The following is a 57,481-nucleotide window of genomic DNA, read 5'->3' as shown; positions in this document are numbered from 1 at the left end:
AGGGTCTCCTTGATGGAGCGCGCCGAGGTCCAGCGCATCAGGTTCGACGCCGCGCCCGCCTTGTCGTTCGTACCCGAGGCGCGGCCACCGCCGAAGGGCTGCTGGCCGACGACGGCACCGGTCGACTTGTCGTTGATGTAGAAGTTGCCCGCCGCGAAGCGGAGCTTCTCCATCGCGTCGGCCGCCGCGTAGCGGTCCTGGGCGATGACGGCGCCGGTCAGCGCGTACGCCGACACCGACTCCATCTGCGCGAGCATCTCGTCGAACTGGTCGTCCTCGTAGACGTGGACGGCCAGGATCGGGCCGAAGTACTCGGTCGTGAAGACCTCGTTCTCCGGGTCCGTGCACGCGATGACGGTCGGGCGGACGAAGTAGCCCTCCGAGTCGTCGTACGTGCCGCCCGCGATGATCGTGCAGGTCGGGTCGGCCTTGGCGCGGTCGATGGCGGCCTTGTTCTTCGCGAAGGCGCGCTCGTCGATGACCGCGCCGATGAAGTTCGACAGGTCGCGGACGTCACCCATGGTGATGCCGTCGACCTCGGCCGCGAAGGCCTCCTTGAAGCCGTCGTTCCAGATCGAGGCCGGGACGTAGGCGCGCGAGGACGCCGAGCACTTCTGGCCCTGGAACTCGAAGGAGCCGCGGGTCAGCGCGGTCTTCAGGATCGCGCGGTCCGCGGACGGGTGCGCGACGACGAAGTCCTTGCCGCCGGTCTCGCCGACCAGGCGCGGGTAGGACTTGTACTTCTCGATGTTGTTGCCGACCGTCTTCCACAGGTACTGGAACGTCTTGGTCGAGCCGGTGAAGTGGATGCCGGCCAGCTCGGGGTGGTTCAGGGCCACCTCCGAGACGGCGATGCCGTCGCCGGTCACCAGGTTGATGACGCCCTTGGGCAGACCGGCGGCCTCCAGGAGCTCCATCAGCAGGACCGCGGAGTGGGTCTGCGTCGGGGACGGCTTCCACACGACCACGTTGCCCATCAGGGCCGGGGCGGTCGGCAGGTTGCCGGCGATGGCCGTGAAGTTGAACGGCGTGATCGCGTAGACGAAGCCCTCCAGCGGGCGGTGGTCGCTGCGGTTCCACACGCCGGCGCTGTTCGCGCCCGGCTGCTCGGCCAGGATCTGGCGGGCGAAGTGGACGTTGAAGCGCCAGAAGTCGACGAGCTCGCACGGGCAGTCGATCTCGGCCTGCTGCACGGTCTTGGACTGGCCCAGCATGGTGGAGGCGGCCAGCTTCTCGCGCCACGGGCCGGCCAGCAGCTCGGCGGCGCGCAGGATGATCGCGGCGCGGTCGTCGAAGGACATCGCGCGCCAGGCCGGGGCGGCGGCCAGGGCGGCGTCCACGGCCTCCTGCGCGTCGGCCTGGGTGGGGTTGGCGTAGGTGCCGATGACCGACTTGTGGTCGTGCGGCTGGACCACGTCGAAGCGCTCGCCGCCGCCCATCCGCTTGACGCCGTTGATCGTCATGGGAAGTTCGATCGGGTTCTCGGAAAGCTGCTTGAGCTGCTCTTCGAGGCGTACGCGCTCCGCGCTGCCGGGGGCGTACGAGTGGACCGGCTCGTTGACCGGCGCGGGGACCTGGGTCACAGCATCCATGGGTCTGGTACTCCTTGACCTTGTTCTTGGACCTAGTTCTTGGTGATCATCGAGCGGACGAAGAAGAGCAGGTTGGCCGGCTTCTCCGCGAGGCGGCGCATGAAGTAGCCGTACCAGTCGGTCCCGTACGCGGTGTACACGCGCATCCGGTGGCCCTCGGCGGCGAGCCGCAGGTGCTCCTCACTGCGGATCCCGTAGAGCATCTGGAACTCGTACTCGTCCAGTTTGCGCCCGGCCTTGCGCGCGAGCTCCTGGGTGATGGCGATGAGCCGCGGGTCGTGGGACCCGATCATCGGGTAGCCCTCGCCCTCCATCAGGATCTTCAGGATGCGGACGTACGCCTTGTCGATCTCGGCCTTGTCCTGGTACGCGACCTCGGCGGGCTCCTTGTAGGCGCCCTTCACGATCCGGACGCGGCTGCCGGCGGCGGCCAGGCGGTGGGCGTCGGCCTCGGTGCGGAAGAGGTACGCCTGGATCACGCAGCCGGTCTGCGGGAAGTCCCGGCGCAGCTCCTCGTGGATGGCGAACATCGAGTCGAGGGTGGTGTGGTCCTCGGCGTCCAGGGTGACGGTGGTGCCGATGGCGGCGGCGGCCTCGACGACCGGGCGGACGTTGGCGAGCGCCAGCTCGTGGCCGCCTTCCAGCGCCTGGCCGAACATCGACAGCTTGACCGACATCTCGGCCTTCTCGCCGAGGCCGAGGTCGGCCAGGCGGGCGATGAGCTCCAGGTAGGCGTCCCGCGCGGCGTAGGACTGCTCCACGGTCGTGATGTCCTCACCCACGACGTCGAGGGTGACCTCAAGGCCCTTCCGGGTGAGGTCCTCGACGATCGGGATGACCTGGTCGACCGTCTCACCGGGGATGAACCGGTTCACCACGGGCTTGGTCACCGGGGCGGCAGAGACGATTCGGCGCATCTTGTCGCTGCGCGAGGCGGCGAGGATCGCGGGACCCAGCACGGGCACCTCCAACGGGTGGCAGAAGCAGTCATACGGTCCGCCGCGGGGGTGGGCTGCGGCCGTAAGGAAAACGCAAGTAAAACCACCGTGAAACCTAAGGATCGCGTCGATCCTCTGCCATCGACAGCTGTCACGCATCCGTGGCCGCGATCTCATACATCTGTCTGAAGACCCGCTCGCGGGGTGGGAGAATGTGCGGGTGAAGGGCGATTACCAGGACCTGGTGGACGAGATTTCGGCGCTGCTCGGGGCCCCCGCGACGCTGGAGAACCGGGACTTCCGCCTCATCGCCTTCGGCGCGCACGACAGCGACGACGACCTCGCGATGGATCCCGTGCGCACCCGCTCGATCCTGACCCGCCAGTCGACGGCGGCCGTCCGGTCCTGGTTCGAGGGCTTCGGCATCGCCCGCGCCACCGGTCCCGTGCGGATTCCGGCGGCGCCGGAGGCGGGGGTCTTCCGGGGGCGGATCTGCCTGCCGGTGCGGTACCGGGGCATCGTGCAGGGCTACGTGTGGCTCCTCGATCGGGATCCGGGCCCCGGGCCGGCGGTCCTGGAGGCGGCCATGGAGGTGGCCGAGCGGATCGGGGTCCTGCTCGCCGCGGAGGCGAAGGCGGGGGCGGACCTGTCGCGGGAGTTCCTGGCGGTGCTCACGGCCGGGCGGGGCGGGCAGCGGGACATGGCGGTGGCCGCGCTCCGGGTGGCCCTGGGCGCGGGGGCCGACGGGCTGCACGCGGTGGTGTGCGTGGCCCCGTGGGCCGGCGAGGCCCCGGCGTCGGTTCCGGGCGCCGCGGCCATGTGCGTGGCCCCGTGGCCCTGGCCGGGCCGCGAAACCGACGCCCCCGAGCCGGGATCCGCGTCGGGCCAGGCGCCCGGGACGAAGGCCGCATCTGGGGCAGCGTCCGCGGACGGGCAGGCTCTCGGTGTGCTGGTCAGGCTGCGCTCGGCGGACGTCCTGACCCCGGCGGTGGCCCTGGCGACCCGGCTGCTCCAGCCGGGCGGGCAGCACCCGGGCCGCCCGACCGCCGGGATCGGGGAGCCCCGCCGGGGGCTGACCACCCTCGCCGACGCCTGGGCGGAGGCCTCGGCGGGCGCCCGGTCGGCGGCGGCCCAGCCCCGGCTCGGGCCGGTCGCGCAGTGGTCGGACATCGGCCCGTACCGGATGCTGGCCGCGCTGTCGGCGGACCCGGCGGACGACCCCGCGACCCGGGCCCTGCTGAGCCCCGCCCACCGGGAACTCGCCCGCACCGCCGAGGTGTTCCTCGACTCCGCCGGCCAGGCCGGCCGGGCGGCGGCGGCCCTGGGTATCCACCGCCAGACCCTGTACTACCGGCTGGCCCGCGTCGAGCAACTGACCGGCCTCGACCTGGACGAGGGCGAGGACCGCCTGCTGCTCCACATGGCCCTCAAGGCGGCCCGCCTCTACGGCTGATCCACGCGGGCACCGAGGGCGGGCCGCCCACCGCCGAGCCGGGCCACCCGCCGACGCACTCCCTCAGGAGGACTCGGCACCGCCCGCGCCGCCCCGGGTCAGTGCCTCCGCCGCCTGCCGCATGCCGTCCGTGAACTCCTCGGCGGTGGCGGCCGATTCGGGGTCGAACATCCACTGGATCATCAGCCCGTTCAGCAGCGCCTGGTAGAACGCCCCGAGCGTGCGCACCTCCCGCTCGGTGATCTCCTCCTCGGGCCGCCCGGTGAACATGGCGATCAGGCCCCGGCGCCCCTCCCCCTGCGAGGCGGCGAGCATCGCGCGCAGGTCCGGCAGCCGGTCCCCGCTCAGCGCCACCTCCAGGCTCGCCGCCCAGATCGGCCGTCCACCCTCGGACTGGGACAGCACCCCGTCCCAGACTCCGCGGAACCGCTCCAGCGAGCCGCCCTCACCGGGCACGTCACCTTGGAAGACCTCTCCCCATTCCTGCATGAGCTCGATGAAGGCCTGCGTCAGCAGAGCGTCCTTCGAGCCGTAGTGATAGCCGATCGACGCCAGGTTGGCGCCGGACGCCTTGACGATGTCGCGCGCGGTCGTGCGCACGAACCCCTTGTCGACCAGGCACTTCTTGGCGCCTTCGAGCAGATCTTCACGGTGTCCCATGCCCGCAGCGTAGCAAGACAAGCGTCATATACGAACGTTCCATACGCTCGTACTAGACAGACATTTATGACGCTTGTACATTGCCGCTCATGACGAATCCCGCGAACTCTGCGAACTCTGCGAACTCCGCGAACCCCGCGCCGCCCGCCGCACGGCGCCCCGCCGGCCGCCGGGAGTGGACCGCCTTCACCGTCCTCCTGCTTCCCCTGCTCCTGGTCTCCATGGACGTCTCCGTCCTCTACTTCGCCATCCCCGCCATCACCAGCGAGCTCGACCCGAGCGCCACCCAGCAGCTCTGGATCTTCGACAGCTACGCCTTCGCCCTCTCCGGACTGCTGATCACGATGGGCTCGCTCGGCGACCGGATCGGCCGCCGCAAGCTGCTGCTGATCGGCGCGACCGCCTTCGGCCTCGCCTCGATCGGCGCCGGCTACGCCACCAGCGCCGAGATGCTGATCGCGGCCCGCGTCCTGCTCGGCATCGGCGGCGCGACCCTGATGCCCTCCACGCTGGCCCTCATCCGGAACCTCTTCCAGGACGCCAAGCAGCGCGGACAGGCCATCGCCATCTGGTCCGGTGCCATGACCGGCGGAATCGCCCTCGGCTCGGTGCTGAGCGGTGTGATGCTGAACCACTTCTGGTGGGGCTCGGTCTTCCTCGTCAACGTGCCCGCGATGCTGCTCCTGCTCGCCCTGGTCCCCGTGCTGGTCCCGGAGTTCAAGGACCCGGCCCCCGGCCGCTTCGACCTGCTGAGCGTCCCGCTGTCCATGGCCGCCGTGCTGCCGGTCGTCTACGCGCTCAAGGAGATCGCCGCCGAGGGCTTCGAGCCGCTGTACGTGGGCTGCCTCGCCGTGGGCCTGGCCTTCGGGTACGTCTTCCTCCGCCGTCAGCGCACCCGTGAGGACGCCATGGTCAGCCGGGCCCTCTTCCAGGGCCGGGGCTTCGGGGCGGGCATCGCGCTCAACACGGTCGCCGCCTTCGCCATGATGGGCTCGGCTTACTTCACCACCCAGTACCTGCAGTCGGTGCTCGGCATGGGCACCCTGGAGGCCGCCCTGTGGAGCCTGGCCCCCTCGGTCGTCATCGGCGCGGCGGCGCCGCTCTCCGCCGCCCTGGCCCAGAAGGTGGACCGGGCCTACGTCATCGCCGGCGGCTTCGTCCTGGCCGCCGCCGGGTTCGCCCTGGTCGCCCTGGTGGACACCGACTCCCTGTGGCTGCTGCTGACCGGCGCCGGCGTGCTCGCCTCCGGCATCGTCACCGTGATGTCCCTGGTCGGTGACATGGCCCTGAGCTCGGCCCCCGCCGAGAAGGCCGGTTCGGCGGCCTCCCTGCTGGAGACGGGGCAGGAGTTCGGCGGAGCGCTCGGCATGGCGCTCCTGGGCAGCCTCGGCACCGCCGTCTACCGCGGCGACCTGGAGGGCCAGGATCCGGCCGTGCGGGAGACCCTGGGCGGGGCGGTGGCCGCGGCCCGGGGGCTCGGCGGGGAAGCGGGCGAGCGGGTACTGACCCTGGCCCGCGAGGCCTTCGTCCACGGAATGCAGTACGCGGCCTGGGGCGGAACGGTCCTGCTGCTCGGGGCGGCGCTGCTCGCCGCGGCTCTGCTGCGGGGCATCGGAAGCCCGGCTCCGCTCGCGCAGGAACCGGCCGAGGCCCCTTCGACCCTGGTGAGCTGATCGACGTACATCACAAAGAGTGAAGGACTGAGCGGGTGAACAGGAAAGGGCCCGGGGTCTCCCCCGGGCCCTTCGCCGTGCCGGGAGACCCGGCGCCGGATGTCGCTCAGGTCAGGCTGACCGTGCGCGCCGAGACGGCGCCGATCTCCGAGGCGATGTCCGCGAGGACGTTCGCCGGGACCTCGGCGTCGACCGTCAGGACGGCGAGTGCCTCTCCGTGCTCCTCCGCGCGGGCCACCTGCATGCCCGCGATGTTCAGGCCGCCCTCGCCGAGAACGCGGCCGACGGTGCCGACGACGCCGGGGCGGTCGGTGTAGCGGAGCACGACCATGTGGTCGGCGAGCGCCAGGTCCACGTCGTACTCGCCGACGCCGACGATCTTCTGAAGGTGCTTCGGGCCCGCGAGCGTGCCGGAGACCGAGACTTCCTGACCGTCCGACAGAGTGCCGCGCACGGTCACCACGTTGCGGTGGTCCGGGGACTCCGAGCTGGTGGTCAGGCGTACCTCGACACCGCGCTCCTGCGCGAACAGCGGGGCGTTGACGTAGGAGACCGTCTCGTCGACGACGTCCTCGAAGACGCCCTTGAGCGCGGAGAGTTCGAGCACCTTGACGTCGTGCTGGGTGATCTCGCCGTAGACCTCGACGTCGAGGCGGACCGCGACCTCGCCCGCGAGGGCGGTGAAGATGCGGCCGAGCTTCTCGGCGAGCGGCAGGCCCGGACGGACGTCCTCGGCGATGACGCCGCCCTGGACGTTGACCGCGTCCGGCACGAGCTCACCGGCGAGCGCGAGGCGCACCGAGTTGGCGACGGAGATGCCTGCCTTCTCCTGGGCCTCGTCCGTGGACGCGCCGAGGTGCGGGGTGCAGACGACCTGGTCGAGCTCGAAGAGCGGGGAGTCCGTGCAGGGCTCCTTCGCGTACACGTCGAGGCCGGCGCCGGCGACGCGGCCCTCCTTGATGGCCGAGTACAGCGCGGCCTCGTCCACGATCCCGCCGCGGGCGGCGTTGACGATGCGGACCGACGGCTTCACCTTGTGCAGGGCCTCGTCCCCGATGAGACCGAGGGTCTCGGGGGTCTTGGGCAGGTGCACGGTGATGAAGTCGGCGACCTCCAGCAGCTCGTCCAGCGTCAGCATCTTGACGCCCATCTGGGCGGCGCGCGCGGGCTGTACGTAGGGGTCGTACGCGACGACCTTCATGCCGAAGGCCGACATGCGCTGGGCGACCAGGACACCGATGCGGCCGAGGCCGACGACACCGAGGGTCTTCTCGCTGAGCTCGACACCCGTGTACTTGTTCCGCTTCCACTCACCGTTCTTCAGGGCGGTGTTGGCCTGCGGGATGTTGCGGGCCGTGGCGACGAGCAGGCCGCAGGCGAGCTCGGCGGCGGTGACGATGTTGGAGGTCGGGGCGTTCACGACCATCACGCCGGCCTTGGTGGCGGACGAGACGTCGACGTTGTCGAGGCCGACACCGGCGCGGGCGACGACCTTCAGCTTCTTGGCGGCGGCGATGGCCTCCGCGTCGACCTTGGTCGCGGAGCGGACCAGGATCGCGTCGACGCCCTCGATCGCGGGGAGCAGCTCGGCGCGGTCGGCGCCGTTGCAGTGCCGGATCTCGAAGTCCGGGCCGAGCGCCTCGACGGTGGCGGGCGACAGCTCTTCGGCGATGAGTACGACAGGTTTCGAGCTCACGTGGGTCCTCACAAGTCCAGTGCGGACGGCCGTCCCGATGGCCGCAGGCGGTGGAGGGGGTAGCCGCGTGGAAGACGCACGACACTGTGGGCCTGACGCGTTGTGTTGAGCAGTGTAGTAGCGGATCCCGGACGGAATTCCGCCTGTCCGGAAGGATCACCCGTCCGGGGTTGGCCGGGTTGGACAAGCCGTGTGATCACAGCTGTCCAATCCGGCCGGCAGATGCGCGGCGGGGCCGGGACGCACCGCCCCGGCCCCGCCGCGTACGCGATCAGCTCTCGTCGTTGTCGACCCAGCTCATCAGCTTGCGCAGCTTCTTGCCGGTGGTCTCCAGCAGGTGCTCCTCGTCGGCCTTCTTGTACTCGTTGTACTTCGGCAGACCGGCCTTGTACTCGGCCATCCAGGTGTTGGCGAACTCGCCGCTCTGGATCTCCGCGAGGACCTTCTTCATCTCGGCCTTGGTGGCGTCGGTGATGATGCGGGGGCCGGTGATGTAGTCGCCCCACTCGGCGGTCTCGGAGACCGACCAGCGCATCTTCTCCAGGCCGCCCTCGTACATGAGGTCCACGATGAGCTTCAGCTCGTGCAGGCACTCGAAGTACGCGATCTCCGGCTGGTAGCCGGCCTCGGTCAGGGTCTCGAAACCGGCCTTGACCAGGGCGGAGGCGCCACCGCAGAGGACGGCCTGCTCACCGAACAGGTCGGTCTCGGTCTCCTCGGTGAAGGTGGTCTTGATGACGCCGGCGCGCGTGCCGCCGATGCCGGCCGCGTACGAGAGCGCGAGCGCGAAGGCGTTGCCCGAGTGGTCCTGCTCGACGGCGGCGATGCAGGGCACGCCGCGGCCTTCCTCGTACTGGCGGCGGACCAGGTGGCCCGGGCCCTTCGGGGCGACGAGGGCGACGTCCACGTTGGCCGGGGGCTTGATGAAGCCGTAGCGGACGTTGAAGCCGTGGCCGAAGAAGAGCGCGTCGCCGTCCTTGAGGTGGTCCTTGATGGACTCCTCGTAGATCTCGGCCTGGAGCGGGTCCGGGGTCAGGATCATGATGACGTCGGCCCACTCGGCGGCCTCGGCCACGGGGACGACCGTCAGACCCTGCTCCTCGGCCTTGGCCTTGGACTTCGAGCCCTCCTTCAGGCCGACCTTGACTGCGACGCCGGAGTCACGGAGCGACAGCGCGTGGGCGTGGCCCTGGCTGCCGTAGCCGATGACCGCGACCTTGCGGCCCTGGATGATGGACAGGTCGGCGTCGTTCTCGTAGAACAGCTCGGCCACTGGGATATCTCCTTGGTGCGCTGGTGTTGCTCCCACCGTACGGCGGGGAACGGAATCGAAGTTTCCTGGTCTCGCTATGCGAGAGGTAAAGACGGGTCAGACGGCCGACCGTGGGCGGGCGGACGCGTCAGGCGCTGCGGTCGAGCGCGCGCAGGCTGCGGTCCGTGATGGACCGGCCGCCACGCCCTATGGCGATCGTGCCGGACTGCACGAGTTCCTTGATGCCGAACGGCTCCAGCATCTTCAGCATCGCGCCGAGCTTGTCGGTGCCGCCGGTGGCCTCGATGGTGACGGCCTCCGGGGAGACGTCGACCGTCTTGGCGCGGAACAGCTGGACGATCTCGATGATCTGCGAGCGGGTCTCGTTGTCGGCGCGGACCTTCACCAGAACGAGTTCGCGCTCGATGGCGTTCTGCGGCTCTAGCTCGACGATCTTGAGCACGTTGACCAGCTTGTTGAGCTGCTTGGTCACCTGCTCCAGCGGAAGGTCCTCGACGTTGACGACGATGGTGATGCGGGAGATGTCGGGGTGCTCGGTGACGCCGACCGCGAGGGAGTCGATGTTGAACCCGCGGCGGGAGAACAGCGCGGCGATCCGGGCGAGGATGCCGGGCGTGTTCTCGACCAGGACGGAGAGCGTGTGCTTGGACATGTGGGACGTTCTCTCTCTCGGGCTCTCTCGGCTCAGTCGTCTTCGTTGTCGCCGAAGTCGGGACGGACGCCCCGGGCTGCCATGACCTCGTCGTTGGAGGTGCCGGCGGCGACCATCGGCCACACCATGGCGTCCTCGTGGACGATGAAGTCGACGACCACCGTGCGGTCGTTGATCGCGTTGGCCTCGGCGATGACCTTGTCCAGGTCGGCCGGGTCCTCGCAGCGCAGCGCCACACAGCCCATGGCCTCGGACAGCTTGACGAAGTCCGGGACGCGGGTGCCCTTGCGGGGTGCGGTGGACTCGCCGAGCTGGGAGCCGACCGCGTCGTGGCCGGTCTCGTCCGCGTGCAGCACGGTGCTGGAGTAGCGCTGGTTGTAGAACAGGGTCTGCCACTGGCGGACCATGCCCAGCGCGCCGTTGTTGATGATCGCGACCTTGATCGGGATGTTGTTCAGCGCGCAGGTGACCAGTTCCTGGTTGGTCATCTGGAAGCAGCCGTCACCGTCGATCGCCCAGACGGTGCGGTCCGGCATGCCGACCTTGGCGCCCATCGCGGCGGGCACCGCGTAGCCCATGGTTCCGGCGCCGCCGGAGTTCAGCCAGGTGCGGGGCTCCTCGTAGTTGACGAAGTGCGAGGCCCACATCTGGTGCTGGCCGACGCCGGCCGCGTAGATGGTGTGCTCCGGCGCGAGCTCGCCGATGCGCTGGATGACCTGCTGCGGCGACAGCATGCCGTCCGCCGGGGTCTCGTAGCCCAGCGGGTACGTGTCGCGCCAGCGGCTGAGGTCCTTCCACCAGGCGGAGTAGTCGCCGGCGTGGCCCTCGGTGTGCTCGGCCTGGACGGCCTGGATCAGGTCGGCGATGACCTCGCGGGCGTCGCCGACGATCGGGACGTCGACCGCGCGGTTCTTGCCGATCTCGGCGGGGTCGATGTCCGCGTGGATGATCTTGGCGAAGGGGGCGAAGCTGTCCAGTTTGCCGGTGACGCGGTCGTCGAAGCGGGTGCCCAGCGCGATCAGCAGATCCGCCTTCTGCAGGGCGGTGACAGCCGTGACCGCACCGTGCATGCCCGGCATGCCCACGTGCAGCGGGTGGCTGTCGGGGAAGGAGCCGAGCGCCATCAGGGTGGTGGTGACGGGGACGCCGGTCAGCTCGGCGAGGACCTTCAGCTCGGCGGTCGCGCCGGACTTCATGACACCGCCGCCGACGTACAGGACCGGGCGCTTGGCCTGGCAGATGAGCTTGGCGGCCTCGCGGATCTGCTTGGCGTGCGGCTTGGTGACCGGCCGGTAGCCCGGAAGGTCCTGGGTGGGCGGCCACGAGAAGGTGGTCTTCGCCTGGAGGGCGTCCTTGGCGATGTCGACCAGGACCGGGCCGGGGCGGCCGGTCGAGGCGATGTGGAACGCCTCGGCGATCGTCCGCGGGATGTCCTCGGCCTTGGTGACCAGGAAGTTGTGCTTGGTGATCGGCATCGTGATGCCGACGATGTCCGCCTCCTGGAAGGCGTCGGTGCCGATCGCCTTGGAGGAGACCTGGCCGGTGATCGCGACGAGCGGGACGGAGTCCATGTGCGCGTCGGCGATCGGGGTGACCAGGTTGGTGGCGCCCGGGCCGGAGGTGGCCATACAGACGCCGACCTTCCCGGTGGCCTGCGCGTAGCCGGTGGCGGCGTGGCCGGCCCCCTGCTCGTGGCGGACCAGGATGTGACGGACCTTCTTGCTGTCCATCATCGGGTCGTACGCGGGGAGGATGGCGCCGCCCGGAATCCCGAAGACGGTGTCGCACCCCACCTCTTCGAGAGAGCGGATGAGGGACTGCGCACCCGTGACGTGCTCAACTGCGGCGGGCTGGTGTCCGCCGGAACGGGGCCGCGGCTGCGGATGGTGGGCCCCGGTGGCCTGCTCGGTCATCGGCATTCTCTTCTCGAAGCTGAGGGTTTTACGAGGATTCGACGGTGTGCCAGTGCAACAAAAAACCCCTCGTGCCAGGAGGCAAGCGAGGGGAGCGCGTCGGCGGTGTGGAGCGGGGACATCGTGGTCCCAGCTTCAGCCGACGCGCTTTCCAAGTACGAGAATTCGGGTGCGCATGGCACTGACCCTCCCTCCGGCGGGAGGTGGATGTCAAGTGGGTGGGACGGGCGTCTCATTATGTGAGCCTCTATGGATGGCCATCGATCCCCCGGGAGAACCACCGGCCAAGGCGGGTTGGGCCGCTCCGCCCGGTACTGGGAACGTACCTCTCACGAGCGCGCGGCGCAGCCTGTACTCGTCGAGAGGTCCGGAGAAGGCCATGCCCTGTCCGCGCGTGCACCCCATCGCCCGCAGGGCCATGACCTGCTCGGGGAGATCCACTCCGTCGGCGACCGACTGCATGCCCAGGTCGTTTGCGATCCGCAACAATCCGGCGGTGATCTTGTGGAGGCGGGCGGACTCGACCACGCCTTCGACCAGGCCCCGGTCCAGCTTCAGGATGTCCACCGGGAGCCGGCGCAGGGCGCTGATGGCCGCGTAGCCGCTGCCGAAGCCGTCCAGGGCGATCAGGACGCCGAGCCTCCGCAAGGCCGCCAGGCGGCGCTCCAGCTCGTCGAAGGGCACTCTGGGGTCGCTGTCCGCCAGCTCGATCACCAAGGCCCCGGCCGGCAGCCCGTGCCGGTTCAGCAGGGCTTCCACGGAGGCCGTCGGCACGGCGCGGTCCAGCAGCCGCTGGGCGGTCATCCGGACGGCCACCGGGACGTCGTGCCCGGCGCGGTGCCGCTCGGCGGCCTGCCCCATGGCCTCCTCCAGCATCCAGCGCCCCAGCTCGGCGGCTCGCGAGGGGGTCCCCCCGGCGAATTCGGGCGGACCGTCCGGAGCTGCCGCGGGCCTGCCCGCGGAGCCTGCCGCGCCCGCCGTGCCCGCCGTGCCCTCGGCGTATTCGGCCACGCGGAGGAATTCCGCCGGCGTGAACAGGATTCCCTGGGCCGAGCGCCACCGGGTCTGCGCGGCCACGGCCGTGACCTCACCGGTGGCCAGACAGACCACGGGCTGGTGCAGCAGGGCGAATTCACCCTCATGGAGCGCGGTGCGCAGCCGCCCCGCCAGCTCGGCCTTTCGGACGACCTCGGCCTGCATCTGCGGCGCGTACAGCTCGACGCGGTCCTTGCCGCCCGCCTTGGCCCGGTACATCGCGAGATCCGCGTTGCGCATCAGGTCCGACGGGGTGATGCCGGGGTCGGCGAAGGCCACCCCGATGCTCGCGGCGACCCGGACCTCACTGCCCGCGATCCGGTACGGCTGGGACAGGGTGGTGCGCAGCCGGTCGGCGATCTCGTGGACCTGGTACTCCCTGGCGCCGCGGTCCCGGCTGCCGTCGCCGAGGATCAGTGCGGCGAACTCGTCCCCACCGAGCCGGGCCGCGGTGTCCCCGGCCCGGACCGAGTCCTGGAGCCGGCGCGCGGCCTCGACGAGCAGCTCGTCGCCCGCCTGGTGGCCGATGGTGTCGTTGACCGCCTTGAACCCGTCGAGGTCGATGAAGAGGACGGCGGTGCTGTGGTCGCCGGCCCGGCGGCCGGTCAGGGCCTGGCGGACGCGTCGGGTGAACAGCGCCCGGTTGGGCAGGTCGGTCAGCGGATCGTGCTCGGCGCTGTGCTGGAGCTGAGCCTGGAGCCGGACGCGCTCGGTGACGTCTCGGCTGTTGAGGATGAGGCCGCCCTGGTGGCGGTTGACCGTTGACTCCACGTTCAGCCACTCGCCGCCGCCGGACTTGAACCGGCATTCGATGCGGGTGGTGGGCTCCTCGGTGGGCGGCGCCGCGAGGAACCGGCGGACCTCGTGGACCACGCGGCCGAGGTCGTCCGGGTGGATCAGCGTGGCCAGCTCGGTGCCGACCAGCTCCTCCGCCTCGCGGCCGTAGACCCCGGCGGCGGCGGGGCTGACGTAGCGCAGGGTGCCGGTGGGCGCGGCGATCATGATGACGTCGCTGGAGCCCTGGACCAGGGAGCGGAAGTGGTTCTCCTTCTGGGCCAGTTCCTGGGTCAGCGCGATGTTGTCGAGCAGCATGATGCCCTGCCGGATGACGAGGGCGAGCACGACCGTGCACCCGGTGAAGACGACCATCCGGTCGACCTTCCGGCCGTCCACGACGTTGTAGAGGATCCCGAGGGTGCAGACGGCGGCCGCGAGGTACGGGGTGAGTGCGGGCAGCGAGCCGGTGATGGGACGGCTGTGCGCCCGCTCCACCCGCGGGTGCGCGGGGACGGGCGGCGGCGGGTGCATGCGCCGGGCGCCCCAGGGCGCGTACGCGAGCAGCAGCGAGCCGGCGAACCAGCCCGCGTCGAGCAGCTGGCCGGACTGGTAGCCGTCGCTCAGCAGCGGTGAGGTGAACAGGGCGTCGCTGAGGACGGTCAGGGCCAGGGCCGCGATGGCCGTGTTGACGGCGGAGCGGTTGGTCTCGGAGCGCCGGAAGTGCAGGACGAGGACCATCGAGACGAGCGCGATGTCCAGGAGCGGGTAGGCCAGGGACAGCGCGGCGCTGGGGACGCTGCCCGCGGCGCCGGACTGGGCCGTGCGCGCCGCGTGTGCGAGGGCCAGGCTCCAGGAGAGGGTGAGCAGCGAGCCGCCGATGAGCCAGGAGTCGAGCCCGAGGCACACCCACCCGGCGCGCGTGACCGGGCGCTTGGCGAGGACGAGCAGGCCCACGATGGCGGGCGGCGCGAAGCAGAGGAAGGCGAAGTCCGCGGGCGAGGGTTTCGGCACCGGTTCGCCGAGGACCACCTCGTACCAGCCCCAGATCGCGTTGCCGCCGGCTCCCATGAGGGAGGAGAACGCGAAGAGCAGCCAGGCGGGGCGCTCGCGCCGGTCGATGGACCGGGCGTAGGAGTAGCAGGAGACGGCGGCGAGTATCCCGGCCGCGCTGAGTCCGAAGTCGCCCATGATCTCGGCGATTTCCTGCGAACCCCAGCCGAGGGCGGCGCCGACGGCGTACCCGCCGCTGATGAGTGCGAGGAGCAGTTGCGCTCCCGGACCACGGCCGCCGTTCTCGGCGGGCTGCCGGGTCAGGAGCACCGCCCCCGGGGCGCTCACCGGCCCCCCTCGCTGGCTTGTTTCGGCGCACTCCATCGTCGCCTCCGGCGGCTCTGCCGCGTCGGATCCTTCGCCCATTGGCCGTGCATCGCCCGTCGCCCCCCAAAGTGTCCGATCACTCCCCAGCGCCAGACGTTCGTGGCGCAGCCCCTTGTTCCGGACGATACACCACTTTCGTCACTCAGGGACATAGTTTCTCTACGCTCCGTTACCACCAAGGGAGTTGTGGACACGAAGCGCACTTGAACAGACGCGGAGCGTGCGCATCCTCCGTCACTCCGTGATCAATACCGTGTTCTCCACGGGCTCTCCTGCGGCGAAACGGGTGAGCTGGCGGGCGATCAGTCGCTTGGCCCGCGGCTCGAACGCGGTGCTGCTGCCGCCCACATGAGGCGTGATCAGGACATTCGGAGCATGCCAGAGCGGATGGCCGGCGGGCAGCGGTTCCGGGTCGGTGACGTCCAGAGCCGCGCGCAGCCGGCCGGACTCCAGCTCCGCCAGCAGCGCCGCGGTGTCGACGACGGGGCCGCGCGCCACGTTCACCAAGAGGGCGCCGTTCTTCATCCGGCTGAGGAAATCGGCGCCCGCCAGACCCCGGGTGGCCTCGGTCAGCGGCGTGGAGAGGATCACCACATCGGCGTCCGGGAGCAGCCGCGGCAGGTCGGCCAGGGCGTGCACCGGCCCGCGTTCCCCGGTCCGCGCCGACCGGGCGACGCGGGTGATCGGCCCGCACTCGAAGGGCAGCAGCCGGTCCTCGACGGCCGCGCCGACCGCTCCGTAGCCGACGATCAGGACGGACTTGTCGGCGAGGGCGTCGTAGAAGCCGCCGCGCCACTCCTCGCGGTCCTGGCCGCGGACCATGCCCGGGATGCCGCGCAGCGAGGCGAGGACCAGGGTGAGGGCGAGTTCTGCGGTGCTCGCGTCGTGGACGCCGCGCGCGTTGCACAGCCGTACCCCGGGAGGCAGGTCGCCGAGACCGCCCATGACGTCGTCGACGCCGGCGGTCAGGGTCTGGACGACCCGCAGGCCGGGCATCGCCGCCAGCGGGCGCAGGGTCACCTTGGGGGACTTCATGTACGGGGCGACATAGAAGACGCAGGGCCCCGGGTCCGCCGGGAACTCTTCCTCACCGTCCCACTGGCGGTACCGGAAGGTGTCGGGGAGGCCGTCGATCTCTTCGGCGGGGAAGGGGAGCCAGACGTCCCCGGTCGTTGCGCTCATGTCCCGGAGGCTATGCGAAGGGATGTGGATCAAGCCGTTAGTTTGTTCGCCGGACCGTGTTCGCGGGGGCCGGGAGGGGGGACGCACGGGTGGAGCGCAGGTCGATCGGGTCGGGGCCGCTGAGGGTGGGTGCCATCGGGCTCGGCTGCATGCCGATGAGCTGGGCGTACGCGCCCTCTCGGCGGCGGGGCGAGGAGTCTGTACGCACGGTGCACACGGCGCTGGACCTGGGGGCGAACCTGCTGGACACCGCCGACATGTACGGGCCGTTCACCAATGAGCTGGTGGTGGGGCGGGTGCTGCGGGAGCGGCGGGCCGATGCCTTCGTGTCGGCCAAGGTGGGGCTGCGGGCCGGGGAACAGCACGTGGTGGCCGACGGGCGGCCGGGCTATGTGCGGCGGGCCTGCGACGCCTCGCTGCGGCGGCTGCGCACGGATGTCATAGACCTGTACCAGCTGCACCGGGTGGATCCCGAGGTTCCGGTGGAGGAGACCTGGGGTGCCATGGCGGAGCTGGTGAGCGCGGGGAAGGTCCGGGCGCTCGGGTACTGCGCGCTCGGGGCGGGGGCCGGGCCGGGGGCGGGGCGGCGCGGGGACCGGGCGTACGGGACGACCTTGCGGCACCTGGAGCGGGTGCAGCAGGTGTTCCCGGTGAGCGCGGTGCAGGCGGAGCTGTCGGTGTGGTCGCCGGAGGCGGCGTGGCAGCTGTTGCCGTGGTGTGCGGCGAGGGGAGTGGGGATGCTGGCGGCGATGCCGCTGGGGAGCGGGTTCCTGACCGGGACGCTCACGCCCGGGGAGGGCTTCGAGTCGCAGGACGTGCGGGCCCGGCATCCGCGGTTCACGGCGTACGCGATGGCGGCGAACCAGCAGTTGGTGGCGGGGCTGCGGCGGGTGGCGCGGCGGCACGGCGAGGTCGGCGGGGTACCGGTGACGGCGGCGCAGGTGGCGCTGGCGTGGGTGCTGGCGCAGGGGCCGCACGTGGTGCCGGTGCCGGGGGCCGGCCGGGCGCACTGGGCGGCGGAGAACGCGCGGGCGGCGGAGGTCCGGCTCACGGCGGGGGACCTGGCCGAGATAGCGGCCCTGCCGGCGGCGGTGGGAGCCTGGGACTGAGCCGGGCCGGGCGCCGGGGCCGGGGTGGGGCGCCGGGGCCGGGGCTGTCGCGGGGCCGGGGCCGGGCGGCGAGGCCGGGACTGGGCCCACAACCACTCGATCGGGTGTACGAGTGGCGGAACTTCGAGAGCTGCCGGAGCTGTTGAGATGGATGAAGGGCAGGATCGGGGGACCGGAGGGGAGCAGGACGATGCGATACGGACGGATGCACGGGCGGGACGGCCAGGTCGGGCCGGACGGGCCGTACGGACAGGTCGGGCCGAACGGACAGGTCGGGCCGAACGGCCGGACCGGCCGGGCGCGCGGGCCGGAGCGGTACGAGGGGCAGGGCGCGCGGGGTCGGAGCGCGCTGGCCGCGGCCGCACTGGCCGGGTGCGGCGTCCTGCTGGCGGCGGGATGCTCCCCGGCGGGCGGCGGCGAGGGGGCGCGGGCGGGCAGCTCGCCACCTCGGACGGCACCGTCGGCGAGATCGTCCGGGTCGCCGGCGCCCTCGGGTGCGTCGGCCGCGCCCGCGAAGGGGTCGGTGACGGTGGCCGGCGAGGTCGCCAAGGGCCTGGAGTCCCCGTGGGGCGTGGCCCCGCTGCCCGACGGGGACCTGCTGGTCGCCTCGCGGGACAAGGGCACGATCAGCAGGATCCGGGTCTCCACCGGCGAGGTGACACCGATCGGCAAGGTGCCCGGGGTGGCGCCCGGTGGCGAGGGCGGCCTGCTGGGTCTCGCCCTGTCCCCCGGGTTCGCGTCGGACCGGATGGTATACGCGTACTTCACGACGGAGTCCGACAATCGCATCGCCCGGATGCGCTATGACGAGCAGCGGGATCCCGGCCAGCAACTGGGCGCGCCCGACACAGTGTTCCGGGGCATTCCCAAGGGGCTCATCCACAATGGCGGCCGGATCGCGTTCGGCCCGGACAAGATGCTCTACGCGGGGACGGGCGAGACCGGTGACACCGGGCTGGCGCAGGACATGAAGTCGCTGGGCGGCAAGATCCTGCGGATGACCCCGGACGGGGATCCGGTGCACGGCAACCCGGAGCCGGATTCGGTCGTCTACTCGTACGGGCACCGCAATGTGCAGGGGCTCGCCTGGGACAAGGACAAGCGGCTGTGGGCGGCCGAATTCGGGCAGAAGGCCTGGGACGAGCTCAATCTGATCGAGCCCGGCGGCAATTACGGCTGGCCGGAGGCGGAGGGGAAGGCCGGCAGACCGGGGCTGCGGGATCCTGTCGCCGTGTGGAAGACCGATGAGGCCTCGCCGAGCGGGATCGCCTGGGCGCAGGGGTCGGTGTGGATGGCCGCGCTGAAGGGCGAGCGGCTGTGGCGGATCCCGCTGGCCGGGGCGGTCCCGGTGGCGGAGCCGGAGGCTTTCCTTGAAGGGAAGTACGGCCGGCTGCGGACGGTGGTGGCGCTCGGCGGGGACAGACTGCTGCTGGTCACGAGCGAGACGGATGGGCGCGGGTCGCCGGAATCGGGCGACGACAGGATCCTGACACTGACGGTGCGGTAACCGTTAGGGCCCCGGCAGGGGACGGAAGGCACGGTGGCGCGGTGTTCAACATGATCGAGGAGTTGTTCAGTCCCGGGCGCAAACACACGGACGAGGAGAAGAAGCGGCTGGAGCTGTCCCGGATCGATGTGAATGACGGCGACCCGGGACGGGGTCCGATAGACCTGGACTCCGGCAAGGTGCTCATACGCGTGGACAAGCGGCCGCCGGCGTAGCCGCTTGTCCGGGCACAGTGGCGCCGGAGCTACCGGGGGGCGGGTACGAACGGCCGCAGCCGGTGGGCGAGGGCGGCCGCCTCGCCCCGGCCGGCCACACCCAGCTTGGCCAGGATGTTCGAGACGTGGACACTTGCCGTCTTCGGGGAGATGAACAGTTCCTCGGCGATCTGGCGGTTGCTGTTGCCGGCCGCGACCAGGCGCAGTACCTCCCGCTCGCGGCTGGTGAGGCCCAGGGCCTCGAACGGGTCGGCGTCCGGTGCGGGCGCGGCCTGGGGCCGGAGGGGGCTGAGCGGGATCCGGGCGCGCTGGGAGAGCAGGGCCAGGTCCTCGCGCAGCCTGCGGGCGCCGAGCTGGTCGGCGGTGGTGTAGGCCTCGCGGAGCAGGTCGGCGGCGTCCTCCCGGTCGCAGCCGGCGGTCAGCAGGGCCTCCGCGAGCCGGTGGCGGGCCCGGGCCGTCAGGTACGGGCGCTCCAGCGGGCGGACGGCCTCCACGACGGCGGTCCAGTCGGCGACGGTGTCCAGGTCCTCGGCCCGGCGGAGCTCGGCGCGCACGAACTCGGCGTGGGCGGTCCACACGGGTACCGGGGTGGCCAGGCCTCGGGCGGCGGTGCGCAGCTGGGCCAGGGCGTCGGCGCGGCCGGAGTCGGCGACCGGCAGGCCCCGGGCGTCTGCTTCGGCGGAGGCGGCCGCGAGCAGCAGGGGCCACCCGTAGCGGTGGTTGCCGAGGGGGAAGCCGTAGGCGACGGCTGCGGCCATCTCGGCCCGGACGTCGGCGATCCGGCCCTCCCCCGCGGCGACGCCGACCGCCAGGCGGAACAGCGGTATGCGGTGCTGGGGCTGGGCGTCGTGATCGCCGAAGTGGGCGTGGGCGGCGGCGAGCTGGGTGGCCGCCTCGGCGAGTTCGCCGCGGGCCAGGGCCAGATGGGAGAGCCGGGCCGCGGCGGAGCCGCGCGGGGTTGCGCTCTGGCCGACCCGCAGGGTCCGGCGGGCCGCCTGGGCCGCGTCGTCCCAGCGGCCGAGGCTGTACAGGCTCTCGGCCATGTTCCCGCACAGCCAGGCTTCGGAGTCCAGCAGCCGTGACTTGGCGACGAGTTCGGTTCCCTGTTCGGCCAGTTCCACGGCTTCCCGGGACCGGCCCATGCTTTCCAACTGAGAGGAGAGGTTGATATGCGCACGCGCCGCCGCCATGGCGAACCCGAGTTCGGTGGCCCGTTTCCTGACCGCGTGCATCTCGGCGAGGCCGCCCTCGGTGTCGCCGGAGTCGGTGAGCAGGGTGCCGAGGGTGATCCGGGCGTTGAGTTCGGTCTCCTCGGCGCCGACCATGCGCGCGTACTCGACGGCGCGCTCGGCGGCGGCGAGGTTGCCTGGGCCGGGATTGTGGAGCATGCCCCAGCCGGCGGCCCGGACGAGGACGTCGGCGTGCACCTGCGACGGGGGCAGCCCCTGGACGAGGTCCTGGGCCTTGGCCAGTTCCTCCCAGCCGTCGCCTCGGGCGAGGCTGGCGACCAGGCGGGAGCGTTCGGTCCAGAACCAGGCCGAGCGCAGCGGGTCGTCCTCGTCCTCCAGCATCCGCAGCGCGGTCTTGGTCATCTTCAGGGCCCGTTCCCGCTCCCCGCCGAACCGGGCGGCGACGGTGGCCTCGGCGAGCATGTCGAGCCGCTTGAGCGGAGTGGTGGCGGGATCGCAGCCGCAGGGCGGGTACACCTCGGTGTAGTCCGCCGGGCGCAGCCGCGCGCGGACGTCCTCCGGGGTGCTCTCCCACAGGTCCAACGCCCGTTCCAGGAGCCTCAGCTGCTCGGAGTAGGCGTGGCGGCGGCGGGCGGCGACCGAGGCGGCGAGTACCGCGGGCAGCGCTTTGGCGGGGTCGTTGGCGTAATACCAGTAACTGGCCATCCGGATGACGCGCTCCTCGGCGCGGACCAACGAGTCGTCGGCCTCCATGGCCTCGGCGTAGCGGCGGTTGACGCGGGCGCGCTCGCCGGGCAGCAGGTCGTCGCTGACGGCCTCGCGGACGAGGGAGTGGCGGAAGCGGTATCCGTCGCCTTCGGCGGTGGCGAGGAGGATGTTGGCGCCGACGGCCGCCCGCAGGGCCTCGATCAGTTCGTCCTCGGTGAGTCCGGCGACGGCGCGCAGCAGCGGGTACTCGACGGTGGAGCCGCCCTCGGCGACGATCCGCACCACGCGCTGGGCGGCGTCCGGGAGGACCTCGACGCGGACGAGCAGCAGATCGCGCAGGGATTCCGTGAGCCCGGTGCGGCAGCCGCTCTCTCGGGAGGCGACGAGTTCCTCGACGAAGAAGGCGTTGCCGTCGGAGCGGTCGAAGACGGAGTCCACGAAGGCCTCGTCGGGCTGCGAGGCGAGGATGCCGGCGAGCTGGCGGCGGACCTCGGCCCGGTTGAAGCGGGGCAGTTCGATCCGGTGGACGGTGCGGAGCCGGTCCAGTTCGGCGAGGAGCGGGCGCAGCGGGTGGCGGCGGTGGACGTCGTCCGCGCGGTAGGTCGCGACGACGACGAGCCGGCCGCTGCCGAGGGTGCGGAAGAGGTAGGCGAGCAAGTGCCGGGTGGAGGTGTCCGCCCAGTGCAGGTCTTCCAGGACGAGCACGAGGGTGCGGTCGGCGGCGAGCCGCTCCAGCATCCGGGCCGTCAGTTCGAAGAGGCGGGCGGTGCTCTCCTCGTCGTGCGGGCCCCGGGGGGTCTCGCCGAGTTCCGGGAGGATCCGGGCGAGTTCGTCCTCCTGGCCCGCGGCTGCGGCGGCCAGCTCGTCGGGGAGTTGGCGGCGCAGGTTGCGCAGGGCAGTGGAAAATGGGGCGAAGGGAAGGCCCTCCGCCCCGATCTCCACACAGCCTCCGACCGCGACGATCGCGCCGCGGCGGCCGGCCTCGCAGAGGAACTCCTCGGTGAGGCGGGTCTTGCCGACCCCGGCCTCTCCCCCGATGAGCATCGCCTGCGGTTCTTGGCCGGCGGCGCGGGTCAGGGCGTCGGTGAGTACGGCCAGTTCGTCGGCGCGGCCGACGAACACCGGGCTGACAGATCTGGTCTCCACGCCGCCGAGCATCGCACAGGCTTCCGGCCCGGTGTCACTCGTTATCGGTGCGCTTCTCATCACGTGCCGGTTCACGCGGGTCGCGTCGCGGGTTACGCGACGCGGGCGAAGCGGCTGCGGGCCTCTCTCACCGGCCCTTCGGGTTCCTTGCCGCGCGAGGAGGCGCGGTGCGCCTTCCGGGCCTCCGCGGCCCTGCGGAACTCGTTCGCCTCGCGGATGAGGTCGGCGTGCCGGGCGTGGGCCATCTCGTATTCGAACATCTCGTTCTCCCTGGGGCGTTTCTCGGGCACCTCGTTCGGTGTGATCCAAGAATCGCTTCCCAGGGGGTGCCGCCACATCGGGCGCATGCCGCATCCGGGCGGGCGAGGGGGCCTTAGTCCGGGGGCCTAGGCCCCTGAGGCGGGCTAAGGCGGTGCCTAGGCGGGACCGGATGCGGCCCGGGGCGGCTTAGCCGGCGGCCTTCGGGAGGGGGAGCAGGAGGTCGAAGTACATGAGGCCGGACAGCAGGATGCCGAGGGAGCCGAGGGCGACGGCGGCCCAGGCGACGGAGCGGATCCAGGTCGGCAGGACGCGGCCGGGGGCGCCGAAGGCGGGGCGGGCCAGGACGAAGACGGCGAGGAGGAGGGCGAGGGTGGAGACGACACCGTTGACGAGGGCGGTCAGGTGCCAGGCGTCGCCGTACAGGGCGGCGATCTTCTCTTCGGTGCTGGTGGCGTTGACCGATTCGATCTGGCCTATGAGGGTCTGGCGCTCGGCGATGACGCGGGAGACCCAGGTTCCGCTGAGGGCGACGAGGCCGAGGCCGGCGGCGACGACGGCGGAGGCGGCGGCCCCGACACCGCCGACCCGCTCCTCCGGCTCGTCGAGCAGATCGAGGTCGTCCAGCTCGTCGAGGTCGTCCGCCTCGGCGTCGACGCGGGCGGCGGCATCGACATCGGCGGTGCTCACGTCGGCCTCGGCCTTCGTCGTGTCGGCCTTGTCCGCCTGTGCGGGGGTCTGGGGCTCGGCGGGGTCCGCCTCGGGAGCGAGCGGGGCGGAGGTCTTCGTGGTGTCCATGCGGGGCACCGTAGGCCTCGTTTCTGAGAGGTGCCTGAGAGCCCGCCTCGGCCGCCGCACCCCGGCGGGCGCCCCTCCCGCCGCAGGTCCGGGCCCATGGCCGCGGCGGGACGGGCTGGGGCAGGGGCCAAGCGGTCCGCGAGACCGCTCAGGAGGGACCGGCCGGCGGCCACTCGTCGGCGAGGACCGCCCAGATCTCGGTATCACGGCGGATGCCGCGGTGGACGTAGCTCTGGCGCAGGACGCCCTCGCGGGTCATCCCGAGGCGTTCGGCGACCGCGAGGCTCTTCTTGTTGGCGGAGGAGGCGTGCCATTCCACCCGGTGCATGCCGCGTTCCCGGAACGCCCAGTCGATCAGGACCCGGCAGGCCTGGGTGACGAGGCCCCGGCCGGCGGCGGCGGGCTCCAGCCAGCAGCCGGCCTCGCAGGTGCCGGCGGCGGCGTCGAAGGTCCGGAAGAGGACCCCGCCGACGAGGGTGCCGCCGACCCGTATGCCGTAGAGGCGCCCGGTGTCGGTGGCCGCCTTCTGCGCGTAGGAGGCGATGAAGGTGCGCGCCGAGTCGAGGTCGGCCACGACGTCGGCGAGGAGGATGTGCTCACCGATGTGCTCCCGGCCGCGGTCCATGTGCGCCAGGAACTCCTCGGCGTGCCGGACTTCCATCGGGAACAGCCGGGCGTCGTCGGCGAGGTCGATCGAGAACATGCGGTCCTTTCTCTGGGTCTTCCGCGGCGGGTCGCCGCGTCACCGGGATGTTGTCGCGGGTTCGGCGTCGTCCTCGCTCATGGCGGGGTCCGCGCCGGTCCGCTGTGCCGGGAGTGCCGCATGGGTGCGGCGCTCCGGGGGTTCGATGCTGATCCGGGGCAGTCGGCGGTCCAGCCAGGCCGGCAGCCACCAGTTGGCCCCGCCGAGCATGTGCATGAGGGCCGGGACGAGGAGGGTGCGCAGCACGAAGGCGTCGAGCGCCACGGCCGCCGCGAGCGCGATGCCGAACATCGCGATGAGCCGGTCGCCGCTGAGGACGAACGCCAGGAAGACGGAGATCATGATGACCGCCGCCGAGTTGATCACCCGGCTGGTCTCGGCGAGGCCGACGCGGACGGCCCGCTGGTTGTCGCCGGTCTCCAGCCACTCCTCGTACATCCGGCTGACCAGGAACACCTGGTAGTCCATGGACAGCCCGAAGAGGACGGACACCATGATCACGGGGAGGAACGGTTCGATCGGGCCCGCGCTCCCCAGGCCCATCGGCTCGCTGCCCCAGCCCCACTGGAAGATCGCGACGACGACGCCGAAGGAGGAGGCGACGGCAGCGACGTTCATGGCCGCCGCCTTGACGGGGATGCCTATGGACCGGAAGGCGAGCAGCAGGAGCAGGCAGCCGAGGCCGATGACGACCCCGACGAAGAGCGGCAGCTTGCCGATGATGACCTCGGCGAAGTCGTCGTAGCCGGCGGTCACACCGCCGACGTGGATGTCCATGGAGCCGCGGTGGTCGGAGCCCGGGATGACCTCCTGGCGGAGCGTGTCGACGAGGTCGCTCGTGGCCCGGGACTGCGGGGCGGAGTCCGGTACGACGGTGACGACGGCGGTGTCGCCGCTCCGGTTGAGGACGGCCGGACCGGCGGAGGCGACGCCGTCCGCCGTCCGGAGATCTTCGGCCAGCCGGGTCACCGCGACCCGGTCCCCGGCTCCGTCGAGTCGGGCGACGACGGTGAGCGGGCCGTTCATCCCGGGGCCGAAGCTCTCGCCGAGCAGCTCGTAGGCCTTGCGGGTGGTGGAGCCGGCCGGGTTGTTGCCCTGGTCGGAGGTGCCGAGGTGCAGGGAGAGCGTGGGCAGCGCCAGCACGAGCATGACCGCGGTGGCGACGACGCCGAGCAGCTTGGGGTGCCGTTCCACGAAGGCGGACCACCGGGCGGCGAAGCCGGTGGGCGGCTCGGGCCGCGGGCCCTCGGCGGCGAGCTTGCGGCGCTCGCGGCGCGAGAGGGCGCGCGTGCCGATGTACGAGAGGAGGGCGGGGAGCAGGGTCACCGAGGCGGCCACGGTGAGGACCACGGTGAGGGAGGCCGCGAGCGCGACGCCGTTGAGGAAGTTCAGCCGGAGCACGAGCATCCCGAGCAGCGCGATGCAGACGGTGGCTCCGGCGAAGACGACGGCCCGCCCGGTGGTGGCGACTGCGTTCTCGGCGGCCTCGGCGACGGGCAGGCCTCGCTTGAGGCCCTTGCGGTGCCGGGTGACGATGAACAGCGCGTAGTCGATGCCGACTCCGAGGCCGACGAGGGTGCCGAGCATCGGGGCGAAGTCGGCGACGGGCATGGCGTGCCCGAGGAGGGTGATGCCGAAATAGCCGGTGCCGACACTGACCAGGGCGGTCGCGATGGGCAGCAGGCTCGCGGCGAGCGAGCCGAAGGCGAGGAAGAGGACGAGGGCGGCGACGGCGACGCCGATGACCTCGGCGAGGTGCGCGGTGGGGGCCTCGGTGAGGCCGATGGCGTGGCCGCCGAGCTCGACCTGGAGGCCGTCCCGCTCGGTGTGGTCGTTCTTCGCGGTGTCGACGACCGCCTGGGCCTGGGCCTTGGGGACGGAGTCGGCCTGCTCGTCGAAGGTCACGACGGCGTAGGCGGTACGGCCGTCGGGGCTGATCTGCGCGGCGCTCTCGGGGCCGGGCCCGTACGGCCCGGCGACCGATCCGACGCCGGGGAGCTCGGCGACGGCGTCGAGGGCCTGGGCCATGCGCTGCTGGATGTCCGGGGTGCGGGCCGTCTGATGCTCCGGGGCCCGCCACACGATGGTGTCGGTGTCGCCGCCCTGGCCGTGGAAGCCCTCGCGGAGGAGGGCGCCCGCCTTGCTGGACTCGGTCCCGGGGACCTCGTAGTCGTTGGAGAACGCCGGTCCGGCGAGGCCCGCGGCGGCGGCGGTCCCGCCGAACGTGAGGAGCCAGAGCAGTACGGCCACGAGACGGTGCCGGACGCACCACCGTGCGATTGCTGCCAACGGACGTGCTCCCTGGTGGTTCGGATCTTTACCGGGAGACGCCCGACGCAAAGAACGCTGGAACTCTCGCGAAACCTGGTGATCGCGAATCTAGATGATCTACCGCCGAACCGCAGACGATCAGCTGATCGCCTGCTGGTCTGCACCTCGATTTTCGGTCCACGATCGCAGCGATTCGTGATCGTTGACCCGTTTCGTGTGCATCGTCACAGGGGTGCGGCGGAACTCGGGACCTCGGCCCCTCACCCAGGTCGCTTCGGCTAGGTCGCTTCGGCGCGGTAGCCCGGGATGGAGGGCCAGCGGACGGTGAGGACCACCGCGTCCTCCTCGGCGTACCAGGAGTGGTCGACCCCGCGACCCCAGAGCACGTAGTCCCCCTGTTCGGCGAGCACCACGGTCCGGCCGGGGAACTCCAGCCGGAAGCGCCCGCTGATCAGCACCTGGAGCGCGGTGCGCTCCTCCCCGGTCACCCACCGGGTCCGCTCCTCCCCCTTGGGGTGGACCCCCCACTTGATCTCCACGTCCTCGCTGTGGCGGGGATCGGCGGGGTCCTTGAAGTGGCCGAGGAGCCAGCCGCGGTCGGCGGCGGCATCGGGGGTGGCTTTGCCTGTGTAGATGAGGGCTTCGTCGTTCACGGGCTGAGGCTAATGCAGTTGTGGAAGCGGCCCGGAGGCTGGTGAGCTGGGGCGATGACGATGGAACCCGATGAACTGATGAAGGTGCGGGCCCGGTACGACGCGGAGATGCGCCGCGACGCGCAGCCCGACGCGGCCGAGGCCCGGGTGGAGCGGTCGGGGGCGGTGGTACGCCAGACCACACCCGGGCGGGGCTGGCACGGCGTGCTCTGGTCGGACCTCGACGAGGTGACGGCGGACGCGGAGATCGCGGCGCAGGTGGCGTTCTTCACGGATCGGGGAGCCGGCGACTTCGAGTGGAAGCTGTACGGCCACGACCGCCCGGCGGATCTCGGGGAGCGGCTGCGCGCCGCCGGGTTCGCGCCCGAACCGGCCGAGACCCTGATGGTGGCGCGGACGGCCGACCTCGCGGAACTCCCGATGGAGCCGCCGGAGGGGATCACCCTGCGGGTGGTCACGGACGAGGCCGGGGTGGATCTGATGATGGAGGTCCACGCCCGGGCCTTCGGTACCGAGCGCCCGCGCATCCGGCACCAGATACTGACCCTGCTGAGGGACGAGCCGGAGACCCTCGCGGCCGTGGTGGCGATGGCCGGCGACACCCCGGTGAGCGCGGCCCGGATGGAGATGCGGCCGGGGACCTCCTTCGCGGGCCTGTGGGGCGGCGGCACGGATCCGCGGTGGCGCGGGCGGGGCGTCTACCGGCTGCTGGTGGCCCATCGCGCCCGCATCGCCGCCTCGCTCGGCATCCCCTATCTCCAGGTCGACGCCTCGGACGACAGCCGGCCGATCCTGGAGCGGCTGGGCTTCGGCGTCCTGGGCGTGACGGTGCCGTACGTGTACACCCCCGCCGGCTACACCCCCGCCAACTGCACCCCGGCCGGCGCGTAAGGCGGCACGGCCGGGGTCAGGCTCCGACGACGCCGTCGATCGCCTCGCGCAGGAAGTCGGCGTGCCCGTTGTGCCGGGCGTACTCGTGGATCATGTGCAGCATCACCACGCGGAGCGAGACGTCCGCCTCCCACCTCCGCGCGTACGCCGTCACGTCCAGGGAGTGCGCCGCGGCCTCGACGCTCCGGGAGTGCTCGACCTCCGCCTCCCACGCGGCGAACGCCTCCGCCCGTGTGGCCCCGGAGGCGTCGTACGCGGCCTGGAAGTCGCCCTTGTCCGACCACAGGTGCGGTACATCGTGCGCCCCGCCCATGGTCCGGCGGAACCAGTGCCGCTCCACTTCGGCCATGTGCCGCACCAGGCCGAGCAGGGAGAGGGTGGACGGCGCGGAGGCCTGGCGGCGGAGGTCCTCGTCGCCGAGTCCCTCGCACTTCATGGCGAGCGTGGAGCGGTGGAAGTCGAGGTACGCGCGCAGGGTCTCGCGTTCGTCCCCGGTCAGCGGAGGTCCGGTGCGTTCCATGCGCACGATCTTGCCGGTTGGCCCGTGCCGGCGAAACCGGTTTTGCCTCAGGCGCCGTTATAGTTAGGCCAGCCTAACCTAAGATGCCTCGGGGAAGAGTGTGAACAGCGTGAGCGCAGCGAACAACCGGCCCGCCGACGGCGAGGGCGAGGGCGAGGGCGACGGAGACACGGCCTACGAGCTGTTCCGCGACGCGTGGGGCATCCCCCACCTCCGCGCCGCCGACAGCCTCGCCCTCGCCTACGCCCAGGGCCGCACCACCGCCCTCGACCGCGCCTGGCAGCTTGAAGTCGAACGCCACCGCGCCCAGGGCTCCAGCGCCGCCTTCCTCGGCCCGGACTTCGTGGCCTGGGACCGCTTCGCCCGCCAGTGCCGCCTCGACGACACCGCCCGCCGCTGCCACGACGCGCTCGACCCCGAAACCGCCGCCTGGGTCCGCGCCTACGTGGACGGCGTCAACGACGGTCTGGCCGACGGCGCCTCCCGCGACGGGCGGTTCGCCCGCACCGGCCACACCCCCACCCCGTGGGAGCCATGGGTTCCGCTGGCCATCTGGATCGCCACCCACATCCTGCTCGCCGGCTTCGCCACCAAGCTCTGGCGCGAGCGCGTCGCCCGCGCCCTCGGCGACGAAGCGATCACCCTCTTCGCCACCGACGGCCCCCGCACCGCCGGCAGCAACGGCTGGCTGGTCCCCGGTGACCGGACCGCGACCGGCTCGGCGATCATCGCGGGCGACCCCCACCGCTTCATCGAGGACCCGGGCGTCTACCAGCAGATACGTCTCTCCTGCCCCGAGTACGACGTCCTCGGCCTCGCCGTCCCCGGCATCCCCGGCCTCGGCCACTTCGGCCACACCGGCACCGCCGCGTGGGCGATCACCCACGCGATGGCCGACTACCAGGACCTGTACGCCGAGCAGGTGCGCCCCACCGCCGACGGCGACGGGCTGGAGGCCCTCGGCCCCGACGGCGTCTGGGAGCCCGTCGCCCGCCACACCGAGACCCTGGCCGTGGCCGGCGCCGACCCCGTCGAGGTCGAGGTCCTGGAGACCCCCCGCGGCCCGGTGATCGTCCACGAGGACGGCCGGACCCTCTCCCTGCGCTACCCGCCCCGGGTCCGCCGGGACCTCGGCTTCGCCACCCTCCCCGCCCTCCTGCGCGCCCGCACCGTCGCCGACATCGACCGCGCCCTCGACGGCTGGGCCGAGCCCGTCAACGTCGTCCACGCCGCCGACTCCGAGGGCGGCCTGCTGCACCGCGTCGCCGGCGCCGTACCCCGGCGCGACCCGGCCAACCGCCTGCGCCCCGTGCCCGCCTGGGACCGCCGGTACGCGTGGCAGGGCTGGTCGCAGACCCCCGCCGAGCCCGTCCAGGGCTTCGCCGTCATGGCGAACGCCCGCGGTATCGCCTCGCCGCTCGGCGTGGAGTTCGCGCCTCCGCACCGCGCCGACCGCATCCGCGAGCTGCTCGACGGCTCCTCGGACTGGACCCCGAAGGCGATGGCCGACGTACACAGGGACACCCTCCTGGCCTCCGCCGAGCCACTGCTCGCCCTGCTGCCGGGGCTCGACGACCTGTCCCCCGAGGCGGCGCGACTGCGCGAACGCCTGCTCGCCTGGGACCGCCATATGGCGGCTGAGAGCACCGACGCCACCGTCTTCTCGGCGCTGCGGACCGCGACCGTACGCCGTATCGCCGCCGACCCCGTCTTCGCCGGCCTGGCCGACGCCCCCACCGGCCCGGAGGTGTTCCACCCCTGGCTGTACCTGGTCACCCGGATCGGCTACGCCCTCGAAGGCCTGCTGACCACCGCCCTCCTCCCCGGCCTCGACCGCGCGGCCCATGTCCGCGCGGCCCTGGAGGAGACGGCCGCGGCCGCCACCCCCGACACGCCCTGGTCGGAGGTACACCGGCTCGCCCCCTGGTCGGCCCTCCCGGACCCGGAGGCGCGGTGGCCCGGCCTCGGCGGCGACCACGACTGCGTGAACTGCACCTCCTCCGTCCCGGGGTTCACCGACCTCACCGCCCGCGCATCGGCGGCGCGTTACGTCTGGGACCTCGCCCGCCGCGAGGACAGCCTCTGGGCGGTCCCGCTGGGCGCCGACGGCGTCACGGGCTCGCCCCACCACCGCGACCAGCTGCCCCTGTGGGCACGCTGCGAACTCATCCCGGTCGTCACCGACTGGGACCGGCTCACGAAGGAACCCCGCGCATGACCGCCTCCACCCGACAGCCCGTCCACACGCAGTCCGTCGAGGGCTTCGGCACGGTGACGCTCACCCCCGTCGATCCCACCGCCGACTCCGCCCTGATCCACGGCTGGGTGACCCAGGAACGCGCCCGCTTCTGGGGCATGGGCGAGGCCAGCCGCGAACTCGTCCAGGAGATCTACGAGGACGTCGACCGCCGCACCACCCACCACGCGTTCATCGCCCGCCGCGACGGCGAGCCGGTCGCGCTGTTCCAGACGTACGACTGCGCCGCGGACCGGGTCAGTGAGTGCTACGAGGTCCGGCCCGGGGACGTCGGCGTGCACCTGCTGATCGGTCCCGCCGAGGGGGCGGCCGAGCACGGGTTCAGCGCGCGTTTGCTGACCGTCTTCCTCGCGTACCTCTTCTCCGACGGCGGCCAGGCCCGCCGCCTCGTCGCGGAGCCGGACGCGCGCAACCAGAAGGCCCTCGCGATCCTGGAGCGCACCGGCTTCGTGCTCGGCCCGGAGGTCGAACTCCCCGAGATCGACCTCCCCGAGGTCTACCTGCCGGCCAAGCGGGCCCGCCTGGCATTCCTCGGCGCGCCGCAAACCCGCTGACCGGCACGGCCCACCGGGCACCGCCGTTTCCCATTCCCACAGCCACAGCACGAGGGGCCGTGCCCGGGAGATCCCGGGCACGGCCCCTCGTACGCGACGATCCGCGGGCTCAGCCCTCGGAGACGCCCAGGCGCTCCAGGATGAGCTCCTTGACGCGGGCCGCGTCGGCCTGGCCGCGGGTGGTCTTCATGACCGCGCCGACCAGCGCGCCGACGGCGGCGATCTTGCCGCCGCGGATCTTGTCGGCGATGGCCGCGTTGCCCGCGATGGCCTCGTCCACGGCCGCGCCGAGCGCGCCCTCGTCCGAGACGACCTTCAGGCCGCGCTTCTCGACGACCTCGTCGGGGCTGCCCTCGCCGCCGAGGACGCCCTCGATGACCTGGCGGGCCAGCTTGTCGTTCAGCGAGCCGTCGGCGACCAGCGCCGCGACGCGCGCGACCTGGGCCGGGGTGATCGGCAGCTCGTCGACGGACACGCCCTGCTCGTTGGCGTTGCGGGCGAGCTCGCCCATCCACCACTTGCGCGCGGCGGCCGAGTCGGCACCCGCCTCGATCGTGGCGACGATGGAGTCCACCGCGCCCGCGTTGAGGATCGACTGCATGTCGTGCTCGGAGACGCCCCACTCCTCGCGGAGCCGGTTGCGGCGCAGCCGCGGCATCTCGGGCAGGCCGGCGCGCAGCTCCTCGACCCAGTCGCGGGCCGGGGCCACGGGAACCAGGTCGGGCTCCGGGAAGTACCGGTAGTCCTCGGCGTTGTCCTTGATGCGGCCGGCCGTGGTGGAGCCGTCCTCCTCGTGGAAGTGCCGGGTCTCCTGCACGATCGAGCCGCCGCCGCTCAGCACGGCCGCGTGGCGCTGGATCTCGAAGCGGGCCGCGCGCTCGACGGAGCGCAGCGAGTTGACGTTCTTCGTCTCGCTGCGGGTGCCGAAGGGGGCCTCGGGGCTGGGGCGCAGCGACAGGTTCACGTCGCAGCGCATCTGGCCCTGGTCCATGCGGGCCTCGGAGACGCCGAGCGCCTTGATGAGCTCGCGCAGCTCGGCGACGTACGCCTTGGCGACCTCGGGGGCCCGTACGCCCGCGCCCTCGATCGGCTTGGTGACGATCTCGATGAGCGGGATGCCCGCGCGGTTGTAGTCCAGCAGGGAGTGAACCGCGCCGTGGATACGGCCGGTGGCGCCGCCGACGTGCAGCGACTTGCCGGTGTCCTCCTCCATGTGGGCGCGCTCGATCTCCACGCGGAAGATCTCGCCGTCCTCCAGCTGGACGTCCAGGTAGCCGTTGTAGGCGATGGGCTCGTCGTACTGGGAGGTCTGGAAGTTCTTCGGCATGTCCGGATAGAAGTAGTTCTTCCGGGCGAAGCGGCACCACTCGGCGATCTCGCAGTTCAGCGCGAGACCGATCTTGATGGCGGACTCGACGGCGATCGCGTTGACGACGGGCAGCGAGCCGGGCAGACCGAGGCAGGTGGGGCAGGTCTGCGAGTTGGGCTCGGCGCCCAGCTCGGTGGAACAGCCGCAGAACATCTTGGTCTTGGTGCCGAGCTCGACATGGACCTCAAGGCCCATGACGGGGTCGAACGAGGCGAGAGCGTCCTCGTACGAAAGCAGTTCGGTGAAGGTGGTCACGGTGAAACTTTCCCTCTCAGCCCAGCAGGACGTCGTCGTCGCCCAGGCGCTTCAGCTCGCGGTACAGGATCGCGAGGCCGGTGACGATGGCGGCGGCGGACACGACGGCGTCGACCAGCTTCAGCGTGTCGTGCTCGGTGCGGGCCCTGCGGGCCTGCTTGATCACGCTGATGGCACCGAAGGCGGTGGTGCCGATCGACAGGTACGTACCGGACTTGGACTTCTTGAAGCCCTTGGCCTTGGACAGTGCGCTGGTCACAGCGACGGTGCCTCCTCAAGCAGCGGGTGGCCCCAGCGCTCGACGAAGGCGGCCTCGACGGCCGCGCCGACCTTGTACAGACGGTCGTCCTTCATCGCCGGGGCAATGATCTGCAGCCCGACCGGGAGGCCGTCCTCCGGTGCCAGTCCGCAGGGGAGCGACATGGCGGAGTTGCCGGCCAGGTTGGTCGGGATGGTGCACAGGTCCGCGAGGTACATGGCGAGGGGGTCGTCGGTGCGCTCGCCGATCGGGAAGGCGGTGGTCGGGGTCGTCGGGGAGACGATGACGTCGACCTGCTCGAAGGACTTCTCGAAGTCCTTCGTGATGAGCGTGCGGACCTTCTGGGCCGAGCCGTAGTACGCGTCGTAGTAGCCGGAGCTGAGCGCGTACGTGCCGAGGATGACGCGGCGCTTGACCTCGTCGCCGAAGCCGGCTTCGCGGGTGAGCGCGGTGACGTCCTCGGCCGACTTGGTGCCGTCGTCGCCGACGCGCAGGCCGTAGCGCATGGCATCGAAGCGGGCCAGGTTCGAGGAGCACTCGGACGGCGCGATCAGGTAGTACGCGGCCATCGCGAGGTCGAAGGACGGGCAGTCCAGCTCGACGATCTCGGCGCCGAGCTCCTTGAGGAGCTCGACCGACTCGTTGAAGCGCTGGACGACGCCGGCCTGGTAGCCCTCGCCGGCGAACTGCTTGACCACGCCGACGCGCATGCCGGCGACGGAGCCGTTGCGGGCCGCCTCGACGACCGGCGGGACCGGGGCGTCGATGGAGGTGGAGTCGAGCGGGTCGTGCCCGGCGATGACCTCGTGCAGGAGCGCGGCGTCCAGGACCGTACGGGCGCAGGGCCCGCCCTGGTCGAGGGAGGACGAGAACGCGACCATGCCGTAGCGGGAGACGCCGCCATAGGTGGGCTTGACGCCGACTGTGCCGGTGACGGCGGCGGGCTGGCGGATGGAGCCGCCGGTGTCCGTGCCGATGGCGAGCGGGGCCTGGAAGGCGGCCAGCGCGGCCGCGGAACCGCCGCCGGAGCCGCCGGGGATGCGGGTGAGGTCCCACGGGTTGCCGGTGGGGCCGTAGGCGCTGTTCTCGGTGGAGGACCCCATGGCGAACTCGTCCATGTTGGTCTTGCCGAGGATGACGACGTCGGCTTCCTTGAGCTTGCGCGTCAGGGTGGCGTCGTAGGGCGGGATCCAGCCTTCGAGGATCTTCGAACCGACGGTGGTCGGGACCCCGACGGTGGTGAAGATGTCCTTGAGGGCCAGCGGGACGCCGGCCAGCGGGCCGAGCTTCTCGCCGCGCTCGCGCTTGGCGTCGACGGCGCGGGCCTGGGCGAGGGCGCCTTCGCGGTCGACGTGGAGGAAGGCGTGGACCTTCTCGTCGGTCGCGTCGATGCGGGCCAGGTGGGCCTCGGTCACCTCGACGGCCGTGAGCTCGCCGGAGGCGATCTTCTCGGCGGTCTGGGCGGCCGTGAGCTTGATGATCTGGTCATTCATGATGATTAGTCCTCCCCCAGGATCTGCGGCACCTTGAAACGCTGCTGCTCCTGGGCGGGAGCGCCGGAAAGCGCCTGCTCGGGGGTGAGCGACGGACGGACCTCGTCCGCGCGCATGACGTTCGTCAGCGGCAGCGGGTGGGAGGTCGGCGGGACGTCTTGGTCGGCGACCTCGGAAACGCGGGCGACCGCGCCGATGATGTCGTCGAGCTGTCCAGCGAAGTGGTCGAGCTCTTCGCTTTTCAGCTCCAGACGTGCCAGCCGAGCGAGGTGGGCGACCTCCTCGCGCGTGATGCCAGGCATGCAGCGATCCTCTGGGGGTGGTGAGTGTGTAGGTTTCGGGCCCAATCCTATGGGGCCGGGCCCGCTCACCACGAAACGGTTTGCCGCGGCCGCTGCCCGGCTGCCGGTACGGGGGCGAGTGCGGGCCCGCTGCGCGGAGCTTTCCGGGCTCCGCCCGAACCCGCGCCTCAAGCGCCGGCGAGGCTGGATGTGGCTGATGCCGTCCGCCAGGCGCGGCTGGATTGCCCGCAGGGCAGTTCCAGCCCCGCCGGGTCAGGGGGCCGGGGTTTCCGAGGAGGCGGCGGCGGCCAGTTCGGCTGTGATGTCCGCCGGGCGGCGCCAGCCGCGTTCGCCGCGGGCGAGGAGCCAGGCGGTGGCCTCCTGCGGGGGCATCGCGGCGGCGACCAGCCAGCCCTGTACCGCGTCGCAGCCCAGGTCCCGCAGGCGCTCCCACGTCTCGTCGTCCTCCACGCCCTCGGCGACGACCAGCAGGCCCAGCGAGTGCGCGAGATCCACCGTGCAGCGAACGATCTCCGCGTCCTGGGCGTCGACGGCCAGCCGCGCGACGAAGGACCGGTCGATCTTCAGCTCGCTGACCGGGAGGCGGCGCAGGTGGACCAGCGACGAGTAGCCGGTGCCGAAGTCGTCCAGCGACATCTTCACGCCGTGGCCCGTCAGGCCCGCCATGGTGTCCGCCGCGCGCTGGGGGTCTTCCAGCAGGACGTGTTCCGTTATCTCCAGCTGGAGCCCGCTCGCCGGCACCCCGTGCCGGGCCAGCCGCGCGGCGACCGCCCCCGCGAAGCCGGGTGTGTGCACATCGCGCGGCGAGACGTTGACCGCGACGGGGACCTTCAGCCCCTGGGCGCGCCAGCGGGCCACCTGGGCCAGCGCCGTCTCCAGGACGTACTCCGTCAGGTGCGGCATCAGCCCCGAGGTCTCGGCGATCGCGATGAACTCGTCGGGGGGCACCCGGCCGCGTTCCGGGTGCACCCAGCGGACCAGGGCCTCCAGCCCCGCCACGTGCCCGTCGAAGCGGACCTTGGGCTGGTAGTGCAGTTCCACTTCGCCCGCGTCCAGCGCCCGCCGCAGATCGCCGAGCAGGCCGAGCCGGTCGGGCGTGTTGCTGTCCCGCTTCGACTCGTACACCTCCACGCCCGTGCGGTCCCGCTTCGCCTGGTACATCGCGACGTCGGCCCGCCGCAGCAGCCCCTCGGCGTCCAGCGCGTGGTCCGGGAAGACGGCGAGGCCGGCGCTGGCCTCCAGCACCAGGGTCAGGCCGTCGAGGTCCAGCGGGGAGCTCAGCTCCGCGACCAGGTGGCGGGCGACCCGCTGGGCGCTCGTGGTCGAGTCGGCGAGGGGGAGGAGTACGGCGAACTCGTCGCCGCCGAGACGGGCGGCCTCGGCGTCGTCGGGCAGTGCCTGGCGCAGCCGGTCCGCGATCTGGAGCAGCAGCCGGTCGCCCGCCAGGTGGCCCAGCGTGTCGTTGACCGCCCGGAACCGGTCCAGGTCGATCAGCACAAGAGCTGACCGGGTGCCCAAACGTTCAGCCTCGTCCAGGGCGGTCCACGCGCGCTCCAGCAGCCACTGCCGGTTCGGCAGCCCCGTCAGCGGGTCCCGCAGCTGTTCCTCCGCGCGCGCCCGGGCGATCCACAGGGTGGAGTCGAGCGCGATGAGCGGTACGGCGAACAGCGGCAGCAGTACCGGCTGGCCGACGGCGACCACGCCGATCAGGGGGGCGATGCCGAGCAGCGCGACCGCCACTAAGGCCTGCCGGAGCAGTGCCGTCCGGGCGACCGTGGGCAGCCCTCCGCCGCGCGGTGTCGTCGCCAGCCACAGCACGAGCCGCGTGACGAGCAGGTACGCGACGGCGGTCAGCACGACCTCCGGCAGCGCCCCCGGCCCCCAGGCGTCGGGCCGCCAGGGCTCGGCCACGGTCGGCGCGTCACCGAACGCGGCCATGACGAGGGCACCCGCGCCGATGCCGAGGATGTCCACGGAGCCGTGCAGCAGGCCCTGCCGCCAGCGGTGCCGGCGTGCGGCCCCGACCAGCGTGACCACCGCCAGCGAGACGAGCCCGGCCGGCACCCACCCGTAGAGGAGGAGGACGCCGAGGGTGAGCGCGGCTCCCGATCCGGTGCCGCCCCACCAGCGGTCGCGGCCGAGGGCGACCAGGTGGCCGACGATGATGCCGGTGAGCAGTGCGAGCGCCCAGCCGACCGCCCCGCCGGGGAACAGCGCCTGACGGTCGGTCAGTGCGGAGACGACGCCGACGGCGAGCACCACGGCGGAGAGGCCCACGGCGACGAAGGGCAGCACGGTGCGCTGCCCTGACGCACCCGCACCACCGTCGAGCGGGTGGCTGTCCGGTGTCCCGGAACCCAGGAATCCGAGCCGGCCCGTCCGCACGGACGGGAGTGCCCCGCCGAAATCAGGTGACGGGTCGGCGCTTTCGGTGGGTTTCATGCCCGTCCCTCTCACAGCCGGCGATGCCGATGTCACGCGATGGCCCCGATGTCATGCCATCACGGCTGGAATCGCCTCACGCAGCCGTGCACGACAGGCGCACCCCTCAACAGTAGGACGCGAGAGGCTCCCAGGGGCAGTTGTCGGCGGCGGTTGCCCGAATGCGACCCAGCCATCCTCATCAGTACGGTATCCGCCGAACGGGTGAGTTTGGACCAGGACCCCCTGGGTCACCGTCCGATGATCCGACAGGTCACCGCACTGCCGCCAGCCCTGTACCAGCCGTTTACACCGGTCACCGCGCCCGGCGTACGCCCGCCCGTACGACCGCACGCCACGCATCCGTTCGCCTTCGCCACTCCCCCGGGGCGACCGTCATGACGACATTCGGACGACATGCATATGGGTTACTACTCCGCTTCCGTGTCGCCGTCCACCGGGAGGGCGGCCTCGCGCGCCGCGTCGGGGCCCTGTTCGAGCAGGACGGCGAATCCGGTGTCGTCGAGGACCGGAAGCTTCAACTGCACGGCCTTGTCGTACTTGGAGCCCGGGTTGTCGCCGACCACGACGAACGAGGTCTTCTTCGAGACGGACCCGGTGACCTTGGCTCCCCGGCTCTGCAGGGCCTCCTTCGCGCCGTCCCGGGTGTGGCTCTGCAACGTGCCGGTGACGACGACGGTCAGGCCCTCCAGCGGACGCGGCCCCTGCTCCTCGCCGGAACCTTCCTCCTCCATCCGGACACCCGCTTCGCGCCACTTGCGCAGGATCTCCTGGTGCCATTCGACGGCGAACCACTCCTTGAGGGAGGCCGCGATGATGGCGCCGACCCCGTCGGTGGCGGCCAGTTCCTCCTCGGTGGCCTGCTCGATGCGCTCGATGGAGCGGAACTCGCGGGCGAGGGCCTGGGCCGCGACCGGGCCGACGTGACGGATCGACAGGCCGTTGATGACGCGGGCGAGCGGGCGGTCCTTGGCGGCCGCGATGTTCTCCAGCATCGCGAGGGCGTTCTTCTTCGGCTCGCCCTTCTGGTTGGCGAAGACGGTGACGATCTTCTCCTCGCCCGTCTTCGGGTCCCGCTTGGGCAGCCCGCTGTCGGCGTCCAGCACGTACGCCTTGATGGGCAGCAGGTCCTCGATGGTGAGGTCGAAGAGGTCGCCCTCGTCGCGCAGCGGCGGCTCGGCCGGCTCCAGCGGGTTGGTGAGCGCGGCCGCGGCCACCGAGCCGAAGTTCTCGATGTCCAGGCACTGCCGGCCTGCCAGGTAGAACAGCCGCTCGCGCAGCTGGGCCGGGCAGGTCTGCCCGTTGGGGCAGCGGAGGTCGATGTCGCCCTCCTTCATCGGCCGCAGCGGGGTCCCGCACTCGGGGCACTCGGCCGGCATCACGAACTCGCGCTCGGTACCGTCCCGCAGATCGACGACCGGGCCGAGGATCTCGGGGATGACATCGCCCGCCTTGCGCAGGACCACGGTGTCCCCGATGAGCACGCCCTTGGCCTTGACGACCTCCTGGTTGTGCAGGGTCGCGAACTCGACCTCCGAGCCGGCCACCGTCACCGGCTCCACCTGGGCGTACGGGGTCACCCGGCCGGTGCGGCCGACGCCGACCTTGATGTCCACCAGCTTGGTGTTGACCTCTTCGGGGGCGTACTTCCACGCGATGGCCCAGCGCGGTGCGCGCGCGGTGGAGCCCAGACGGCCCTGGAGCGGGATCTCGTCGAGCTTGACGACCACGCCGTCGATCTCGTGCTCCACCGAGTGCCGGTTCTCGCCGAAGTAGGAGATGAACTCGCGGACCTCGGCGAGCGAGGAGACCACCTTGTTGTGCTTGGCGGTGGGCAGGCCCCACTCCTCCAGCAGCTCGTACGCCTGCGAGAGCTTGCCGATCTCGAAGCCCGAGCGCGCCCCGATCCCGTGCACCACCATGTGCAGCGGGCGGGTCGCGGTGACCTTCGGGTCCTTCTGGCGCAGCGAACCGGCCGCCGCGTTACGCGGGTTGGCGAAGGGCTTGCCCTCGGCCTCGACGAGCCGGGCGTTGAGCTCCTCGAACTTCTCCATCGGGAAGAAGACCTCGCCGCGGATCTCCACCAGCGCCGGGATCCGCTCGCCCTTGAGGCGGTCCGGGATCTCCGCGATGGTGCGGACGTTCGGCGTGATGTCCTCGCCGGTGCGGCCGTCGCCCCGGGTGGCGGCGCGGGTCAGGCGGCCGTTCTCGTAGGTGAGGTTGACGGCGAGGCCGTCCACCTTGAGCTCGCACAGGTAGTGGTAGTCCGAGGTGCTGACGTCCCGGGCCACCCGGTCCGCCCAGGCCGCCAGCTCCTCGTCGTCGAAGGCGTTGTCGAGGGAGAGCATCCGCTCGCGGTGCTGCACGGACGCGAAGTCCGTCTCGTACGCCCCGGCCACCTTCTGGGTGGGCGAGTCCGGAGTGCGCAGCTCCGGATACTCCTCCTCCAGCGCCTCCAGCGAGCGCAGCAGCTGGTCGAAATCGGCGTCACTGATGACGGGCTGGTCGTTCACGTAGTACCGGAAGCGGTGCTCCTCGACCTGTTCGGCGAGCAGCGCGTGCTGTTCACGCACCGCCGCCGGTACCGTCGCGTCGCCGGCCTGCTTCTGTTCGGCTGCCATGCCGTGTCCTCCCGTGGCCCGTCTCAATCCATCACTCAGGGTTGTCGGCGAGCGACCTCGCCGCCCTGACGCAGTGCGCCTGCACGGCACGGGCGTAGGCGGGCGAAGCGCCCGCCAGACCGCACGACGGAGTGACCACGACGGACTCCGCCAGAGTCCCCGGGGCCAGCCCCAGCCTGCGCCAAAGCTTCCTGACACCCATGACGCTACCGGCAGGGTCTGACAACGGGCCGTCCGTACCGGGCACCACTCCGGCGAAGAGCTTCGTACCGCCCTCGACGGCCTCGCCGATGGCGTCGTCCTCGCGCTCGGTGAGCAAGGAGAAATCGAACGACACGCCCGCGGCGCCCGCGCGTCGCAGCAGTGCGAAGGGCACCTCGGGCGCGCAGGAGTGGACGACGACCTCCCCGTCGTGGACGGCGAACAGCTCGCGCAGGGTGCCCTCGACGATCTGCCGGTCGACGGCGCGGTACGTCCGGTACCCGCTCGCGGACCGGACCCGCCCGAGCAGGACGGCGGTGAGCGACGGCTCGTCGTACTGGAGCACGATCTCGGCGCCGGGGATCCGCTTGCGGACATCGGCCAGGTGCCCTCGGACGCCCTCCGCGAGGGAGACGGCCAGGTCGCGACAGGCGCCGGCGTCCTGGAGCATGGCCTCGCCGCCGTGCAGCTCCAGGGCGCCGGCCAGCGTCCACGGCCCGACGGCCTGGACCTTCAGCTTCCCCTGGTAGCCCTGGGTGAACTCCTCCAGGGCGTCCAGGTCCTCGCCGAGCCAGGACCGGGCGCGCTTGCTGTCGCGGCCGGGGCGGTCGCTGATCCGCCAGCCGCTGGGCTCGACGTGGGCGTACATGTCGACCAGCAGCCCGAGGGAGCGGCCGATCATGTCGGCGCCGGGGCCGCGCGCGGGCAGCTCGGCGAGGTAGGGGAACTCCTCGAAGGACCCGGTGACGGTCCTGGCGGCCTCGCGGGCGTCCTCGCCGGGGAGGGAGCCGACTCCGGTGGCGCTCGCGGTCATCGGCCGGGCCTCACGGTCACGTCGTTGATCTCGGCGTCGCGGGGCAGGTCCACGGCCATGACGATGGTGGTCGCGACGGACTCGGGGTCGATCCAGCGGGAGGGGTCGTACTCCTTGCCCTCCTGGGAGTGCACCTTGGCCTGCATGGGGCTGGCGGTGCGGCCCGGGTAGACGGAGGTGACCCGGATGCCGTTCGGCTTCTCCTCGGCGCGCAGGGCGTCGGCGAGGGCCTTGAGCCCGTGCTTGGAGGCGGCGTACGCGCCCCACTCGGCGTGCGCGGTGAGGCCGGCGCCGGAGTTCACGAAGACGACGGTGGCGTGCGAGGCCCGCAGGGTGGGCAGCAGCAGCCGGGTCACTTCGGCGGGGCCGATCAGGTTGACGTTGAGCTGCTGGCGCCAGGTCTTGGGGCGCAGGTCACCGACGGGGCCGAGGTCCACGATGCCCGCGATGTGCAGGAGGGAGTCGATCCGCTCGGGGACGGCCTGCTTGGAGAAGGCCCACGACAGCCGGTCGGGGTCGGCCAGGTCGCCTACGAGGGCCGTCGCGCCGGGGTACCGCTCGACGAGCTGCTTGCCCCGGGCGGCGTCGCGGGCGAGGAGGACGAGGTCGTCGCCGCGGGCGTGCAGCCGGGCGGCGACGGCGGCGCCGATGCCGGAGCCGGCGCCGGTGATCAGATGAGTAGCCATGCCGCCCATGCTCGCACCCCGGCTGCCACCCTCGGCCCGCGTGGCCCGGGCCGGGGGTGCCCGGAGGCCGCCTCGGGTCAGCCGGCGACGGCCGCCCGGTACGCCGGCGGCGGGGTCCGTCAGAGCCCGGCGGCTTCGCGCAGGGCGGCGGCCGTCTTCGCGGCGTCGTAGTCGGCCGGGACGCCCTCGACCAGGATGACCTCGCCCGTGATGTGGTCCGTGCGCAGCGGCAGGATCGCCTGGTAGGCGGGCGAGTCGTACCAGGCGCGGGCCCGCTCGATGTCCGGGAAGCCGATCATGACGACCGTGCCGGGCCAGGGGCCCTCCTTGACCTCCACCTCGCGGCCGTGGACGAGGAAGCGGCCCTCGAAGGGGTCCATGGTCGCCTGGATCTCCTCGATGTACCGCAGGATGTCCTCGTTCATCGTGTCGGGACGTATGTGGGCGATGGCGTACGCGGTCATGTCCGGCCTCATCTTCCGTTCGGGGCTGTCGCGTTGAACCGATCTTGCACGAGGACGGGCCCGGAAGCGATGGCCTCCGGGGTCATGCCGGGGCGGGCTGGAAGGTGCGCCGGTAGGCGATCGGGGAGATGCCGAGGGTGCTCCGCATGTGCTGGCGCAGGGAGTTGGCGGAGCCGAATCCGGACCGGTGCGCGACCAGGTCGACCGGCAGATCGCTGGACTCCAGCAAGTGGCGGGCGACCTCCAGGCGTTGGCCGGTGAGCCACTGCACGGGCGTCATCTCCACCTCGTCGCGGAACCTCCGGGTGAAGGTGCGCAGGCTCATCCGGGCGTGAGCGGCCAGTTCGGCCAGCGTGATCGGCTCCGCGAGGCGCTCCAGGGCCCAGGCGCGGGTGGCGGTGGTCGTGGCCACGGTGGGTTCGGGGACGGGCCGGTCGATGTACTGGGCCTGGCCTCCGTCCCGCCACGGCGGTACGACGCACAGCCGGGCGGCACGGTTGGCGGCGGCCGTGCCGTGGTCCTGGCGGACCAGGTAGAGGCAGAGGTCCACGCCGGCGGCCACCCCGGCCGAGGTGAGGATGTCCCCGTCGTCGACGAAGAGCACGTCCTCGTCGAGCTTGACGCGCGGGAAGGCCCGCTGGAAGGCCGGCGCCTTGAGCCAGTGCGTGGTGGCCGGCCGGCCGTCGAGCAGCCCGGCGGCGGCGAGCACGTAGGTGCCGGTGCAGATCGACACCAGCCGGGTGCCGGGCCGGATCATGGCGAGGGCGGCGCTGAGCGGCCCGGACAGGGGCATGCCCTGCTCCAGATCGGCCATGACGTTCGTGGGCGGGATGATCACCGTGTCGGCCGCCGCGAGCGCCTCGGGGCCCGCGGAGACCACGACCGTGAAGCCCGCGTCGCTGGCCACGGGCCGGCCGTCGACGGTGCAGACGGTCACTTCGTAGAGCGGGTTCCCCGAGTCGTCGAGGGCATTGCCGAACACCCGGGAGGGCATCCCGAGCTCGAACGGAGGGACCCCTTCGAGGGCGAGTACGGCGATTCTGTGCATGGCCAGATCCTGTCACAGGGTGGCCGTACGGCCAGCACCATGACCTCGCTCCGGCGCCGAAGCTGGTTCCACAGCAGCACCGACACACCTGAGGAGAAACACATGCGCGCCATCGTCGTCAGCCAGTGGGGCGGGCCCGAGGTACTGACCGAGACCGAGCTGGACCGGCCGGAGCCGGGCATGGGCGAGATCCTGGTACGGGTCCACGCGGCCGGCGTGAACCCGGTGGACTGGAAGACCCGGGCCAGCGGCGCCTTCATCCCGTGGGGGCCGGTCCCGCAGGTCGGCTGGGACGTCTCCGGCACGGTCGAGGCCGTCGGCCCGGGCGTGACCCTGTTCCAGCCGGGCGACGAGGTCTTCGGCATGCCGCGCTTCCCGTACCAGGCCGGCGCGTACGCCGAGTACGTGGCCGCGCCCGCCCGGCACTTCGCGCGCAAGCCGGCCGGCGTCGACCACGTCGCGGCGGCCGCCCTCCCGCTCGCCGCGCTCACCGCCTGGCAGGCGCTGGTGGACACGGCCGGGCTGCGGGCCGGGCAGCGGGTGCTGGTGCACGCGGCGGCCGGCGGCGTCGGCCACCTCGCCGTCCAGATCGCCAAGGCGCTGGGCGCGTACGTGATCGGCACCGCGAGCGCCGCCAAGCACGGGCTGCTGCGCGAGCTGGGCGCGGACGAGGTGATCGACTACCGCTCCACCGCCTTCGAGGAGGCGGTGTCCGACGTGGACGTCGTGATCGACGCGATCGGCGGCGAGTACGGGGAGCGCTCGCTGAAGGTCCTCAAGCCGGGCGGCCATCTGGTGACCCTGCCGGGCCCGGACGGCGTCCCGGCCGACGCGCCCGGCGTGCACACGGGCTGGACGGTGGTGGAGCCGGACTACCGGGGCCTGCTGGAGATCGCGGCCCTGGTCGAGGCCGGCGCGCTGCGCCCGGTGATCGACACGGTCCTGCCCCTGTCCGACGCGGCGAAGGCCCACGAACTCGGCGAGCGGGGGCGCACGACGGGCAAGATCGTCCTGACCGTCGGCTGAGGCCGACGGCCGGCGTGCCGGCCCGCCGCGCCCCCGGCGGGTCAGACGGCCGTGGCGGGCGTAGCGGCCGTGGCGGGCGTAGCGGCCGTGGCTCGCGAGGTCGTGGCGATGGTCGCGGAGCCGACGACGCGCGTGCCGTCGTAGAGGACGATCGCCTGGCCGGGGGCGACCCCGCGGACCGGCTCCGTGAAGGAGACCCGCAGCTCGCCGTCCACCACCTCCGCGAAGACCTCGGTCTCCCCGCCGTGGGCACGCAGCTGCGCGGTGTAGGTGCCCGGGGCGGCGGCCGTGGAGCCGCACCAGCGCGGGCGGATCGCGGTGAGGGCGGTGACGTCGAGCGCCTCCGCCGGCCCCACGGTCACGGTGTTGTTCACCGGCGAGATGTCGAGGACGTAGCGCGGCTTGCCGTCGGCCGCCGGGTGCCCGATCCGCAGGCCCTTGCGCTGGCCGATGGTGAAGCCGAACGCGCCCTCGTGGGTGCCGACCTTCTCCCCCGACTCGTCGACGATGTCGCCCTCCGCCGTGCCGAGGCGCTTCGCGAGGAAGCCCTGGGTGTCGCCATCGGCGATGAAGCAGATGTCGTGGCTGTCGGGCTTCTTCGCGACGGCGAGGCCCCGCCGCTCCGCCTCCGCCCGGATCTCGCCCTTCGTCGTCAGGGTGTCGCCGAGCGGGAACAGCGCGTGGGCGAGCTGCTTCTCGTCCAGGACGCCGAGGACGTACGACTGGTCCTTGGCCATGTCGGACGCGCGGTGCAGCTCGCGCGAGCCGTCCTCGTTCAGCACGACGGTGGCGTAGTGGCCGGTGCAGACCGCGTCGAAGCCGAGGGCGAGCGCCTTGTCGAGCAGCGCCGCGAACTTGATCTTCTCGTTGCAGCGCAGACAGGGGTTCGGGGTGCGCCCGGCCTCGTACTCGGAGATGAAGTCCTCGACGACGTCCTCGCGGAATCGCTCGGCGAGGTCCCACACGTAGAAAGGGATGCCGATGACGTCGGCCGCTCGGCGGGCGTCGCGGGAATCCTCGATCGTGCAGCAGCCGCGCGCGCCGGTCCGGAAGGACTGCGGGTTCGCGGACAGCGCGAGGTGGACGCCGGTCACGTCGTGCCCGGCTTCGACCGCGCGGGCGGCGGCGACGGCGGAGTCCACGCCACCGGACATGGCGGCCAGGACGCGGAGGGGGCGGGAGGTGCGCGGCAGGTTCTCAGTCATAGCGCCTTCCAGAGTACGGGGAACCGCGCGGGGTCACAGCGCGTTATCGGCTGTGGGGGGTGGATCACATGGTCGAGCAGGGGAACAAGGGGAAGAAGCCGCCGAGCCGGACCCGCAGGGCGGTGCTGTTCGGCGGGCTCGGGATCTTCACTGTGGCGGCGATCGCCGGCCGCGATGAGATCGGGCGGGCCTGGTGGCTGCTGCCGGGGGTGTCCAAGCCCCGCGTGGAGGGCGCGCTGGACCACGCGGGCGCGAGCTGGACGGCGGCGTCGCCCGCGAACTGGCGGCTCGCGGACCGGCCGGACGACTACCGGGTGGACCGGATCGTCGTGCATGTCACACAGGGCGGCTTCGACTCCTCGGTGGACGCCTTCCGGAACCCGTGGCACAAGGCGTCGGCGCACTACATAGTGCGCCAGGACGGCCACATCGAGCAGATGGTGCGCGAACTGGACGTCGCGTTCCACGCGGGCAACCGCTCGATGAACGAGCGCAGCGTCGGCATCGAGCACGTGGGCTTCGTGGACCGGCCGAAGGACTTCACGGACGAGATGTACGCGGCGTCGGCGCGGCTGGCCGCCGACATCTGCCGGAGGTACGGCATACCGGCGGACCGAAGGCACATAGTGGGCCACTCCGAGGTCCCGGGCACCGACCACACGGACCCGGGCCGCCACTGGGACTGGGACCGGTACATCCGCCTGGTCGGCGAAACCCTCGCCCTGGCCGGGCCTAGCTGAGGCCCGCGGTGCGGGCGCGCTCGACGGCCGGGCCGATGGCGGCGGCCACGGCGGCCACGTCCTCCTTGGTGGAGGTGTGCCCGAGGGAGAACCGCAGGGTGCCGCGGGCCAGCTGCGGGTCGGTGCCGGTCGCGAGCAGGACGTGGCTGGGCTGGGCCACGCCCGCGGTGCAGGCCGAGCCGGTGGAGCACTCGATGCCCTGGGCGTCGAGCAGCAGGAGGAGGGAATCCCCCTCGCAGCCGGGGAAGCTGAAGTGGGCGTTGGCCGGAAGCCGGTCGACGGGGTCGCCCCCGAGCACGGCGTCGGGCACCTCGGCCAGTACCGCGGCGACGAGTTCGTCGCGCAGCGCGCCGATCTCGGCGGCGAACCGCTCGCGCCGCTCCGCGGCGAGTACGGCGGCCACCGCGAAGGCCGCGATGGCGGGGACGTCGAGGGTGCCGGAGCGGACGTGGCGCTCCTGGCCGCCGCCGTGCAGGACGGGGACGGGGGTCTGGTCGCGGCCGAGCAGCAGCGCGCCGATGCCGTAGGGGCCGCCGATCTTGTGGCCGCTGACGGTCATGGCGGCGAGGCCGCTGTCACCGAAGCGGACGTCGAGCTGCCCGAAGGCCTGGACTGCGTCGGAGTGCAGGGGGATGCCGAACTCGGTGGCGACGTCGGCCAGTTCGCGGACCGGCAGGACGGTGCCGATCTCGTTGTTGGCCCACATGACGGTGGCCAGCGCGATGTCGTCGGGGCTCCGCTCGACGGCCTCCCGGAAGGCCTCGGGGTGCACGCGGCCGTAGCGGTCGACGGGCAGGTACTCGACCTGCGCGCCCTCGTGCTCCGCGAGCCAGTGGACGGCGTCGAGGACGGCGTGGTGCTCGACGGGGCTGGCGAGCACCCGGGTCCGGGCGGGGTCCTGGTCCCGGCGGGCCCAGTAGAGCCCCTTGACGGCGAGGTTGTCGGCCTCCGTGCCGCCGGCGGTGAAGACCACCTCGCTCGGGCGGGCGCCCAGGGCGTCGGCGAGGGCCTCGCGGGCCTCTTCGACGGTGCGGCGGGCCCGGCGGCCGGCGGCGTGGAGGGAGGACGCGTTACCCGTGGCGGCGAACTGCGCGGTCATCGCCGCGGCGGCCTCCGGCAGCATCGGAGTGGTTGCGGCGTGGTCGAGGTAGGCCATGATCCCCCGATTCTACGAGTCCGTACTCGTGCGGTTCCCCCCGCCGCCGGCTCTCCGTGAAGCCGGGCTGCGCCCGGGCCTCTGGGGCTCTGCCCCAGAGGCCGCGCCTCAAACGCCGGCGAGGCTGGTTTTACCCAGTCCTATTGCGTGCGCGGGGCGCGGGCCAGTTGGCGGGACTGGGCTACCAGGTGGTTCTGGGAGTCCCAGACTTCGGCGTCCTCCTCCAGGAATCCCCCGGCCAGGTTCCGCGTCACGATCGCCACCCGCAGCGGCCCAGGCGCCGGGCGGCGGCGGATGTGCGTGGTGAGTTCGACGGTCGGGGCCCATCCGACCAGGCCCAGGTCGAACACCGTCGGCGGCAGCGCGTCCACCACCAGCAGCAGCGACAGCGGATCCGCGTCCCGGCCGTCCGCCAGCTCGAACCAGGCCCGCATCTCGCCCTTCCCCGACGGCGCGCCCACCGCCCAGCCCGCCGTCGCCGGGTCCAGCCGTAGCCGGAGCCGGTCCACGATGGCGGAGCTTCCGGGGATCGGGGCCGGGCCGGCCTCGGCCCCGAGGCAGTCCTCGTACGCCGGGATGACCGGCGGCAGCGCCGTCGTGCGTACGTCGTCGGGCAGCGCGTCCAGGTCGCCGTACGAGGCGAGGACCCGGATGCGCTCGACCTCGGCGCCGTTCTCGTCGTACTGGAACAGCGAGGCCTGGCCCGTGGAGAGGGTGCGGCCGGCCCGGACCACCTGGGTGCGGATCACGGCGGGGCCGGGGACCGACGCGCTCAGGTAGTGGGCCGAGACCGTGAAGGGGTCCGGGTGCGGCAGCGCCGCCGAAAGGGCCCGGCCGACCAGGGCCAGCAGGTATCCGCCGTTGACGGCGGTGATGATCGTCCAGCCGGCGGACAGCTCCGCGTCGTACACGCCGGGCTCGCCCGCGCGCGGGAAGAGGGCGGTGTCGCGGTCGAACTCGCTGTCGCCGACGGTTGCCGTTGCCGTTGCCGATGCCGATGCGGCTGCTACGTGTGACATAAAGCGACCGTACACCGACAAGCTACTAAGCGGTAGCTTTTCAAAACTACGGTTCCTCGGCCACCGCGGAGCGCCGGTTCCAGGCCAGCGGCGCCCGCCAGTGGTAGCGGATCGCCAGGATGCGCAGCAAGAACGTCGTGACGATGGCGAGCCCGGTGGTGACCGGGTTGAGCACCTCGAAGCCGATGAACACGGCCACCATCGAGGCGCCGACGATCGCGGGCACGGCGTACATCTCGCGGTCGCGCAGCAGCGACGGCACCTCGTTGACGAGCACGTCGCGCAGTACGCCGCCCCCGACCGCCGTCGCGAGGCCGAGCGCGGCGGACGCGGTGAGGCCGAGGCCGAACTCGTAGGCCTTGGTCGTGCCCGTGACGCAGAACAGCGCGAGCCCGGCGGCGTCGAACACGTTGATGGCGCGGTTGATCCGCTGCACCTCCGGGTGGAGGAAGAACACGATCGCCGCCGCGACCAGCGGCGTGACGAAGAAGCTGAGCTCGCCGAAGGCGGCGGGCGGGACGGCCCCGATGACGAGGTCGCGGAAGAGGCCGCCGCCCAGGGCGGTGACGAGCGCGAGGACGCAGATGCCGAAGACGTCGAAGTTCTTGCGGACGGCGAGCAGCGCGCCCGCGGTGGCGAAGACAAAAATGCCCGCGAGGTCCAGGGCGTGCTGGATGCCCGGCGGGAAGAGATCGTGAAGCACCGCCCCATTGTCGCGTACGTGTATGTGGCAGTCGTCCGGGTGTCCGGTACGCCGGGCGACTGCCACACGCGCGTACGCGGACATACGTGCGGACATACGTACGGCCCCGGGGGTTCCCCCGGGGCCGTACGCCCTGCAACCCGTACGCCTGCGAGCAGCGTCCGCGACCCGCCGCCGCCCCGCTACGGCGTCGGCGTGTCCGTCGCGTCCGAGGCGCCCGGGAGGGCCTTGTCGCTGGGGACCTGATCCGGCGCGTTCTCCGGGTGGTGGCACGCCACCTGGTGGCCCGTCTTCAGAGCCAGCAGCGGCGGATCCTGCGTCTTGCAGATCTCCGTCGCCTTCCAGCACCGCGTGTGGAAGCGGCAGCCGCTGGGCGGCGAGATCGGCGAGGGCACGTCGCCCTTGAGCAGGATGCGGCCGCTCTTCGCGCCGCGCCGCCGCGGGTCCGGCACCGGGACCGCCGACATCAGCGCGTTCGTGTACGGGTGCATCGGCGCCTCGTACAGCGACTTGCGGTCCGTCAGCTCCACGATCTTGCCGAGGTACATGACCGCGATCCGGTCCGACACGTGCCGGATGACCGACAGGTCGTGCGCGATGATCACGTACGTGAGGCCGAGCTCCTGCTGGAGGTCGTCCATCAGGTTGACCACCTGGGCCTGGATGGACACGTCCAGCGCCGACACCGGCTCGTCCGCGACGACCAGCTTCGGCTTCAGCGCCAGCGCGCGGGCGATGCCGATGCGCTGCCGCTGGCCGCCCGAGAACTCGTGCGGGTAGCGGTTGTAGTGCTCGGGGTTCAGGCCCACCAGCGACAGCAGCCGCTGGACCTCCGCCTTCAGTCCGCCCTCGGGGGTGACCCCCTGGAGCTTGAAGGGGGCGCTCACGATGGTGCCCACCGTGTGCCGCGGGTTCAGCGAGCCGTACGGGTCCTGGAAGATCATCTGCACATCGCGGCGCAGCGGCCGCATGCCCGCCACCCCGAGGTGCGTGATGTCCTTGCCCTCGAACTCGATGGTGCCGCCGGTCGGCTCCAGCAGACGGGTGATCAGCCGGCCCATGGTCGACTTGCCGCAGCCGGACTCGCCGACGATGCCGAGGGTCTCACCGCGCCGGACGTCGAAGTCGATGCCGTCGACGGCCTTGACCGCGCCGGCCTGCCGCCGCAGCAGCCCCTTGTGGATCGGGAAGTGCTTGACCAGCCCGGTCACCTTGAGCAGCGGCTCGGGCGAGTCCACGGCCTGGGCGGGAACGGTCGTCGCCGCATCCGTCTTGTGCGTGTCGGTCACAGCTTCGGCGCAATCTCTTCGGTCCAGATCCGGGTCCGCTCGTCCTGCGACATGTGGCAGGCGGACCAGTGGCGGGTGCCGTCTTCCTCCGTGAGCTCCGGCCGTACCGTCCGCGTGACGTTGCCCTTGGGTACGTCGGCGTACGGGCAGCGCGGGTTGAACGCACAGCCGCTCGGGATGTTGATGAGGCTGGGCGGCGAACCCTTGACCGGGATCAGGCGCTCGGTCTGGTCGCGGTCGATGCGGGGCATCGAGCCGAGCAGGCCCCAGGTGTAGGGGTGCCGGGGCTCGTAGAACACCTTCTCGGCGGAGCCGCGCTCGACGCAGCGGCCGCCGTACATCACGAGGAGTTCGTCGGCCATCTCGGCGACCACGCCGAGGTCGTGCGTGATCATGATGACCGCGGAGCCGAACTCCTGCTGGAGGTCCCGGATCAGGTCGAGGATCTGCGCCTGGACGGTGACGTCCAGGGCGGTGGTCGGCTCGTCCGCGATGAGCAGCTCGGGGTTGTTGACCAGCGCCATCGCGATCATCGCGCGCTGGCGCATGCCGCCGGAGAACTCGTGCGGGTAGCTGTCGACCCGCTTGTGCGGCTCGGGGATGCCGACGCGGTCGAGGAGATCGACGGCCCGCTTGCGGGCGGCCTTCTTGTCGACATTGTTGTGGACCCGGTACGCCTCGGCGATCTGCTTGCCGACGGTGAAGTACGGGTGCATCGCGGACAGCGGGTCCTGGAAGATCATCGCGATCTCCCGGCCGCGCAACTTGCGCACCTCGTCCTCGTCGGCGGAGAGCAGTTCCCTGCCGTTGAGCCAGATCTCGCCGGAGATCCGCGCCCGCTGGCGGCCGTACTGGCCGACCCGGTGCAGGCCCATGATGCCCAGGGAGGTGACGGACTTGCCCGAGCCGGACTCGCCCACGATGCCGAGGGTCTTGCCCTTCTCCAGGCTGAAGGTGAGTCCGTCGACGGACTTGACCAGGCCGTCCTCGGTCGGGAAGTGCACCTTGAGGTCGCGGACCTCCAGGAAGGACGTGCCGGGGGCGCCGGCACCACCGACGACGGGCTCGTTCAGGGCGCCCGTCGCGCCGCCCTTGGTCAGTTCGGTCATGACAGCCTCACTCGGGGGTCGATCACCGCGTACAGGAGGTCCACGACGAGGTTCGCCGCGACCACGAAGAAGGCGGAGATCAGGGTGATGCCCAGGATGACCGGCAGGTCGTGGTCGCTGATCGCGCGGACCGCGCTGTAGCCGAGCCCGTGCAGCGAGAACGTGTACTCGGTCAGCACCGCGCCGCCCATCAGGGCGCCGAGGTCCAGGCCCAGGACGGTCAGGATCGGCGTCATGGTCGAGCGCATCGCGTGCTTGCCGATGACGACGGGCTCCGTCAGGCCCTTGGCGCGCGCGGTGCGGATGTAGTCCTCGTTGAGCACTTCGAGCATCGTCGCGCGGGTGAGCCGCGCGTACATCGCCGCGTACAGGAAGGCGAGCGAGACCCACGGCAGGATCATGCCGTTGAACCATTTGCCCGGGTCGGCGGCGAAGGTCGCCTCCGGCCGCCCGAACAGGCCGAGCTGGTCGGAGAAGAGGGCGATGAACAGCATGCCCGTGAAGTAAATGGGGAGGGAGACGCCGGCCAGGGCGATGCCCATCGCCGAACGGTCCAGCACGGTACCGCGCTTGAGGGCGGAGGTGACGCCGGTGGTGACACCGCCGATGACCCAGAGGACGACGGCGCCCGCGGCGAGCGAGAGGGTGACGGGGAGCCAGTCGATCAGCAGCGGCCACACCTCCTGCTCGGTCTTGAAGGAGTAGCCGAAGCAGGGCGCGGCGCATTGCGTGACGTCGGAGCCGTTGGCGTACGTACGACCCGCCACCAGCCCGACGACGAACTTGCCGAACTGGACGAGGATCGGGTCGTCGAGACCCATCTTCTGCCGGATGCCCTCGATGGCCGCGGGGTCGGACTGCTTTCCGACGAAGTAGAGCGCCGGATCCGTCCCGATCATCTTCGGGAAGAGGAAGAAGATTCCGAAGGTCACCAGCGTGATGACCAACAGCATGACGATGACGGCGAAGAACCGCCGGATGAGATATGCAAGCACTGCGCTCGGCCTGGCTGCGGCCCGGGGGCGCCCTCTTCTGGAGGACGCCCCCAGGCCGGAACCGCGGCCATCACCTGCCCTTCGTGCCTAGCGGGTGTGGCACTGGAACTGATACTGGCGAACTGGTTCTGACTGGCTGGCTGTTGGCCGTGTGGCTACCGTGACTACTTGACGACGCCGAGGGAGGCGTAGTCGTACCGGCCGTTGTAGGCGTCGGAGGTGTAGGCGTTGGTCAGCCGGCTGCTGCGCCAGGTGATCGTCTTGTCGTAGACGAAGGGCAGGTAGACCGCGGCCTCGGAGACCTTCTGGTTCATCTGCTTGTAGATCTCGCCGGCCTTGGCCGGGTCGGTCTCCGCGATGGCCTGGTCGAACAGGCCGTTGATCGCCGGGTCGTTCAGCTCGGAGAAGTTGTTGTTACCGCTCTGCAGGATGAAGCGGCCGTCGACCAGCGGCTGCGAGAAGCCCTGACCGGTCGGGAAGTCGGCGCCCCAGCCCATGATGATGATGCCGTAGCCCTTCTCCTTGACGACCTTCGGCGAACCGATGATGCCGGAGGTCTGGGCGCCGTCGAACTGGTCGACGTCGGCCTCGATGCCGACCTGCTTCAGGGCGTTCTGCAGGGAGACGGCCGTGGCGACCTCGACCGGCTTGTTGTTGCGGACCGCGATGGTGGTCTTGAAGCCTTCCGGCTTGCCGCAGGCCTTGAGGGCCTCCTTGGCCTTCTCGACGTTCGCCTTGCCGTCGTTCTGCAGGACGCCGTACGGGTCGTACTTGGCGTCGGAGCCCTTGATGCCCAGCGGGAGCATGTTGGGGGCGATGTCGCCACCGGCCTGCGGGCCGCCGCGGGCGGTCTGCAGGGACTTCTTGTCGGCCGCGTAGATGACGGCCTTGCGGCACTCGACGTTGTCGAAGGGCGCCACGGTCTGCGGCATGACGGCGTACCGGATGAAGCCGGTCTGGCCGTTGTCCAGGTTGTCCTTGTGGTCCTTCAGCGCGGTGGCGCGGGCCGCCTGGCCGATGCCGGTCGCGTTGATGTCGAGGTCGAACTCGCCGTTCATCAGGCGCTTGTCCATGTCGTCCGCGTTCGCCATGAACGTGACCGAGATGGTGTCCGGGAGCGCCTTGCGGATGGTGTCCGACTCGGGCTTGTAGTTCTCGTTGCGCGAGAGCTTCATGCTCTTGTTCGGCTCGTACGAGTCGATCTTGTACGGGCCGTTGGAGAAGGGCTTCAGGCCGTACTTGGCCGCCGTGTCCTTCTCCTGCTTGACCGGGCTCGCCGCCGGCATGGCCAGCATCTGCTCGAAGTCACCGTTGGGCTGCGGGAGCTTGAAGATGATGGTCTTCGCGTCCGGGGTCTCGATCGCCTTGAGGCCGAGCTTGTCCGGGGCGGTGTCCTTGTACGGACCGGGGTACTCGGACTTCGGGTCGAGGACCTGCATCAGGTAGACCGGGCCGCCGGAGATGACGTCCTGGGCCCAGGTGCGCTCGATGCCGTACTTGATGTCCTGGGCGGTGACGGGCGAGCCGTCCTCCCAGGTCACGTTGTCCTTGAGGGTGTACTTGTACGTCTTGCCGCCGTCGCTGATCTCGGCCTTGGCAGTCGCGAGGTCGGGGACGAGCTCGGTGCTCTCGCCGCCGGGGGCCGCCTTGAAGCTGACCAGCTGGCGGGCGTAGTAGCGGGAGAAGTCCCACATGAAGCCGTAGTAACCGCGCTGCGGGTCCCACGAGTCGGCTTCCTGGGTACCGACGAACTTGAGCTCGCCGCCCTTCTTGTCCGACGCGTTGGCGATCTTGCCGATGCCCGCGTTGAAGCCGGCCGCGGCGCTGGACTTGCCGTCCTTCTTGGCGCCGTCGTCGCCGCCACAGGCGGTCGCGGTCAGCATGGCCGCGAGCACGACGGCCGTGCCGGCGGCGAGCCTGCGCTTCGACATGCGATGGGTAGTCACGATGCTCGCAACCCTCCGTTGTAGTTCGGCTTCGAAGCCGAGATCCGGTTTGCCCTGCGGTTTCGCCTCGCGGTGTGCCAGGCAGCTGATTGGCTAGCGAGAGCCCTTCGGGTCGAGGGCGTCGCGGACGCCGTCGCCGAAGAGGTTGAAGGCCAGCACGGTGATGAAGATCGCCACGCCGGGGAAGATCATGAAGAGCGGATCGTCCTCATAGGTCCGCACGGCCGTCGAGAGGGTCTCGCCCCAGGACGGGGTGGGCGGCTTGACGCCCACGCCGAGGAAGCTCAGCGCGGCCTCGGTCAGCACGTTGGTGGGGATCATCAGCGTCGTGTAGACGGTGATCGGCGCCACCAGGTTGGGGAGCAGCTCGCGGAAGAGGATGTACGTCCGGCCCGCGCCCAGGCTGCGGGCGGCTTCGACGTACTCCCGTTCGCGCAGCGACAGGGTCTGCCCGCGGACGATGCGTCCGATGTACGGCCATCCGAAGAAGCCGATGACCAGCACCAGTACGGCGATGCGCAGGCCCGAGCCCTCGAAGCCCCACAGTTTGCTGGGGATGACGGAGATGAGCGCGATGATGAACAGCAGCTGCGGGAAGGCCAGCAGCAGGTCCATGACGCGGCTGATCGCGGCATCGACCCAGCCGCCGAAGTAGCCGGCGATGATGCCGAAGATGGTGCCGAGCGAAACCGCCACGAAGGCGGACAGGAAGGCCACCAGCAGCGAAATGCGGGCGCCGTAGACGATCCGGCTGAAGACGTCGCGGCCGTTGACCGGCTCGATGCCCAGCAGGAAGTCCCCGTTCATACCGCCCCAGTCGCCGGCCGGCAGGCCGAGGAGCGGGTCCAGCAGGTCCTCGTGCAGCTCCTCCGGCGGGTGGCCGAAGGCCTTGACGATCAGCGGCGCGAAGATCGCGACGAGGATCAGCAGGAGCACGATGACACCGCCGGCCAGGGCGACCCTGTCGCGCTTGAGCCGGGTCCAGGCGATCCTCCAGGGCGAGCGCCCCTCGATCGCCTTCTGCGGACTCTCGGGGGCGGCCACGGCTGCGGACTCGGCCGCGCTGGTGTCGTGCAGTGGTGCCGTCATCGTGGTGGGGACCCCTCTCGGCCGACTGTGGCCGGCCCATGCCCGCCGCTGTGGCGGCTTGGTTCTTTCGGCGTCGCTGATGGTGCGATTGGCGCGAATTGCGCCTGAAGTGCACGTGAAGAGCTGGTGGTTGTGGGATTGACCTGCCTTCGGTGGGGGGAGTCTTCAACGCGGCCGCAATCGGCCGCCAGACCTGCCGGGCATGTGATGCGCAAACGTGATCTGCCTCGGCACCTTCCGTTATCCGGACCCCGGGTTCGGAGAGCGGTGCAACTGCGTCGCGTTCGGTGCGGAACGGACATCCGACCCAACAGCCCTTTCGGGCCTGCTTATTAGCCGCATTGGGGGGATATGGCGAAGGCCGCGCCGAATGGTTTCGGCACGGCCTTCGAGACGGATGTCTCGATATGCGGATGGGGTGAGGTGTGGATCAGTACGCCGGGGACTGGCCCTCGCGGTCGTAGAAGGGCCGGGTCTGGGTGCGCAGCCACATGGCGACGGGGTCGTGCTCGTCCGCGAGCGCGACGGTGCACACGGGGACTCCGTCGGGGACCGCGCCGACCGACTGGCGCATCATCTCCCGTACGGATTCCAGGGCGGGCGCGGAGGCGTCGTACAGGTCGAGCCCGACGGCGAGGTACGCGGACCCGAGCGCGGGCTGCACCCACGCGCGCCGCAGCGACCGTACGGCGGGCGTGCGGTGCGCGTGCTGCGTCAGCAGGCCGTAGAACTGCGGGAGCTCCAGGGCGGGCTCGGACAGCCGCAGCGGCCCGGCCGGCATCCGGTCCAGGCCGGTGGCGATCCGGCGCAGGTCGGCCCACGGAATGCCCACTCCGCCGCCCTGGGCGTGCGGGTTGAGCCACAGCCCCCAGCGGTCCGGGTAGAGGGCGCGGGCGATGTCCCGGCCGGTGACGACCTCGTAGCCGCGGTTCCAGCCGCTGGCGGCCAGCTCCTGCGGGGAGGTCACACAGGGCGCGTAGCCGAGGCCCTCGACCTCCATGCCGCCGTACTGGGCGTCCGGGGAACCCGGCTGCCCCTGCCAGAGCAGCATCCACAGCCGGCCCTCGGCGAGGGCGCGCAGGAGCGACTCGTAGCTCTCATAGCGCCCGGGAGTCACCTGGCGCAGCATGTGCTCGACCTGCCCGGCCGCGGCCGTGCCTGACGCACTCACCCGGTACCCCTCTTCTCCACCCGTCGTCCACACGTACCCCGGGCGTCCCGCCGTGCGTGCGGCCCGGAAATGTCACCAGCTTAAGCGGCCCTAGGGGACGTGGAAGGGGCGCACGCGCTCACGAATCCAGTCCGTTACGGGATCTTGGGCGGCGTCCAGAAGGATCAACTGCACAGGCCACGGCACCGGTACGCGGCCCAGGGCCCGGCCGAGGGCCTCCATCGGGGCGTTCCGCATCTCGGGCTCCCATCCCGTCAGGCGGACGCCGATGAACAGCTGCGGGTCCCCGCCCTCGACGCTGGCCAGGCAGCGGTACGCGGCCAGGACCACGCCGGTGGCGCGGAACTCCTCGGCGGCGGCGGCCAGGAAGTCGACCGGGTCGTCCTGCCAGTCGGGCTCGAAGAGCCGGACGCGGCCGCCGGTGGCCGGGCCGTCGAGCGGGGTCCGGCCGGTGCGGCAGAGCTCCGCGACGGCGGGCGGGGGGAGCGGGACGCCGACGGCGCCCTCGGGGTTCACGGCGATGCCGAGCTGCGGGGGCAGACCGCGGGCGAACTCGACGGCCGGGGCCACGGCGAAGTCCATGCCGGGGCCGACGCAGGCGCGGAACTGGCTCTCCGAGCTGTAGACCGGGACGTACGCCGCCCCGCCGATGTCCATGGTCGGCAGGGTCAGGCTGTCCGAGTCCGGCCCACCGCCGGCGGGGAGCGGGACCCAGAGCGGGCTCCGGCCGAGCACCTCCACGATCCGCGCACCGGCGTCAGGCTGCCCGAGCGCCGCCCCGAGCACCTGCTCCAGCTCGTTCTCCGGCCAGCCGTTGCCGTGCATCCGCGTTGCCCCTTCGTGGTGCCGTGTGGTCTGGCCGAGATTAGTGCGTCCCCCGGCGCGCGCCGTCCCCTCCCCGCCCAATCCAGCCTCGCCGACGTTTGCGGCCCCGCCGGGCAACTCCGGGGCAACTCCAGCCCCGCCGGGCCCCTTCAGCCTCGCCGGCGTTTGAGGCGCGGGGTCTGGGGCGGCGCCCCGGGGGGCCCCTCCCACCGGGAGCGGGGGGCGAACCCCCGCTTCGCCGGGCCCGCGGCGC

General features: G+C 71.6%; 47 protein-coding genes (1 of these 47 cut by a window edge). 10 read left to right on the top strand and 37 right to left on the bottom strand.

Annotated elements, in window-relative coordinates:
* Positions 1–1,592, bottom strand: the 5' portion of a protein-coding gene (pruA, locus tag MTF65_RS21240) for an L-glutamate gamma-semialdehyde dehydrogenase (protein WP_243630484.1). It extends 40 nt beyond the left edge of the window; 1,592 of the gene's 1,632 nt are visible here — the first part of the coding sequence; it begins with the start codon at positions 1,590–1,592; its stop codon lies beyond the left edge, outside the window.
* Between the two features lie 32 nt (positions 1,593–1,624).
* Entirely contained in the window at positions 1,625–2,551 is a 927-nt protein-coding gene (locus tag MTF65_RS21235) for a proline dehydrogenase family protein (RefSeq protein ID WP_243630483.1), read from the bottom strand.
* Positions 2,552–2,750: 199 nt separating this feature from the next.
* Between MTF65_RS21235 and MTF65_RS21230 the strand changes: the two genes are divergently transcribed.
* The gene (locus MTF65_RS21230; protein WP_243630482.1) at positions 2,751–3,983 is read left to right on the top strand and encodes a CdaR family transcriptional regulator; all 1,233 of its coding nucleotides are present in this window, start codon (positions 2,751–2,753) and stop codon (positions 3,981–3,983) included.
* A 63-nt stretch (positions 3,984–4,046) separates the two neighbouring features.
* On the opposite strand, the gene MTF65_RS21225 is transcribed toward MTF65_RS21230, so the two are convergent.
* Entirely contained in the window at positions 4,047–4,643 is a 597-nt protein-coding gene (locus MTF65_RS21225) for a TetR/AcrR family transcriptional regulator (protein WP_243630481.1), read from the bottom strand.
* Between the two features lie 89 nt (positions 4,644–4,732).
* Between MTF65_RS21225 and MTF65_RS21220 the strand changes: the two genes are divergently transcribed.
* Positions 4,733–6,316 (top strand): MFS transporter, encoded by a 1,584-nt coding sequence (locus tag MTF65_RS21220; protein WP_243630480.1) that lies wholly within the window; start codon positions 4,733–4,735, stop codon positions 6,314–6,316.
* A gap of 106 nt (positions 6,317–6,422) precedes the next feature.
* On the opposite strand, the gene serA is transcribed toward MTF65_RS21220, so the two are convergent.
* The 6 genes from serA to MTF65_RS21190 form a co-directional block, all read right to left on the bottom strand.
* Entirely contained in the window at positions 6,423–8,012 is a 1,590-nt protein-coding gene (gene serA / locus MTF65_RS21215; protein ID WP_243630479.1) for a phosphoglycerate dehydrogenase, read from the bottom strand.
* A gap of 271 nt (positions 8,013–8,283) precedes the next feature.
* Positions 8,284–9,285, bottom strand: a complete 1,002-nt coding sequence (gene ilvC / locus MTF65_RS21210) for a ketol-acid reductoisomerase (RefSeq protein ID WP_243630478.1) — start codon at positions 9,283–9,285, stop codon at positions 8,284–8,286.
* Between the two features lie 127 nt (positions 9,286–9,412).
* Positions 9,413–9,937, bottom strand: coding sequence for an acetolactate synthase small subunit (gene ilvN / locus MTF65_RS21205; RefSeq protein WP_243630477.1), 525 nt, complete (start codon positions 9,935–9,937; stop codon positions 9,413–9,415).
* Between the two features lie 32 nt (positions 9,938–9,969).
* Positions 9,970–11,856, bottom strand: a complete 1,887-nt coding sequence (locus tag MTF65_RS21200) for an acetolactate synthase large subunit (protein WP_243630476.1) — start codon at positions 11,854–11,856, stop codon at positions 9,970–9,972.
* 204 nt (positions 11,857–12,060) lie between these two features.
* Complete coding sequence (locus MTF65_RS21195) at positions 12,061–15,000, bottom strand: EAL domain-containing protein (protein WP_243630475.1); 2,940 nt, start codon at positions 14,998–15,000, stop codon at positions 12,061–12,063.
* A gap of 273 nt (positions 15,001–15,273) precedes the next feature.
* On the bottom strand, positions 15,274–16,221 hold the full coding sequence (locus MTF65_RS21190; RefSeq protein ID WP_243630474.1) for a 2-hydroxyacid dehydrogenase: 948 nt from the start codon (positions 16,219–16,221) through the stop codon (positions 15,274–15,276).
* An 89-nt stretch (positions 16,222–16,310) separates the two neighbouring features.
* Here MTF65_RS21190 and MTF65_RS21185 point away from each other — a divergent pair, with 89 nt between their 5' ends.
* From MTF65_RS21185 to MTF65_RS21175, 3 genes are all read left to right on the top strand, one after another.
* Positions 16,311–17,330, top strand: a complete 1,020-nt coding sequence (locus tag MTF65_RS21185) for an aldo/keto reductase (protein ID WP_243630473.1) — start codon at positions 16,311–16,313, stop codon at positions 17,328–17,330.
* A 190-nt stretch (positions 17,331–17,520) separates the two neighbouring features.
* Complete coding sequence (locus MTF65_RS21180) at positions 17,521–18,837, top strand: sorbosone dehydrogenase family protein (RefSeq protein ID WP_243630472.1); 1,317 nt, start codon at positions 17,521–17,523, stop codon at positions 18,835–18,837.
* A gap of 50 nt (positions 18,838–18,887) precedes the next feature.
* Positions 18,888–19,052 carry a DUF6191 domain-containing protein gene (locus tag MTF65_RS21175; protein WP_243630633.1) on the top strand — a complete coding sequence of 55 codons (165 nt, stop codon included), beginning with the start codon at positions 18,888–18,890 and terminating at the stop codon, positions 19,050–19,052.
* Between the two features lie 29 nt (positions 19,053–19,081).
* On the opposite strand, the gene MTF65_RS21170 is transcribed toward MTF65_RS21175, so the two are convergent.
* From MTF65_RS21170 to MTF65_RS21145, 6 genes are all read right to left on the bottom strand, one after another.
* The gene (locus MTF65_RS21170; protein WP_243630471.1) at positions 19,082–22,108 is read right to left on the bottom strand and encodes a LuxR family transcriptional regulator; all 3,027 of its coding nucleotides are present in this window, start codon (positions 22,106–22,108) and stop codon (positions 19,082–19,084) included.
* An 80-nt stretch (positions 22,109–22,188) separates the two neighbouring features.
* Positions 22,189–22,356: a hypothetical protein gene (locus MTF65_RS21165; RefSeq protein WP_243630470.1), complete on the bottom strand. Its 168-nt coding sequence runs from the start codon at positions 22,354–22,356 to the stop codon at positions 22,189–22,191.
* 187 nt (positions 22,357–22,543) lie between these two features.
* Positions 22,544–23,152 (bottom strand): hypothetical protein, encoded by a 609-nt coding sequence (locus MTF65_RS21160; RefSeq protein ID WP_243630469.1) that lies wholly within the window; start codon positions 23,150–23,152, stop codon positions 22,544–22,546.
* 148 nt (positions 23,153–23,300) lie between these two features.
* Positions 23,301–23,855, bottom strand: coding sequence for a GNAT family N-acetyltransferase (locus MTF65_RS21155; protein ID WP_243630468.1), 555 nt, complete (start codon positions 23,853–23,855; stop codon positions 23,301–23,303).
* 39 nt (positions 23,856–23,894) lie between these two features.
* Positions 23,895–26,144: an MMPL family transporter gene (locus tag MTF65_RS21150; RefSeq protein WP_243630467.1), complete on the bottom strand. Its 2,250-nt coding sequence runs from the start codon at positions 26,142–26,144 to the stop codon at positions 23,895–23,897.
* A 260-nt stretch (positions 26,145–26,404) separates the two neighbouring features.
* Positions 26,405–26,779: a signal peptidase I gene (locus MTF65_RS21145; RefSeq protein ID WP_243630466.1), complete on the bottom strand. Its 375-nt coding sequence runs from the start codon at positions 26,777–26,779 to the stop codon at positions 26,405–26,407.
* Between the two features lie 60 nt (positions 26,780–26,839).
* On the opposite strand from MTF65_RS21145, the gene MTF65_RS21140 reads away from it, so the two are divergent.
* Complete coding sequence (locus MTF65_RS21140; RefSeq protein ID WP_243630632.1) at positions 26,840–27,670, top strand: GNAT family N-acetyltransferase; 831 nt, start codon at positions 26,840–26,842, stop codon at positions 27,668–27,670.
* A 16-nt stretch (positions 27,671–27,686) separates the two neighbouring features.
* On the opposite strand, the gene MTF65_RS21135 is transcribed toward MTF65_RS21140, so the two are convergent.
* Positions 27,687–28,190 carry a DinB family protein gene (locus tag MTF65_RS21135; RefSeq protein ID WP_243630465.1) on the bottom strand — a complete coding sequence of 168 codons (504 nt, stop codon included), beginning with the start codon at positions 28,188–28,190 and terminating at the stop codon, positions 27,687–27,689.
* 181 nt (positions 28,191–28,371) lie between these two features.
* Between MTF65_RS21135 and MTF65_RS21130 the strand changes: the two genes are divergently transcribed.
* Both MTF65_RS21130 and MTF65_RS21125 read left to right on the top strand, forming a co-directional pair.
* Positions 28,372–30,408: a penicillin acylase family protein gene (locus MTF65_RS21130; RefSeq protein WP_243630631.1), complete on the top strand. Its 2,037-nt coding sequence runs from the start codon at positions 28,372–28,374 to the stop codon at positions 30,406–30,408.
* Positions 30,405–31,001 carry a GNAT family N-acetyltransferase gene (locus MTF65_RS21125; RefSeq protein ID WP_243630464.1) on the top strand — a complete coding sequence of 199 codons (597 nt, stop codon included), beginning with the start codon at positions 30,405–30,407 and terminating at the stop codon, positions 30,999–31,001. Before MTF65_RS21130 ends, MTF65_RS21125 begins: the two co-directional genes overlap by 4 nt.
* A 109-nt stretch (positions 31,002–31,110) precedes the next feature.
* On the opposite strand, the gene gatB is transcribed toward MTF65_RS21125, so the two are convergent.
* From gatB to MTF65_RS21075, 10 genes are all read right to left on the bottom strand, one after another.
* Complete coding sequence (gatB, locus tag MTF65_RS21120; protein WP_243630630.1) at positions 31,111–32,565, bottom strand: Asp-tRNA(Asn)/Glu-tRNA(Gln) amidotransferase subunit GatB; 1,455 nt, start codon at positions 32,563–32,565, stop codon at positions 31,111–31,113.
* Between the two features lie 76 nt (positions 32,566–32,641).
* Positions 32,642–32,884, bottom strand: a complete 243-nt coding sequence (locus MTF65_RS21115) for a hypothetical protein (protein WP_243630463.1) — start codon at positions 32,882–32,884, stop codon at positions 32,642–32,644.
* Complete coding sequence (gene gatA / locus MTF65_RS21110) at positions 32,881–34,377, bottom strand: Asp-tRNA(Asn)/Glu-tRNA(Gln) amidotransferase subunit GatA (protein WP_243630462.1); 1,497 nt, start codon at positions 34,375–34,377, stop codon at positions 32,881–32,883. The genes MTF65_RS21115 and gatA overlap by 4 nt, the downstream gene beginning before the upstream one ends.
* 5 nt (positions 34,378–34,382) lie before the next feature.
* A complete protein-coding gene (gene gatC, locus MTF65_RS21105) occupies positions 34,383–34,679 on the bottom strand; it encodes an Asp-tRNA(Asn)/Glu-tRNA(Gln) amidotransferase subunit GatC (RefSeq protein ID WP_007266718.1) in 297 nt (98 codons plus the stop codon).
* A 252-nt stretch (positions 34,680–34,931) separates the two neighbouring features.
* The gene (locus MTF65_RS21100) at positions 34,932–37,121 is read right to left on the bottom strand and encodes a bifunctional diguanylate cyclase/phosphodiesterase (RefSeq protein WP_243630461.1); all 2,190 of its coding nucleotides are present in this window, start codon (positions 37,119–37,121) and stop codon (positions 34,932–34,934) included.
* Between the two features lie 410 nt (positions 37,122–37,531).
* Complete coding sequence (gene ligA / locus MTF65_RS21095; RefSeq protein WP_243630460.1) at positions 37,532–39,742, bottom strand: NAD-dependent DNA ligase LigA; 2,211 nt, start codon at positions 39,740–39,742, stop codon at positions 37,532–37,534.
* Positions 39,743–39,773: 31 nt separating this feature from the next.
* Positions 39,774–40,757 carry a methionine synthase gene (locus MTF65_RS21090; protein ID WP_243630459.1) on the bottom strand — a complete coding sequence of 328 codons (984 nt, stop codon included), beginning with the start codon at positions 40,755–40,757 and terminating at the stop codon, positions 39,774–39,776.
* On the bottom strand, positions 40,754–41,443 hold the full coding sequence (locus MTF65_RS21085) for an SDR family oxidoreductase (RefSeq protein ID WP_243630458.1): 690 nt from the start codon (positions 41,441–41,443) through the stop codon (positions 40,754–40,756). The genes MTF65_RS21090 and MTF65_RS21085 overlap by 4 nt, the downstream gene beginning before the upstream one ends.
* A gap of 119 nt (positions 41,444–41,562) precedes the next feature.
* The gene (locus MTF65_RS21080; RefSeq protein WP_243630457.1) at positions 41,563–41,907 is read right to left on the bottom strand and encodes a DUF1330 domain-containing protein; all 345 of its coding nucleotides are present in this window, start codon (positions 41,905–41,907) and stop codon (positions 41,563–41,565) included.
* Between the two features lie 82 nt (positions 41,908–41,989).
* Complete coding sequence (locus MTF65_RS21075; RefSeq protein ID WP_243630456.1) at positions 41,990–42,955, bottom strand: GlxA family transcriptional regulator; 966 nt, start codon at positions 42,953–42,955, stop codon at positions 41,990–41,992.
* A 102-nt stretch (positions 42,956–43,057) separates the two neighbouring features.
* On the opposite strand from MTF65_RS21075, the gene MTF65_RS21070 reads away from it, so the two are divergent.
* A complete protein-coding gene (locus tag MTF65_RS21070) occupies positions 43,058–43,981 on the top strand; it encodes an NADP-dependent oxidoreductase (RefSeq protein ID WP_243630455.1) in 924 nt (307 codons plus the stop codon).
* Between the two features lie 41 nt (positions 43,982–44,022).
* Here MTF65_RS21070 and mnmA read toward each other — a convergent pair whose 3' ends face one another.
* The gene (gene mnmA, locus MTF65_RS21065; protein WP_243630454.1) at positions 44,023–45,186 is read right to left on the bottom strand and encodes a tRNA 2-thiouridine(34) synthase MnmA; all 1,164 of its coding nucleotides are present in this window, start codon (positions 45,184–45,186) and stop codon (positions 44,023–44,025) included.
* 68 nt (positions 45,187–45,254) lie between these two features.
* Here mnmA and MTF65_RS21060 point away from each other — a divergent pair, with 68 nt between their 5' ends.
* Complete coding sequence (locus MTF65_RS21060; RefSeq protein WP_243630453.1) at positions 45,255–45,926, top strand: N-acetylmuramoyl-L-alanine amidase; 672 nt, start codon at positions 45,255–45,257, stop codon at positions 45,924–45,926.
* Here MTF65_RS21060 and MTF65_RS21055 read toward each other — a convergent pair.
* The 10 genes from MTF65_RS21055 to MTF65_RS21010 form a co-directional block, all read right to left on the bottom strand.
* Complete coding sequence (locus MTF65_RS21055; protein ID WP_243630452.1) at positions 45,919–47,082, bottom strand: cysteine desulfurase family protein; 1,164 nt, start codon at positions 47,080–47,082, stop codon at positions 45,919–45,921. The two genes, MTF65_RS21060 and MTF65_RS21055, sit on opposite strands and share 8 nt — an antisense overlap.
* A gap of 140 nt (positions 47,083–47,222) precedes the next feature.
* Entirely contained in the window at positions 47,223–48,101 is an 879-nt protein-coding gene (locus tag MTF65_RS21050) for a thioesterase family protein (RefSeq protein WP_243630451.1), read from the bottom strand.
* A 46-nt stretch (positions 48,102–48,147) separates the two neighbouring features.
* Positions 48,148–48,804, bottom strand: coding sequence for a trimeric intracellular cation channel family protein (locus tag MTF65_RS21045; protein ID WP_243630450.1), 657 nt, complete (start codon positions 48,802–48,804; stop codon positions 48,148–48,150).
* 182 nt (positions 48,805–48,986) lie between these two features.
* Entirely contained in the window at positions 48,987–50,093 is a 1,107-nt protein-coding gene (locus MTF65_RS21040) for a dipeptide ABC transporter ATP-binding protein (protein ID WP_308407195.1), read from the bottom strand.
* Entirely contained in the window at positions 50,090–51,202 is a 1,113-nt protein-coding gene (locus tag MTF65_RS21035) for an ABC transporter ATP-binding protein (RefSeq protein ID WP_243630449.1), read from the bottom strand. The genes MTF65_RS21040 and MTF65_RS21035 overlap by 4 nt, the downstream gene beginning before the upstream one ends.
* Positions 51,199–52,197: an ABC transporter permease gene (locus MTF65_RS21030; protein ID WP_243630448.1), complete on the bottom strand. Its 999-nt coding sequence runs from the start codon at positions 52,195–52,197 to the stop codon at positions 51,199–51,201. The genes MTF65_RS21035 and MTF65_RS21030 overlap by 4 nt, the downstream gene beginning before the upstream one ends.
* Positions 52,198–52,361: 164 nt before the next feature.
* Positions 52,362–54,143 carry an ABC transporter substrate-binding protein gene (locus MTF65_RS21025; RefSeq protein WP_374207274.1) on the bottom strand — a complete coding sequence of 594 codons (1,782 nt, stop codon included), beginning with the start codon at positions 54,141–54,143 and terminating at the stop codon, positions 52,362–52,364.
* Positions 54,144–54,236: 93 nt separating this feature from the next.
* On the bottom strand, positions 54,237–55,232 hold the full coding sequence (locus tag MTF65_RS21020; RefSeq protein WP_243630446.1) for an ABC transporter permease: 996 nt from the start codon (positions 55,230–55,232) through the stop codon (positions 54,237–54,239).
* 430 nt (positions 55,233–55,662) lie between these two features.
* Positions 55,663–56,403 (bottom strand): enhanced serine sensitivity protein SseB C-terminal domain-containing protein, encoded by a 741-nt coding sequence (locus MTF65_RS21015; protein ID WP_243630445.1) that lies wholly within the window; start codon positions 56,401–56,403, stop codon positions 55,663–55,665.
* A gap of 90 nt (positions 56,404–56,493) precedes the next feature.
* Entirely contained in the window at positions 56,494–57,228 is a 735-nt protein-coding gene (locus MTF65_RS21010) for an enhanced serine sensitivity protein SseB (RefSeq protein WP_243630444.1), read from the bottom strand.
* Positions 57,229–57,481: the final 253 nt, after the last annotated feature.

Source organism: Streptomyces sp. APSN-46.1 (assembly GCF_022815725.1).
In the GTDB taxonomy this organism is placed as follows: domain Bacteria; phylum Actinomycetota; class Actinomycetes; order Streptomycetales; family Streptomycetaceae; genus Streptomyces.
This window is presented reverse-complemented; position numbering and strand designations above follow the sequence as displayed.

What these genes read in the sequence shown, in the direction of transcription:
- MTF65_RS21160 (WP_243630469.1), bottom strand. Translation starts at nt 23,152, where the DNA reads ATGGACACCACGAAGACCTCCGCCCCGCTCGCTCCCGAGGCGGACCCC.
- MTF65_RS21165 (WP_243630470.1), bottom strand. Translation starts at nt 22,356, where the DNA reads ATGTTCGAATACGAGATGGCCCACGCCCGGCACGCCGACCTCATCCGC.
- gatB (WP_243630630.1), bottom strand. Translation starts at nt 32,565, where the DNA reads ATGGGCCTTGAGGTCCATGTCGAGCTCGGCACCAAGACCAAGATGTTC.
- MTF65_RS21070 (WP_243630455.1), top strand. Translation starts at nt 43,058, where the DNA reads ATGCGCGCCATCGTCGTCAGCCAGTGGGGCGGGCCCGAGGTACTGACC.
- MTF65_RS21060 (WP_243630453.1), top strand. Translation starts at nt 45,255, where the DNA reads ATGGTCGAGCAGGGGAACAAGGGGAAGAAGCCGCCGAGCCGGACCCGC.
- MTF65_RS21190 (WP_243630474.1), bottom strand. Translation starts at nt 16,221, where the DNA reads ATGAGCGCAACGACCGGGGACGTCTGGCTCCCCTTCCCCGCCGAAGAG.
- MTF65_RS21175 (WP_243630633.1), top strand. Translation starts at nt 18,888, where the DNA reads ATGATCGAGGAGTTGTTCAGTCCCGGGCGCAAACACACGGACGAGGAG.
- MTF65_RS21180 (WP_243630472.1), top strand. Translation starts at nt 17,521, where the DNA reads ATGCGATACGGACGGATGCACGGGCGGGACGGCCAGGTCGGGCCGGAC.
- MTF65_RS21220 (WP_243630480.1), top strand. Translation starts at nt 4,733, where the DNA reads ATGACGAATCCCGCGAACTCTGCGAACTCTGCGAACTCCGCGAACCCC.
- MTF65_RS21055 (WP_243630452.1), bottom strand. Translation starts at nt 47,082, where the DNA reads ATGGCCTACCTCGACCACGCCGCAACCACTCCGATGCTGCCGGAGGCC.
- MTF65_RS21140 (WP_243630632.1), top strand. Translation starts at nt 26,840, where the DNA reads ATGGAACCCGATGAACTGATGAAGGTGCGGGCCCGGTACGACGCGGAG.
- mnmA (WP_243630454.1), bottom strand. Translation starts at nt 45,186, where the DNA reads ATGACTGAGAACCTGCCGCGCACCTCCCGCCCCCTCCGCGTCCTGGCC.
- gatA (WP_243630462.1), bottom strand. Translation starts at nt 34,377, where the DNA reads ATGAATGACCAGATCATCAAGCTCACGGCCGCCCAGACCGCCGAGAAG.
- MTF65_RS21075 (WP_243630456.1), bottom strand. Translation starts at nt 42,955, where the DNA reads ATGCACAGAATCGCCGTACTCGCCCTCGAAGGGGTCCCTCCGTTCGAG.
- MTF65_RS21090 (WP_243630459.1), bottom strand. Translation starts at nt 40,757, where the DNA reads ATGACCGCGAGCGCCACCGGAGTCGGCTCCCTCCCCGGCGAGGACGCC.
- gatC (WP_007266718.1), bottom strand. Translation starts at nt 34,679, where the DNA reads ATGCCTGGCATCACGCGCGAGGAGGTCGCCCACCTCGCTCGGCTGGCA.
- ilvN (WP_243630477.1), bottom strand. Translation starts at nt 9,937, where the DNA reads ATGTCCAAGCACACGCTCTCCGTCCTGGTCGAGAACACGCCCGGCATC.
- ligA (WP_243630460.1), bottom strand. Translation starts at nt 39,742, where the DNA reads ATGGCAGCCGAACAGAAGCAGGCCGGCGACGCGACGGTACCGGCGGCG.
- MTF65_RS21100 (WP_243630461.1), bottom strand. Translation starts at nt 37,121, where the DNA reads ATGAAACCCACCGAAAGCGCCGACCCGTCACCTGATTTCGGCGGGGCA.
- MTF65_RS21080 (WP_243630457.1), bottom strand. Translation starts at nt 41,907, where the DNA reads ATGACCGCGTACGCCATCGCCCACATACGTCCCGACACGATGAACGAG.
- MTF65_RS21200 (WP_243630476.1), bottom strand. Translation starts at nt 11,856, where the DNA reads ATGCCGATGACCGAGCAGGCCACCGGGGCCCACCATCCGCAGCCGCGG.
- MTF65_RS21135 (WP_243630465.1), bottom strand. Translation starts at nt 28,190, where the DNA reads ATGGAACGCACCGGACCTCCGCTGACCGGGGACGAACGCGAGACCCTG.
- MTF65_RS21155 (WP_243630468.1), bottom strand. Translation starts at nt 23,855, where the DNA reads ATGTTCTCGATCGACCTCGCCGACGACGCCCGGCTGTTCCCGATGGAA.
- MTF65_RS21125 (WP_243630464.1), top strand. Translation starts at nt 30,405, where the DNA reads ATGACCGCCTCCACCCGACAGCCCGTCCACACGCAGTCCGTCGAGGGC.
- MTF65_RS21085 (WP_243630458.1), bottom strand. Translation starts at nt 41,443, where the DNA reads ATGGCTACTCATCTGATCACCGGCGCCGGCTCCGGCATCGGCGCCGCC.
- MTF65_RS21225 (WP_243630481.1), bottom strand. Translation starts at nt 4,643, where the DNA reads ATGGGACACCGTGAAGATCTGCTCGAAGGCGCCAAGAAGTGCCTGGTC.
- MTF65_RS21050 (WP_243630451.1), bottom strand. Translation starts at nt 48,101, where the DNA reads ATGTCACACGTAGCAGCCGCATCGGCATCGGCAACGGCAACGGCAACC.
- MTF65_RS21010 (WP_243630444.1), bottom strand. Translation starts at nt 57,228, where the DNA reads ATGCACGGCAACGGCTGGCCGGAGAACGAGCTGGAGCAGGTGCTCGGG.
- MTF65_RS21035 (WP_243630449.1), bottom strand. Translation starts at nt 51,202, where the DNA reads ATGACCGAACTGACCAAGGGCGGCGCGACGGGCGCCCTGAACGAGCCC.
- MTF65_RS21020 (WP_243630446.1), bottom strand. Translation starts at nt 55,232, where the DNA reads ATGACGGCACCACTGCACGACACCAGCGCGGCCGAGTCCGCAGCCGTG.
- MTF65_RS21170 (WP_243630471.1), bottom strand. Translation starts at nt 22,108, where the DNA reads ATGCTCGGCGGCGTGGAGACCAGATCTGTCAGCCCGGTGTTCGTCGGC.